The 57671-nt window shown below is 68.7% G+C and carries 46 protein-coding genes (1 of these 46 running past the window's edge); 30 read left to right on the top strand and 16 right to left on the bottom strand.

The genetic code is table 11. The features are described 5' to 3' along the window. A protein-coding gene (locus tag D7Y13_RS01790; protein ID WP_120531541.1) for a glutamine synthetase family protein crosses the window boundary here: on the top strand, positions 1-1185 show its 3' portion. It extends 255 nt beyond the left edge of the window; 1185 of the gene's 1440 nt are visible here — the last part of the coding sequence; the start codon falls outside the window, past its left edge; it ends in the stop codon at positions 1183-1185. Between the two features lie 6 nt (positions 1186-1191). Here D7Y13_RS01790 and D7Y13_RS01785 read toward each other — a convergent pair whose 3' ends face one another. Both D7Y13_RS01785 and D7Y13_RS01780 read right to left on the bottom strand, forming a co-directional pair. Next, entirely contained in the window at positions 1192-2040 is an 849-nt protein-coding gene (locus D7Y13_RS01785) for a DUF1206 domain-containing protein (RefSeq protein WP_120581972.1), read from the bottom strand. Positions 2041-2217: 177 nt separating this feature from the next. Then, positions 2218-3024: an alpha/beta hydrolase family protein gene (locus tag D7Y13_RS01780; protein ID WP_120581973.1), complete on the bottom strand. Its 807-nt coding sequence runs from the start codon at positions 3022-3024 to the stop codon at positions 2218-2220. Positions 3025-3149: 125 nt separating this feature from the next. On the opposite strand from D7Y13_RS01780, the gene D7Y13_RS01775 reads away from it, so the two are divergent. Continuing rightward, on the top strand, positions 3150-6773 hold the full coding sequence (locus D7Y13_RS01775; protein ID WP_233595240.1) for a protein kinase domain-containing protein: 3624 nt from the start codon (positions 3150-3152) through the stop codon (positions 6771-6773). Here the strand turns inward: D7Y13_RS01775 and D7Y13_RS01770 are convergent. Beyond that, entirely contained in the window at positions 6770-7252 is a 483-nt protein-coding gene (locus D7Y13_RS01770; protein ID WP_147444136.1) for a hypothetical protein, read from the bottom strand. The two genes, D7Y13_RS01775 and D7Y13_RS01770, sit on opposite strands and share 4 nt — an antisense overlap. Positions 7253-7389: 137 nt before the next feature. Here D7Y13_RS01770 and D7Y13_RS01765 point away from each other — a divergent pair, with 137 nt between their 5' ends. Next, positions 7390-7914, top strand: coding sequence for a DinB family protein (locus tag D7Y13_RS01765; RefSeq protein WP_120581974.1), 525 nt, complete (start codon positions 7390-7392; stop codon positions 7912-7914). Positions 7915-7920: 6 nt separating this feature from the next. Here D7Y13_RS01765 and D7Y13_RS01760 read toward each other — a convergent pair whose 3' ends face one another. Beyond that, positions 7921-8700, bottom strand: a complete 780-nt coding sequence (locus D7Y13_RS01760; protein WP_199732646.1) for a siderophore-interacting protein — start codon at positions 8698-8700, stop codon at positions 7921-7923. Beyond that, a complete protein-coding gene (locus D7Y13_RS01755; RefSeq protein WP_120531536.1) occupies positions 8697-9152 on the bottom strand; it encodes a PadR family transcriptional regulator in 456 nt (151 codons plus the stop codon). The genes D7Y13_RS01760 and D7Y13_RS01755 overlap by 4 nt, the downstream gene beginning before the upstream one ends. Before the next feature lie 336 nt (positions 9153-9488). Here D7Y13_RS01755 and D7Y13_RS01750 point away from each other — a divergent pair, with 336 nt between their 5' ends. The 14 genes from D7Y13_RS01750 to D7Y13_RS01680 all read left to right on the top strand — a co-directional run bounded on the left by D7Y13_RS01750 (position 9489) and on the right by D7Y13_RS01680 (position 29596). Beyond that, positions 9489-10820, top strand: coding sequence for a CotH kinase family protein (locus tag D7Y13_RS01750; RefSeq protein ID WP_120581975.1), 1332 nt, complete (start codon positions 9489-9491; stop codon positions 10818-10820). A 74-nt stretch (positions 10821-10894) separates the two neighbouring features. Beyond that, positions 10895-15073 carry an MG2 domain-containing protein gene (locus tag D7Y13_RS01745; RefSeq protein ID WP_120581976.1) on the top strand — a complete coding sequence of 1393 codons (4179 nt, stop codon included), beginning with the start codon at positions 10895-10897 and terminating at the stop codon, positions 15071-15073. Between the two features lie 140 nt (positions 15074-15213). Then, positions 15214-16152, top strand: coding sequence for a DUF808 domain-containing protein (locus D7Y13_RS01740; RefSeq protein WP_120581977.1), 939 nt, complete (start codon positions 15214-15216; stop codon positions 16150-16152). Positions 16153-16259: 107 nt separating this feature from the next. Further along, positions 16260-17831, top strand: coding sequence for a serine hydrolase domain-containing protein (locus D7Y13_RS01735; protein ID WP_120581978.1), 1572 nt, complete (start codon positions 16260-16262; stop codon positions 17829-17831). Positions 17832-18047: 216 nt separating this feature from the next. Then, on the top strand, positions 18048-18923 hold the full coding sequence (locus tag D7Y13_RS01730) for a serine protease (RefSeq protein ID WP_233595241.1): 876 nt from the start codon (positions 18048-18050) through the stop codon (positions 18921-18923). Between the two features lie 526 nt (positions 18924-19449). After that, entirely contained in the window at positions 19450-20958 is a 1509-nt protein-coding gene (locus D7Y13_RS01720) for an aldehyde dehydrogenase family protein (RefSeq protein ID WP_120581980.1), read from the top strand. 78 nt (positions 20959-21036) lie between these two features. Next, positions 21037-22089 (top strand): sensor histidine kinase, encoded by a 1053-nt coding sequence (locus tag D7Y13_RS01715; RefSeq protein WP_120581981.1) that lies wholly within the window; start codon positions 21037-21039, stop codon positions 22087-22089. Next, positions 22086-22865: a LytR/AlgR family response regulator transcription factor gene (locus D7Y13_RS01710; protein WP_120581982.1), complete on the top strand. Its 780-nt coding sequence runs from the start codon at positions 22086-22088 to the stop codon at positions 22863-22865. The genes D7Y13_RS01715 and D7Y13_RS01710 overlap by 4 nt, the downstream gene beginning before the upstream one ends. 100 nt (positions 22866-22965) lie before the next feature. Beyond that, complete coding sequence (locus tag D7Y13_RS01705; protein ID WP_120581983.1) at positions 22966-23862, top strand: TolB family protein; 897 nt, start codon at positions 22966-22968, stop codon at positions 23860-23862. A 338-nt stretch (positions 23863-24200) separates the two neighbouring features. Further along, the gene (locus D7Y13_RS01700; RefSeq protein ID WP_233595242.1) at positions 24201-24875 is read left to right on the top strand and encodes an endonuclease/exonuclease/phosphatase family protein; all 675 of its coding nucleotides are present in this window, start codon (positions 24201-24203) and stop codon (positions 24873-24875) included. Then, on the top strand, positions 24872-25543 hold the full coding sequence (locus tag D7Y13_RS01695; protein WP_120531552.1) for a hypothetical protein: 672 nt from the start codon (positions 24872-24874) through the stop codon (positions 25541-25543). The genes D7Y13_RS01700 and D7Y13_RS01695 overlap by 4 nt, the downstream gene beginning before the upstream one ends. 116 nt (positions 25544-25659) lie before the next feature. Beyond that, entirely contained in the window at positions 25660-26550 is an 891-nt protein-coding gene (locus tag D7Y13_RS01690; protein ID WP_158620242.1) for a DUF3455 domain-containing protein, read from the top strand. Positions 26551-26708: 158 nt separating this feature from the next. Continuing rightward, entirely contained in the window at positions 26709-28271 is a 1563-nt protein-coding gene (locus D7Y13_RS01685) for a HEAT repeat domain-containing protein (protein WP_147444137.1), read from the top strand. 92 nt (positions 28272-28363) lie between these two features. Continuing rightward, positions 28364-29596: an FAD-dependent monooxygenase gene (locus D7Y13_RS01680; RefSeq protein WP_120531522.1), complete on the top strand. Its 1233-nt coding sequence runs from the start codon at positions 28364-28366 to the stop codon at positions 29594-29596. Positions 29597-29612: 16 nt separating this feature from the next. On the opposite strand, the gene D7Y13_RS01675 is transcribed toward D7Y13_RS01680, so the two are convergent. Further along, positions 29613-30350 (bottom strand): class I SAM-dependent methyltransferase, encoded by a 738-nt coding sequence (locus D7Y13_RS01675; protein ID WP_120531521.1) that lies wholly within the window; start codon positions 30348-30350, stop codon positions 29613-29615. A 236-nt stretch (positions 30351-30586) separates the two neighbouring features. On the opposite strand from D7Y13_RS01675, the gene D7Y13_RS01670 reads away from it, so the two are divergent. Continuing rightward, positions 30587-31039, top strand: a complete 453-nt coding sequence (locus D7Y13_RS01670) for a hypothetical protein (RefSeq protein WP_120531520.1) — start codon at positions 30587-30589, stop codon at positions 31037-31039. A 50-nt stretch (positions 31040-31089) separates the two neighbouring features. On the opposite strand, the gene D7Y13_RS01665 is transcribed toward D7Y13_RS01670, so the two are convergent. After that, the gene (locus tag D7Y13_RS01665; RefSeq protein WP_279637058.1) at positions 31090-32313 is read right to left on the bottom strand and encodes an MFS transporter; all 1224 of its coding nucleotides are present in this window, start codon (positions 32311-32313) and stop codon (positions 31090-31092) included. A 189-nt stretch (positions 32314-32502) separates the two neighbouring features. On the opposite strand from D7Y13_RS01665, the gene D7Y13_RS01660 reads away from it, so the two are divergent. The 6 genes from D7Y13_RS01660 to D7Y13_RS01635 all read left to right on the top strand — a co-directional run bounded on the left by D7Y13_RS01660 (position 32503) and on the right by D7Y13_RS01635 (position 41386). Then, the gene (locus tag D7Y13_RS01660) at positions 32503-33492 is read left to right on the top strand and encodes a LysR family transcriptional regulator (protein WP_120531518.1); all 990 of its coding nucleotides are present in this window, start codon (positions 32503-32505) and stop codon (positions 33490-33492) included. Between the two features lie 144 nt (positions 33493-33636). Next, positions 33637-34515, top strand: coding sequence for an ADP-ribosylglycohydrolase family protein (locus D7Y13_RS01655; RefSeq protein ID WP_199732647.1), 879 nt, complete (start codon positions 33637-33639; stop codon positions 34513-34515). Between the two features lie 159 nt (positions 34516-34674). Beyond that, positions 34675-36039: a M57 family metalloprotease gene (locus D7Y13_RS48575; RefSeq protein ID WP_120581987.1), complete on the top strand. Its 1365-nt coding sequence runs from the start codon at positions 34675-34677 to the stop codon at positions 36037-36039. A gap of 374 nt (positions 36040-36413) precedes the next feature. Continuing rightward, positions 36414-37496 (top strand): hypothetical protein, encoded by a 1083-nt coding sequence (locus tag D7Y13_RS01645; protein WP_120582005.1) that lies wholly within the window; start codon positions 36414-36416, stop codon positions 37494-37496. 141 nt (positions 37497-37637) lie between these two features. Next, entirely contained in the window at positions 37638-39206 is a 1569-nt protein-coding gene (locus D7Y13_RS01640) for a hypothetical protein (protein WP_120531515.1), read from the top strand. 110 nt (positions 39207-39316) lie between these two features. Continuing rightward, positions 39317-41386 (top strand): PQQ-dependent sugar dehydrogenase, encoded by a 2070-nt coding sequence (locus D7Y13_RS01635; RefSeq protein WP_120581988.1) that lies wholly within the window; start codon positions 39317-39319, stop codon positions 41384-41386. A gap of 107 nt (positions 41387-41493) precedes the next feature. Here the strand turns inward: D7Y13_RS01635 and D7Y13_RS01630 are convergent, their stop codons facing one another. From D7Y13_RS01630 to D7Y13_RS01615, 5 genes are all read right to left on the bottom strand, one after another. Further along, positions 41494-43056: a DUF262 domain-containing protein gene (locus D7Y13_RS01630; protein ID WP_120581989.1), complete on the bottom strand. Its 1563-nt coding sequence runs from the start codon at positions 43054-43056 to the stop codon at positions 41494-41496. A 2-nt stretch (positions 43057-43058) separates the two neighbouring features. Continuing rightward, positions 43059-44234 (bottom strand): hypothetical protein, encoded by a 1176-nt coding sequence (locus D7Y13_RS45075; protein WP_147444138.1) that lies wholly within the window; start codon positions 44232-44234, stop codon positions 43059-43061. Positions 44235-44236: 2 nt separating this feature from the next. Next, on the bottom strand, positions 44237-44944 hold the full coding sequence (locus D7Y13_RS45605) for an AAA family ATPase (protein WP_158620243.1): 708 nt from the start codon (positions 44942-44944) through the stop codon (positions 44237-44239). Between the two features lie 745 nt (positions 44945-45689). Further along, entirely contained in the window at positions 45690-46223 is a 534-nt protein-coding gene (locus D7Y13_RS45070; RefSeq protein ID WP_147444139.1) for an SHOCT domain-containing protein, read from the bottom strand. A gap of 90 nt (positions 46224-46313) precedes the next feature. After that, entirely contained in the window at positions 46314-48008 is a 1695-nt protein-coding gene (locus tag D7Y13_RS01615) for an acyclic terpene utilization AtuA family protein (RefSeq protein ID WP_120581992.1), read from the bottom strand. Between the two features lie 60 nt (positions 48009-48068). Between D7Y13_RS01615 and D7Y13_RS01610 the strand changes: the two genes are divergently transcribed. Next, positions 48069-48752: a TetR/AcrR family transcriptional regulator gene (locus D7Y13_RS01610; protein ID WP_233595243.1), complete on the top strand. Its 684-nt coding sequence runs from the start codon at positions 48069-48071 to the stop codon at positions 48750-48752. Positions 48753-48790: 38 nt separating this feature from the next. Here D7Y13_RS01610 and D7Y13_RS01605 read toward each other — a convergent pair whose 3' ends face one another. Continuing rightward, a complete protein-coding gene (locus D7Y13_RS01605; protein WP_120581994.1) occupies positions 48791-49888 on the bottom strand; it encodes a hypothetical protein in 1098 nt (365 codons plus the stop codon). A 168-nt stretch (positions 49889-50056) separates the two neighbouring features. Further along, entirely contained in the window at positions 50057-51664 is a 1608-nt protein-coding gene (locus D7Y13_RS01600) for a sigma 54-interacting transcriptional regulator (RefSeq protein ID WP_120581995.1), read from the bottom strand. Between the two features lie 152 nt (positions 51665-51816). On the opposite strand from D7Y13_RS01600, the gene D7Y13_RS47085 reads away from it, so the two are divergent. Both D7Y13_RS47085 and D7Y13_RS01590 read left to right on the top strand, forming a co-directional pair. Further along, complete coding sequence (locus tag D7Y13_RS47085) at positions 51817-52398, top strand: DUF2378 family protein (protein ID WP_120531509.1); 582 nt, start codon at positions 51817-51819, stop codon at positions 52396-52398. Between the two features lie 20 nt (positions 52399-52418). Next, positions 52419-52823 carry a TonB family protein gene (locus D7Y13_RS01590; protein ID WP_120581996.1) on the top strand — a complete coding sequence of 135 codons (405 nt, stop codon included), beginning with the start codon at positions 52419-52421 and terminating at the stop codon, positions 52821-52823. Here the strand turns inward: D7Y13_RS01590 and D7Y13_RS01585 are convergent. Next, positions 52807-53820: a zinc-dependent alcohol dehydrogenase family protein gene (locus D7Y13_RS01585; protein ID WP_120531507.1), complete on the bottom strand. Its 1014-nt coding sequence runs from the start codon at positions 53818-53820 to the stop codon at positions 52807-52809. The two genes, D7Y13_RS01590 and D7Y13_RS01585, sit on opposite strands and share 17 nt — an antisense overlap. Before the next feature lie 90 nt (positions 53821-53910). Between D7Y13_RS01585 and D7Y13_RS01580 the strand changes: the two genes are divergently transcribed. Together D7Y13_RS01580 and D7Y13_RS01575 are read left to right on the top strand one after the other, a co-directional pair. After that, entirely contained in the window at positions 53911-54534 is a 624-nt protein-coding gene (locus D7Y13_RS01580) for a hypothetical protein (protein ID WP_120581997.1), read from the top strand. Between the two features lie 107 nt (positions 54535-54641). Next, on the top strand, positions 54642-56114 hold the full coding sequence (locus D7Y13_RS01575; protein WP_120581998.1) for a S28 family serine protease: 1473 nt from the start codon (positions 54642-54644) through the stop codon (positions 56112-56114). Positions 56115-56116: 2 nt separating this feature from the next. Here D7Y13_RS01575 and D7Y13_RS01570 read toward each other — a convergent pair whose 3' ends face one another. Beyond that, positions 56117-57022, bottom strand: coding sequence for a LysR family transcriptional regulator (locus tag D7Y13_RS01570; RefSeq protein WP_120581999.1), 906 nt, complete (start codon positions 57020-57022; stop codon positions 56117-56119). 103 nt (positions 57023-57125) lie between these two features. Here D7Y13_RS01570 and D7Y13_RS01565 point away from each other — a divergent pair. Continuing rightward, the coding region (locus D7Y13_RS01565; protein ID WP_158626143.1) for an alcohol dehydrogenase catalytic domain-containing protein at positions 57126-57671 on the top strand (546 nt) is incomplete at its 3' end.

Below are 57671 nucleotides of genomic sequence, written 5' to 3'. Positions count from 1 at the left end.
GGCTCCTCCATCCGCGGCTTCTCCGCGCAGGCGGAGAGCGACCTGCGCCTGAACATCGACTGGGGCGCGTTCTACTGGCTGCCCTCGGACATCTTCGGGCCCGGCAAGGTGCTGGCGTTCAGCGAAGTGCTGGAGCGCGACGGCACGCCGTACCACTCGGACATGCGCGGCCAGCTCAAGCGCGCCACCGACGCGCTGTTCCAGAAGGACGGCACCGTGTTCCACGCGGCGCCGGAGATCGAAGGCTTCCTCTTCAAGAGCCGTGACGCCGAGCGCCACTACCACGAGGAAGGCAAGTTCGAGTTCATCTCCATCGGCGGCTACTACCACGCACTGCCGGGCGACGCGCTGCGCACCTTCATCGACAAGGCCGCCGAAGCGCAGCGCGCCATGGGCTTCCAGAACGAGAAGGACCACCCGGAGGTCGCGCCCAGCCAGTTCGAGATGAACTTCTCGTACAGCGAGGCCATCATCGCCGCGGATCAGATCCAGCTCTACAAGCTGCTCTGCCGTCAGGTGGCCGCGCAGTTGGGCCTCACCGCCAGCTTCCTGCCCAAGCCCGTCACCGGCGTGAACGGCAACGGCATGCACATCAACATGTCGCTGTCGAAGAACAACAAGAACCTGTTCCACGACAAGGCGGGCCAGGACGGGCTGTCGCAGATGGGGTGGGAGTTCATCGACCGCATCCTCACCAACGCGAACGACATCTGCCTCGTCCTCAACTCCAGCGTGAATTCGTACCGCCGGTTGGATCCGCACTACGAGGCGCCCAACCAGATCAAGGCCTCCGCGAACAACCGCGGCGCCATGGTGCGCATCCCGTTCGGCAATGAGCGCAGCGCGCGCGTCGAGTGCCGTTCGGTGGCGCCGGACGCCAACCCGTACATGGTGCTCTACACGCTGATGAAGACCGGCCTGGAGGGCCCGCAGCCGCAGGAGGACGCGGAGACCAAGCGCAGCCGCACGCGCTTCCTGCCGGACAACATCTACGACGCGATCCGCTTCTTCAAGGGCAGCCAGTTCATCGCCCAGACGCTGGGTGAGCAGGTGCAGGGCAAGTACGCGGAGCTGAAGGTCGGCTCCGCGGACCGCTGCCCCAAGCAGCTGGGCACCCGCGTGAAGGAAGCGGAGATCCAGTTCCATCACGAGGTGACGAACCAGTACCTCTGGAACCTCTTCTAGAGGCTTCTAGAGTTCCCGGTAGCGCGCCTGGAGGAACAGGTAGGCGGCGTAGGCCACCAGGCCCGCCGCCACCACCCCCAGGAGCACGTCGCCCGCGGGTTGGCGGGCGACGACGGCCAGGGCCTCTCCCAGGCCCTTGGCCTCTCCCGGGTTCGCGTCCACGGCGGAGCGGACCAGGAAGATGCCGATGACGGAGAACACCACGCCGCGCGCGGCGATGCCGAAGCGCGACACCCGCTCCACCCAGTGACGCTGCTGGGCCGCGAGCCCGGTGAGCGTGAGCTTCTCCAGGAACTTCCCCTTCCACGCCTTGTGGAACTGCTTCACCGCGAAGCCGATGATGCCCAGGCCCACGAGCGCCACCAGGACGCGGCCGAAGGGCTGCTCCATCAGCGTCGCCGTCCAGCCCTGCGTCCCCCTGCTCCGGCCCTGTGAAGCGCCCACCACGGTCTTCAGCGCGAAGACGGCCAGCGACGCGTAGATGGCGCCGCTGAGGAAGTACATGGCGCGCGTGGCGATGCCCTTGGCGTCGGAGCCCTTGTCCTCGGTGTCCGCGAACGCCTGGGCGAAGCGCCAGACGACGAAGCCCAGCAGGCCCACCACCAGCACGGACAGCAGCACGATGCCGAAGGGCCCATGTGCCACGGTGCTCACCGCGCCGTGGCTGTCCGTGGTGCGGCCGCCCTCGCCCGCCGCGAGCTTCAGCGCGAGCACCCCGATGATGGCGTAGACGGCGCCCTTCGCCGCGTAGCCCATCCGCCCCAGCTTCTTCGCCCAGGGGTGGCTCGCGGCCTCCTTCGCCCCACGCGACAGCCGCTCCATCCCCGGCCCGCGCATCACGTCCATCGTCGCCATGCGAACGCTCCTCCCGTCCCTGCGTCGGGACCGAGGAGAGGGTGCGCATCCGAAGGCCCGTCCGGGCGGAAGGCCCGTGCGTCCCGTCCGGGCCTCAACCGGGCCACGGGGGGCACGGCTGGCTGCCTGCTGTCATGGGGGGCGGGCGAAGGCGGGCACCGAAGGCCGCGCCACCGCTCAACGCAGGGTTCGCACGGCCTGCACCACGCGCGGCCACTCCTTGGAGCGCGGGTCGATGAGCTCGAAGTGGCCCGCGCCCTTCAGCGGCACGAGGTGCACCGGGTCCTTCTGCTGGACGCCCCGGGCGTGGAAGCCCTCGCTGATCTCCAGGGGCACGGTGTCGTCCTCCGTGCCGTGCAGCAGCACCTGCGGCAGCTTCAGGGGCTGGAGGGCAGCGGGGGACGCGACGGCGTAGCGCTCGGGGACCTGCTCCGGCGCGCCGCCCATGAAGGTCTTCACGATGCCGTTGCCCAGATTCAGCGCGGCCCCCTTCGCCAGGTCCAGCACGCCCGCCAGGGACACCACGCCCTTCAGCTTGAGGGGGGCGTCGCGGTAGAGCGGCTGACGCGCGGTGAGCCGGTGACGGGCGGCCAGCCACATCGCCAGATGACCGCCGGCCGAGTGGCCCATGGCCACCACGCGCGTCAGGTCCAGGCCCAGCGACGGCGCGGCGTCCACCAGATGATCCGCCGCGGAGGCGACGTCCTCCAGCGTGCCGGGGAAGCCTCCGCCGTCGTGGCCCACACGCCGGTACTCCACGCTCCACGTCGCGAAGCCACGCTTCGCCAGGTCCGCGCAAAGGTGGCCCGCGTGCTCCAGGCCGTACTCCGCGCGCCAGAAGCCACCGTGGACGAAGAGCACCACCGGGTGGGGGCCCTTGCCCTTGGGTTTGCGCAGCTCGGTGAACTGCTGGGGTGCCTCGCCGTACGCGATGCGTGCGTCGGGCGGCGGCTGCGGCGTTTCGAGGACCCACATGGAACTCATGCGCCCATCTTGGGAACGGGCGGCCCGCCGCCGCAAGCCGTGGCGCGCCAGGAGTACGTCCCCGCGAAGGATGCGCCGCGACCGGCCCCTCCGGTACGCTGTGCGTTCCACGGGGGCATCTTCGCGTGCATGAGCCGAACGAAGCGGAGCTGAAGCTCGCCCTGGCCGAGGGCCTGCTCTCACGCGAGGAAGTGGACGCCCTGCGCGAGGAGGCGGCGCGGCGCGGTGTCGCACCGCTCCAGGTCCTCGTGGAGCGCGGACGGCTCTCCGTCGATTCGCTCGTGTCACTGCGCCGGGAACTCGTCACGGATGCGGCCTCGGAAGAGGACGCATCGCCCTCCGGTGCCACGGCGACGAAGCACCCTGCCTCAGCCGAGCCGCGTGGGGACAGGGCCGACAGCGACCGGGAACAGCCCCACCGGGTCGCGGGGTCTCCCGGCGACGCGGGCCCCCGCCCCGTGATGTCCGACGACACGCTTCCTCCGGGAGGGGCTCCGTCCAGGAGCGTGGACGGCCCCGCCTTCCCGGTGCCGTTCTGGGAGCGCTACCGTCCCGTGCGCTTCCTCGGGCAGGGCGGCATGGGGCGCGTGTTCCTGGCGCACGACGTGCGGCTGCACCGTGACGTGGCGCTGAAGTTCGTGCGCGACGAGGACCCGGAGCTGTCGCGCCGCTTCGTCGCCGAGGCACGCGCACAGGCCCGCGTGGACCACGAGCGCGTCTGCCGCGTGTACGAGGTCGGTGAGGTCCAGGGCCGCGCGTACATCGCCATGCAGTACGTCGCGGGCGAGCCGCTGCATGCCCTGTCCGGTCTGCTGTCCGTGGAACAGAAGGCCCTGGTGCTGCGCGACGCCGCGCTGGGCGTGCACGCGGCCCATCAGGCGGGGCTCGTCCACCGCGACCTCAAGCCCTCCAACATCCTGGTGGAGCGCGCGGAGGACGGCGCCCTGCGCCCCTACGTCATGGACTTCGGCCTGGCGCGCGATTGGAGCGGGAGCGAAGGCTTCACCGCCACCGGCACGGTGCTGGGCACGCCGCAGTACATGGCGCCCGAGCAGGCCCGGGGCGAAGTCACCCGCCTGGACCGGCGCGCGGACCTCTACAGCCTGGGCGCCACGCTGTACCACCTGCTCACCGGCCAACCGCCTGTCCCCGGTGCCAATGGATTGGAGGTGTTCAGCCGCATCGCCACCCATGAACCCCGCCCGCCGCGCGAGCTGGCCCCCGAGGTTCCCGCAGACCTGGAGGCCATCGTCCTCAAGTGCCTGGAGAAGGACCGCGCCCGCCGCTACGACTCCGCGCGAGCGCTGGCGGACGACCTGGAGCGGTTCCTCGCCGGCGAGCGGGTCCTCGCGCGCACCGGCCCCGCGTACCGCGTGCGCAAGTGGGTGGCCCGGCACCGTCGAGCGGTCGCGGTGGCCAGCCTCGTCGGACTCGCGGCGGCGGGCGCGGTGGGCCAGGGCGTGATGGCCCGTCGGGAAGTCTCGCGTCGCGAAGCCCTGACCCGCCGTTTCACCGAGGGCGTGGAGCGCATCGAGGCCCAGGCCCGCTACTCCGGACAGGCGCCGCTGCACGACACGCGGCCGGACCGCGAGGCCATGCGCTCACGCATGCGCGACATCGAAGCGTCCATGCGCGAAGCCGGCACCGTGGCGGAGGGGCCGGGCCACTACGCGCTGGGACGAGGGTTCCTCGCGTTGGGTGACGAAGCCGCCGCGCTCCAGCACCTGGAGGCGGCCTGGGCGGCGGGGAACCACGAGCCCCGCGTGGCGTATGCGCTCGCGCGGGTGCTGGGGCATCGGTATCAGCGCGAGCGGCTGGAGGCGGATCGGATCCCGGACGCGCCTCAACGCGAGGCGAAGCAGAAGGAAGCACAGTCCCGCTCACGCGACCCGGCGCTCGCGTTCCTGAAGCAGGGCCAGGGCGCGGAGGTGACCGCGCCCGAATACGCCGACGCGCTCCGGGCCTTCTACGAGGACCGCTTCGATGAAGCCCTGAGGTCACTGGACGCACTGGGTACGCGCCTGCCGTGGTTCCACGAAGCCGCGCTGCTCCGGGGCGACATCCTGCTCGCCCGCGCCGTGCGCCACGCCCTGGCGAGCGAACGCGACGCGGCCCGGAGCGACCTGGAGACCGGGCGCCAGGCCTACGCGAGCGCGGCCGACATCGGACGCAGCGTGTCCGCCGTGCACCGCGCGCGAGCGGAGCTGGAACAGGAGGCCCTGCTCCTCGAAATCTCCGGGAAGGGCGACGTGCAGCCCGCGTACACGCAAGGGATGGAGGCCGTATCGCGTGCCTTGGTGGCGGCGCCGGATGAAGCGGACACATGGGTGCTCGAAGCGCACCTCCACCGCCGGCTTGCGCAGGTGCGCGTCAGCAGCGGGGGCGAGGTGGAACCGCTGCTCATCCGCACGCTCGACGCGGCGAAGCAGGCGCTGAAGCTCGCGCCCGACAAGGTGGAAGCGCGCCATGCGCTGGCGATGGGCTGGTGGCAGTGGGCCCGCTACCGGCAGGGACGGGGCGGGGATCCGCGCGAACAGCTCCAGGCCGCGGTGGCCGCGTTCGACGCCATCCCCGAGTCCGCGCGCGACTACGACTTCCACCTGGACCTGGGCCTCGTCTTCAAGGTGTGGGCGGACTCCGAGGACGGACGCGGCGGGGACTCACTGCCCTTCCGGGGGAAGGCCATCGACGCGTACCGGCAGGCATTGCGTCTGGATGCGAAGCGGCCGGAGGCGTGGATCAACCTGGGCACCGCGTACGTGAACCGCGCGAACCATCCCCGGGCCCTGGAGCCGGACAAAGACCTGGAGGAAGCCCGGGGGTCGCTGGAGCACGCGAGCCAACTGGACCCCGGCCACGTCGTGACGTGGTTCTATCTGGCGGACGTCCACCGCACGCTCGCGCTGCGCGTGCGCGACCACGGAGGCGACGCGGGCCCCGGACTCGCAAGGGCGCTGGAGTGCTACCGGAAGGGCGTCGCCATCAACCCGCGCCTGCCTCCGCTCCTCAACGGCGTGGGTACCGTGCTGCTCGACCAGGCGCGCGAGGCGTGGGACCGGGGCGACGCGCCGGAGCCCCTGTTGGACGAAGCGGAGCGGGCCTTCACGCAAGCCATCACCACGGCCCCCACCGTGGGCTTCGCGCACAACAACCTGGGCGAGGTCCGCGCCTGGCGTGCCACCTGGCAGTTGGCGCGAGGAGAAGACCCCACCGCGAGCGCGAAGGAAGCACAGGCCGCGCTCCAGCAGGCGACCGCCCTGCTGCCAGACATCGCGCAGCCGTGGGCCAACCTGGGGCAGGTGCACCAGACGCTGGCCGCGTTCGCGCTGAGGCGCGGCAGGGACCCACGGCCCGACACCGCACGTGCCACGGAGGCTCTGACGAAAGCGCTGGGGCTCAACGCGAAGCTCGCGCAGGCGTGGCGCTGGCAGGGAGAAGTCCAGGCCGTGGACGCGCGCTGGAAGGCCTTGAAGGGCCCTGCATCCGACGCGGACTTCAAGCTCGCGGCGGACTCCTTCCGGAAGGCCCTGGAACTGGAGCCCGAGAACCTGGAGCAGCGCCTGGCCTTCGGTGCCTTCCTCGGTGAATGGGCCACGGCGCGGGAGGCGCATGGACAGGACGCGAAGGAGCAACTCCAGCGGGGCCTGTCGCTCACCGAAGCAGTGCTCACCGCGCGCCCCCATTGGAAGGACGCGAACACCCTGCGCGAGGACCTGCGCCGCGTCCTCGCGCGCCTTCCGCCCGATTAGTCCTCGCCGCGCCCCGTCACTTCCAGGGTGCCGTTGATGGTCTCGGTGATGCCCTGGGGCTCCGTGCACTTCGAGCAGTCGCTCATCGGGCACGACCACAGCTTGTGGTTCCCCTGTGGATCCTTGCCGCGCAGCGTCCACGAGGCGCTCTGGCAGGCAGGCACCAGCAACGGGTTCTGCGAGCCCTCCTTGAAGAGCGACTCGCCCGCCACGCCGATGCACCGGTCCTGCTGCACCTGGGACACGAAGGTCACGGTCTGCCCGGCCTGCACCTGCACCGTCGTGGTGCTGAAGTGGACCTTGCCCTCCGCGTTGGCCGTGATGAACACGTCCCCGGGGTTTCCCGGAGGGGGCGTCGGGCAGGGCTGCACCGGCGTGCTGTCACCCACCGCGGCCGAAGCAGCGTCGGTGGAACGGGGGGCTGTGGCACAGGCCAGCAGCCCGGTGACGCACAGGGGAAAGAGGACTCGGATTCGCATGGCGTGGTTCTCCAGGGCTTGCGCCGGCAGTGGTCCTCCGCGGGGAGGCAGGTCGGCATGATGCGCTACGAATCGAACGAGCGGCAGTCGTCCGCGCGGTGTGGGGCTGGTACCGCCCCTGTGCCAGAGTTCCTCCCATGGCCGACGAAGCCCGTGACTACCTGCTCCGCCAGTTCGAAACAGCGTGGGCACTCACCCAGTACCATCTGGATGGACTGACGACCGAGGAGTGCCTGTGGCGCCCTGCCCGCAAGGGCTTGCACGTGCAGCCGCTACCGGACGGAACGTGGCGCGCGGATTGGCCCGAGCACGAGGGCTATGACCTCGGGCCGTCCAGCCTCGCGTGGCTGACGTGGCACCTCGGCTTCTGGTGGTCCATGGTGCTCGACCACTCCTTCGGCGGCGGGCCCCTCTCCCGAGAGAGCGTGATGTGGCCCGGCAATGCCGACGCCGTCCGCGAGTGGATTGGCCAGCTCAAGGGCCAATGGCAGGACGTCCTCGAACGGACCACGGACGAAGACCTGCGCTCGCCGCGACGAACACGCTGGCCCTTCCAGGACCGTCCGTTCGGTGACGTCGTCGCCTGGGCCAATGTCGAGCTCACCAAGAGCGCCGCCGAACTTGGCTACGCACGCTTTCTCTACGCCGTCAGCGACCGCTGATCTGGATCAGTGCCCCTCATCCGCGCCGCGGTGCCAGTAGGCCGCCGCCTTGAGCCAGTCACCCGGATGGCGGCGCTCCTCGACGAAGTGGGTCCGCACCTCGCGGACGAGCGAAGCCTCACCGGCGATCCACACGAAGCCGTCCCCCGGTGGAGGCGAGAATCCGGCGAGTGCGCGAAGCAGGTGCTGTCCATCCTGAGCGCTCGGCTCCCCACGCACGACCCATTCCCGCCGCCACGCGGCCCGGGTCTCGAAGTGCTGCACTTCATCCGCACGCGCCACGGCCACCAGGGTCGACACGGGCACGCCAGGGCGCAGCGTCTCCACCCGCCGACCGATGGCTGGCAGCGCGCTCTCATCGCCGACCAGCAGGTACCAGTCGAAGTCGTCGGGCATGAGGGATGAGCCCTTCGGCCCCCCTATCTCCAGCGTCTGACCGACCTGCGCCGACGCGGCCCATTCCGTCGCGGGCCCGGCACCGTGCAGGGCGAAGTCGAGGGTCAGGGTCCCTGCCACGGGGTCGAAGGCGCGCGGCGTGAAGTCACGCATCACCGGCGGCCCCGCTTCATCACCCTGCCGAGGAAAGAACACCTTGATGTGGTCGTCTGGCGACGGGCTTTGGAAGCCCGCGAGTTCGGGCGACGTGAAACGGATCCGCCGCATCCGGGGGGTCAGGGCCTCCACGCCGCTGACGGTGAGCTCGCGCCGCCGCAGCTCGTGGCGCACGCGAACCATCTGATGCGGCGCGCCTCGCGCCTCCGCGTCCTGAAGGGTCGGGTGGTTCATGAGCGCAGCCTTTCAATCTTCTGCGCGGCCTCGTCGATGAGCGCGGCCACGTCGTGGAGGGTCTTCGTGTCCGTGCTGGCCGACAAGGTGTCGAACAGCACGGCCTTCAGGTTGTGCATGGCGCGCCGGACCGGGGCCGCGTCGGTCCGCTCGCGAACCTCCGCGGCGGCGCCGAGCCGCTGAAGCAAGCCGGCAACGGCGCTCGCGTTCTCCTGGAGCAGCGCCTGACCTTGCGCGGTGATGGAGAAGAGCTTGCGCTGGCTGTCGGTGTCCGGCTCACCGACCAGGCCCATGTCCTTGAGCAGGGTGAGGGTCGGGTAGATGACCCCGGGACTGGGGACGTACGCGCCGCGACTCAACCCCTCGATGGCGCGAATCAGGTCGTAACCGTGGCGGGGCTCCTGGGAGATGAGGTGGAGCAGGACGAGCCGCAGCTCGCCGCCCTCGAACATCCGGTGCCGACCGCCATGGCCATGAGGCCCCCGGTGGTCCTCCCGCTCTGAGTGCCAGTGCCCTCCCCCCTCTTCCCGCCCTCTTCCGGGTCTGCCTCGCATGGTGCGTCCTCTCTGCTCCTCAAGAGCCATCTTGGATAGGTCTTAGATATATCTTAGATATGTTGGGAGCAAGGCCTTCGCGGGGACCCGGTCGGTCGCCCCCCAGGGGTTCGCTTTCAGGTCATCCACCAGCGCCGTCGCTCGACATGCCCCCAAGGACGCCCTTGGCAGCGGCAGGGGGGCTGTCTCACCTTCCCCCGGCAGTGGCTGGCTTCGAGGCGCGGAGGAGGGTCGATGGGACAAGCGAGGCATGGGGCCTTGCGCGTGGCCATGGGCCTGGTGCTCGCGCTGGGAGCGACCGCGCCAGCCTGCCTGCCCCAGAGTTCGTGGACGACCTCCGTTCCCGAGTGCACGGGGACCGCGGGCGCCTCAATCGAAGGAGCCCCCCCCGTCCAGGGTGAGGATCCGCGGAGCTACGTCGAAGAGGATGGGCTGCCGGTGCTCCACCTCTACGTGGCGGACTCGCTGCCAGACGATGACGGCTACCAGGCGGCGCGCGTCTTCTATCGCGGGCGCTGCTACGTCGCCCGGGCCAGATATCGCGGGGCGACGTCCAAGGCCTTCCCCAAGCGCAGCTTCACGCTCGACTTCCGCGATGGAGAGACCTTTGACGAACCCTTGCTCGCGGGCGGCTTCTCGGGCCGGCGCAAGCTGGTGTTGATCAGCCCCTTCAATGACAATTCATACATCCGCACCCGGCTCGGCTTCACCCTGTGGAGCCGCATGTCTTCCGAACACCTCCAGGTGAAGACCTTCAGCGCGGTCGTCTATCTGGACGGGCGCTATCACGGACTCTTCACGGTGGCGGACCACGTCGACCGTCACTCGCTCGCGGCGCAGGGGATGGATGCCAGGGGAGAGCTCTTCAAGGCCGTGGGCCCAGGCGCCAACTTTTCCCGGCAGGATGCGTTCAACAGACCCAAGAGTCCGCTGCATCAGGGCCATGAGAAAAAGGAGGGCGAGCCCGAGATGGGAGACGGGGCCTACGCCAGCATCGAGCAGTTCACCGCCTTCGTGGCGGATACCCCTCCGGAGCGCTTCCGCGCGGAGCGAGGCGCCTGGATGCGAGTGGAGGACTACGAGGACTGGTGGATGCTGGCCCACCTGGCGGACCTGTCCGACTCCGTGACGAAGAACGCCTACCACTTCCGTGCGCAAGGAGCGGCGGAGCGATGGCGGTACATCCCCTGGGACCTGGATGCCAGCTTCGGACAGAACTGGGACACCACGAGACGGGCCCCGTGGCCGATGGCCACCTTCCCGGAGCAGAACCTCATCTGGACCCGGATGATGGAGGATCCAGCCATCCGCCAGCCCCTCCGCGAGCGATTCCACACGCTGCTCCACACCTCGCTTCACCGGGACGTCGTCCAAGGGCTCATCGACACCTATGCCGCCGAGGTCGGCCGCGCGGCCCGGAAGGATGAAGCCCACTGGGGCGAGGCCTATCGCCACTTCCCGGTCTGGAACCAGCGCACGGACATCAACAGCTTCGAGGACGAGGTGAAATACATCCACGACTGGGTGGATGCCCATTGGGATGCCCTGGAAGAGGAGCTCCGCTGACAGCGCGTCCAGTCGCCAGGGCGCCCCGGCAGGGAGCCTAGAACTTCTGGCCCGCCCGCGCGTTGAATGGGGCCATGACCTTCCACGTCCCGCGTGCCCTGCACGTGCTCCTGACCCTGGGGTTCGCCACCCCCCTCGTGCTGCTGTCGCCCCGCGTCCTCGCGGCCCGGGCCACCACGCGCTCCCTGGGCGGCGCGGACCGGTACGTGACCCACGTCACCACCGACAAGCCGCTCTACCGCCCCGGGGAGCAGGTGCTGGCGCGGGGCCTGATGCTGGAGGCCCTGAGCCGCAAGCCGTACGCGGGCTCGCTCCAGGCGCAGTTGGAGGTGCGGGGCCCCCGGGGGGATGTCGTCACCACCACCACCCTGTCCACGGCGGACGCCGTCTGGGGCTACGCCTGGCCCATTCCCGCCGGACAGGCCGGCGGCGAGTACACCCTGCGCGTCACCTACCCGTGGACGGGCGCCGCCCCCGCGGAACGGAAGTTCGACGTGCGCGCCTACCGGGCGCCCCGGCTCAAGTCACAGATTGAGTTCCTCCGGGACGGCTACGGGCCGGGTGACACCGTCACCGCCACGCTGGACGTGAAGCGCGCGGAGGGCGGCGTGCCCGAGGGCGCGAAGGTGATGGCCACCGCGCTCGTTGACGGCGCCACCGCGGCGCAGGTGCCGTGCACGGTGGACGGCAAGGGGCGCTGCACGGTGCGCTTCCCGCTGCCCGCGGCGATGGAGCGCGGCGAGGGCACGCTGGCCTTCACCATCGAGGACGGCGGCGTGGTGGAGTCGGCGGCGAAGACCATTCCCATCCTCCTCCAGACGCTGGACCTGTCGCTGTACCCGGAGGGAGGCGAGCTGGTGGCGGGGCTCACCTCGCGCGTCTACTTCGAGGCGCGCACGCCCGCGCGCAAGCCGGCGGACCTGATGGGCCGGGTGGTGGAGCTGGGCTCCGGCAAGGTGGTCGCCCGCGTGCGCTCGGAGCACGAGGGCCGTGGCCGCTTCGAGCTGACCCCGCAGGAGGGGGTGCGGTATGCGCTGCGCATCGACGCGCCGTCGGGCATCCAGAAGACCTTCCCGCTGCCGGAGGTGAAGCCGAGGGGCGCCGTCATCCGCGTGCGCGAGGACGTGGTGCCCGCCGGCAAGCTGGTGCAGCTCGCCGTGGGACTGACCGGCGTGGGCCGCGCGACGGTGACGCTGAGCCAGCGCGAGGTGCGCGTCGCCTCGGTGGTGCTTGGGGACTCGAAGGGCGGGCCGGTGACGCTGGATCCAGGCGAGGCGGATGGCGTGCTCGTCGCCACCGTGTGGGACCACGACGGGCGGCCCGTCGCGGAACGGCTGGTGTTCCGCCAGCCCTCCAAAGAGGTAAATGTGGAGCTGAAGGCGGACCGCACGCGCTACGTGCCCGGCGGCCCGGTGCAGCTCACGGCCCGGACGACGCGCGACGGCAAGCCTGTCTCCGCGCTGGTGATGCTCACCGTCACGGATGACGCGGTGCTGGAGCTCCAGGAGAAGCGCGACCAGGCGCCGCAGCTCCCGGTCATGGTGCTGCTGGAGCCCGAGGTGAAGGAGCTGGCCGATGCGCAGCTCTACCTCGACGCGAAGAATCCGAAGTCGAAGCTGGCGGTGGACCTGCTGCTGGGGACGCAGGGCTGGCGGCGCTTCGCGCTGACCGACACGCAGGGCTTCCTCGCCCGGCATGGTGACGCGGCGATGCGCGTGCTCGCGGTGCGCTGGCCGCAGGAGCCCGTCCAGAGGCCCCGGCCGTCCACCCGCGGGGGCGGTCGAGGCGCCAACATCCCTGCCATGAAGAACGGGCTCGCGCAGCCCGGGATGGCGCGGGAAGAGCTGCTCGCGGACGACGAGCTCGCTGGCGAGGGGGCGGCCCTGGGAGGTGCGATCCCCAGCGTGGCACAGGCCGCCCCGGCCCCGGTGCTCCCGGCTCCGGCGCCACCTCCTCAGGAGCCCATGGCCCCGGTGGTCGCGGCCCAGGTGGTCGCGGCCCAGGACCGCTTGGTCGAGGTGGAGGAGGAGGCGCCGATGATGGACAAGGCCCGGCGCGCGAAGCGGGACATGAACTTCGTTGAGCGGCGTGTCCTCAGGGGACAGGCGGTCTACTTCCGCGAGTTCGCGCACACGGTGCGCCCGAACCGCAAGGCGGGAGACCGGGTCGACTTCGCGGAGACGCTCTACTGGAACGCCGGGGTGCGCACGGATGCCCGCACCGGCGAGGTGCGGGTGTCCTTCGCGATGAGCGACTCGGTCACGACGTTCAAGGCGTTCGCGGGAGCGGTGGGCGCGGACGGCGCGCTCGGCTCGGCGGTGGCGGAGCTGGAGTCGGTGCAGCCGTTCTACGCGGAGCCCAAGCTGCCCCTGGAGGTGACGTCGGGAGACGTGGTGCGGCTGCCGGTGGCGATGGTGAACGGGACGGAGGCGCGGCTTTCGGGCGCGGGGGTGAAGGTGGAGCTGAAGGGGGACGTGAAGGTGACGGGCAGCGGCACGCAGGACCTGGCCTCACAGGCGCGGGCCCGGCAGTTGTTCTCGCTGGAGATTGGCCAGGAGGCGAAGCCGGTGGACGTGAAGCTCACGGCGAGCGCTGGTGAATACACGGACGTCGTCACCCGCACGCTGTCCATCAAGCCCCGGGGCTTCCCGGGCCGCGTGTCCTTCGGCGGGCTGCTGTCGGCGAAGGGGCCGGCGTCGCACCGGGTGGTGCTCCCCGAAAGCGTGGTGCCCGGCAGCGTGCGGACGTCCATCGCCGTGTACCCGGGCCCGTTGGCCAACATGACCGAGTCGCTGGCCCGCCTCATCCAGGAGCCCTCCGGCTGCTTCGAGCAGACCAGCTCCACGACGTACCCGATGACGATGGCGCAGCAGTACTTCCAGACGCACACCGGCGTGAACCCCGAGCTGGTGGCGAGCGCGAAGGAGAAGCTGGAGCGGGGCTACCAGCGGCTGGTGGGCTACGAGACGTCCGAGAAGGGCTACGAGTGGTTCGGGCAGAACCCGGGCCATGAGGCGCTGACCGCGTTCGGCCTGCTGCACTTCACGGACATGCGCCAGGTGCGCGAGGTGGACACCGCGATGCTGGAGCGCACGCGCGAGTGGCTCCTCCAGCAGCGGGACGGACAGGGCGGCTTCAATCGCAAGCGCCGCGCGCTGCACGTGTGGGTGGAGGACGCGGACACGTCGAACGCATACATCCTCTGGACGCTGCTGGAGAGCGCGGGACAGCCGGCCTCGCAGGCGAAGCAGTTGTCCAGCGAGGTCGCCTCGGTGAAGGCCGCGGCGGCGAAGAGCACCAACAGCTACGTGGTGGCGCTGGCGGCCAATGTGATGGCGCTCGCCGGTGACACCTCCGAGGCCCGGGCGCTGATGGGCCGGCTCGCGTCCCTGCAGGCCAAGGACGGCGTGGTGGGCGGCTCGACGCAGTCCATCGTGGGCAGCTCGGGGGAGACGCTGAACATCGAAACCACCGCGCTGGCGGCGCTGGCGTGGATGCGCGAGCCCTCCCACGTGGGGAACGTGGAGCGGGCGATGAAGTTCCTCGCGGAGTCCAGCGACGGTGGCCGCTACGGGGCGACGCAGAGCACGGTGCTCGCGCTGCGCGCCATCATCGCCTACGACAAGGCGAGAGCGTCGAAGCTCACCCCGGGCCTGGTGCGCGTCTACGTGGAGGGCCGCCCGGTGGGCGAGCCGGTGCGCTTCGACGGCTCCACCCAGGAGGCCCTCAAGCTGCCCGACGTGAGCGCGCTGCTCGGAGCGGGCGAGCGCCGCGTGGAGCTGCGGATGGAGGGCGGCGCGGAGCTGCCATACTCGGTGGAGGTCACCTACAGCGCGCTCATGCCGGACAGCTCCAAGGAGACGCAGGTGGCGCTGGAGGTCGCGCTGGCGAAGACGGACCTCACCGAGGGCGAACCCACCGAAGCGCGGGTGCGGATCGCCAACCGCACGGGCCAGCGGCTGCCCACGGCGGTCGCCATCTTCGGCGTGCCGGGCGGGCTGGAGGTGCGGCACGACCAGCTCAAGGAGCTGGTGAAGCGGCAGGTGGTGGATGCTTACGAGGTGCTCGGGCGCGACGTCGTCCTCTACTGGCGCGGCATGGAGCCGAACAAGCGCATCGACGTGCCGCTGTCCCTGGTGGCCGCGGTGCCCGGCACGTACACGGGCCCGGCCAGCCGCGCGTACCTGTACTACGCGGACGAGCACAAGACGTGGAGTGAGGGCGTGAAGGTCTCCATCGCTCCGAAGCCGTAACCACCAGGGACGAAGGGGGCCTGTTGGGGACGGACGGGGAGCCTGGGGGAGCAGGCGAAGCCGTGCCCATGGGTTCCCCGCTGTGGTAATCCGCTCTGGCCGCAAGGCGATGACCCTCACCTCCAGCCCGGACGACTTCCATGGCAGGCAGCAGCCTGATTGCGCTCCTCGACGACATCGCCACCATCCTGGACGACGTCTCCATCCTGACGAAGGTGGCGGCGAAGAAGACGGCGGGCGTGCTCGGTGACGACCTGGCGCTCAACGCGCAGCAGGTGACGGGCGTGAAGGCGGACCGCGAGCTGCCGGTGGTGTGGGCGGTGGCGAAGGGTTCGCTGGTCAACAAGGCCATCCTGGTGCCGGCGGCGCTGGCCATCAGCGCGCTGGCGCCCTGGCTGGTGACCCCGCTGCTGATGGTGGGCGGCGCCTTCCTCTGCTTCGAGGGCTTCGAGAAGATCGCGCACAAGTTCCTGCACAGCGAGGAAGAGGACAGCGCGCACCGCACCGAGCTGCGCGAGGCGCTGGCGAATCCGAGCGTGGACCTGGTGGCGCTGGAGAAGGACAAGATCAAGGGCGCGGTGCGCACCGACTTCATCCTCTCCGCGGAGATCATCGCCATCACGCTGGGCACCGTGGCGACGGTGGACTTCGCCACCCGCGTCTCGGTGATGGTGGGCATCGCCCTCATCATGACCGTGGGCGTGTACGGGCTCGTGGCGGGCATCGTGAAGCTGGACGACGCGGGGTTGTATCTCAGCCGCCAGTCCGGCGGCTTCCAGCGTGGCCTGGGCGCGGGCATCCTCCGCGCGGCGCCCCTGCTGATGAAGTTCCTCTCCGTGGCGGGGACGGCGGCCATGTTCCTGGTGGGCGGCGGCATCCTCGTGCACGGCATCTCCGGCCTGCACCACGCGGAGGAGTCCCTCACCGCCTGGGCCAAGGGCGTGCCGGGCGTGGGCAGCATCCTGGGCGGGCTCGCCCCCATGCTGCTCAATGCCGCGGTGGGACTGGGAGCCGGCGCCGTGCTGGTGCTGCTCTTCACCCTGGGCCAGAAGGTGCTGAAGGGTCGGGGCAAGAAGTAGCGCGGGCGCGGCCCGGGACCGGGCCGCGGAAAAAGGGTCCAGACCGGCAATCGGCAGGGCGTGGAGGCCGTATACCGTCAGTCCCCCTCCCTTCCTCCGGTGAAACCATGCGTCGTCCCCTGTCCCGCCTCGCCCTCGTGGCCGTCCTGTTCGGCTCGGGGGGTGCTGCCCTCGCGGCGGAGGGGACGAAGAAGCCCGCCACGCAATGGATGGCCAGCGCTGCCCAGACGGCCCGCGCGGCGCGGGTGGAAGCGGGGTTGGCACCCATCGTCATCGAAGGTGAGAAACCCCAGAGCCTGACGCTCCCGCAGTGGATGGCGCTGTACCGGATCCCCGGGTTGAGCATCGCCGTCTTCGACAAGCACGCCATCGTCTGGGCCAGGAGCTATGGCGTGAAGGAAGCCGGCGGCTCGGAGCCCGTCACCCTGGAGACGCTGTTCCAGGCGGGCTCCATCAGCAAGCCGGTGACGGCCATGGCGGCGCTGCACTTCGTCGAGGCGGGCAAGTGGTCGCTCGACGAGAACATCAACGACCGGCTGCGCTCGTGGAAGCTCCCCGAGAACGACTTCACGAAGGAGCAGAAGGTCACCCTGCGCCGGCTGCTCAGCCACAGCGCGGGGACGACGGTGCATGGCTTCCCCGGGTACGCCGTCGGCGCCCCCGTGCCCACGCTGGTGCAGGTGCTGGAGGGCGTGAAGCCCGCGAACACCTCCCCGGTGCGCGTCGACCTCGTTCCCGGCACGAAGACGCGCTACAGCGGCGGCGGCACGTCCATCGTCCAGTTGATGATGGTGGATCAGCTCCAGAAGCCGTTCCCACAAATCATGAGCGAGGCGGTGCTGAAGCCGCTCGGCATGACCCAGAGCTCCTACGAGCAGCCCCTGCCTCCGGACCGTGCCGCCAGGACGGCCACCGGGACGTACTCCGGCGGCAAGAGCGTCGCGGGCCGCTGGCACGTGTACCCGGAGATGGCCGCGGCCGGACTGTGGACCACGCCGTCCGACCTGGCGCGGGTCGCCCTGGAGGTGTCCAAGGCGAAGGCGGGGAAGTCCACGCGCGTGCTGTCCCAGGCGATGACGCAGCAGATGCTGACGAAGCAGTCGGAGACGTTCGGGCTGGGCTTCCAGGTCGGCCCCGGCACCAACGAGTTCCGTCACGGAGGCTCGGACGAAGGGTTCCAGGCGGCGCTGACGTCCTTCAGCGACACGGGCAGCGGCGTGGTCGTCATGGCCAACTCCGACAACGGCTTCCTGCTCTTCGACCGCCTCATCGCCAGCGTGGCGTCCGAGTATGGCTGGACCGCGTTCAAGCCCGAGCCGGAGTCGCCGTCCACCCAGGTGGATGTGCTCATGCGGCTCAAGGGCGTCGACGCCGCGCTCGCCTGGTACACCGCGAAGCACGCTGCGGGCATGAAGGGCCTGGAGTCGGGGCACCTGAACCAGCTCGGCTACCGGTTGCTGGGGGACGGCAAGGGCTCGGACGCGGTGCGGGTGTTCGAAACGAACGTGAAGCTCTTCCCGACGGATGCGAATGCCTACGACAGCCTGGGCGAGGCACAGCTCCAGCAGGGCCGGAAGGAAGAGGCCATCGCGAGCTACAAGAAGTCGCTCGCACTGGATGCGGGAAATGCCAATGCCGTGAAGGTCCTCGAGAAGCTCGGCGTGCCCACCGGGAAGTGAGCGCGGGGTCAGGGAGCGCTCAGCCTCTACCGCTTCCTGACGTGTTCCGAGAGCCGGTTGACGTGTCTTGACGTGTCAACCCGCCCGCTCCTCCACGGAACGTCGCACGGCTTCCCTCGAAGGTGCCTCGCACCCACGTGGCATGCGGTTTGCCATAGGCGGATCCACTTGAGACAGGAGACGTCGATGCGCTTGGGGCGTGGAGTTGTCGTCGCGGTGGGTCTGCTGGGCTGTGGTGGTGCGGAGCTGGACAGCGTCGATGCGATGGGCAGCGTCGGCCAGGAGATCGTGGGAGGCGTCGAGGCGCGTCCAGGCAGCCACCCGTGGATTGTCAGCCTGCAAAACAATGGAAGCCATTTCTGTGGTGGCTCCCTCGTCAGGATTGGCGCCAGGGAGGAGAGCAATATCGTTCTCACGGCGGCCCATTGTGTCGCGGATGGCCCTCCCGACACGGTGGTCGCGGGGGCGCATCAACTGACGCGGCCCGTGGCCGGGCAGGTCAGCGTCCGCGTCAAGCGCGTGGTCTCTCATCCGAACTACAACTCGGACACGACGATGAACGACATCGCCGTCCTCCAGCTCGCAAGCCCCATCAAGTTCAATTCATCCCTGGCGGGCGGATGCGGCCAATCCCCCCAGATGCGCCCCAATCTGACCTCTGAACTCGCATCTGGACTCGCGATAGGACCTGTATGTCTCCCGGCCGCGGGAGAGCAGGTCGCGGACAACACGATGGCAACGAGCGCGGGGTGGGGCCTGACCCGTGAGGGAGGCTACGATACGTCCGACCTCTTGATGCAGGTGGGAGTCCCCACGGTGAACGCTCAGCAACTGGCGAGGATGTACTCGTCACAAGGTATCCATATCGACTCACAGGCCATGCTTGGGGCCGGGTACGCCCAAGGGGGCAAGGACTCGTGCCAGGGCGACAGTGGAGGGCCGCTGGTCATCAAGGGGGCTCGCGGCTACACGCTCCAGGGAGTCACGAGCTTTGGCGTTGGCTGTGCGAGGCCGGGCCTGCCAGGTGTCTACGCCCGGGTCTCCAATTACATCCCATGGATCCGCCAGCAGCTCAGCCTCTACGGCAGCTAGAGGGATGAGCCTGGGGTGTTCCGCCACGCGGACCCCACGGGTTTGGAGACAGCCCTCGCGAGGCTTCCGAGGAGATGGAGGTCCCCGTCGTGGAGTCCCGCGATGCGAGCGACCTCGTGACCTGGATCCGGCGGTTGGGCGGGCCCGTGGTGAAGCTCGTGGGCGAGCTGCCGGAGTCTCAACAGCGGGCGTGGGAGGCGGACCTCCTCGCCGAACTGGAGAGCCGTCGAACAGGAGACAAGGTCTCCCTGGGGGGAGTGACGCAGCTCACCCTGGGAACCGCACTCGCGGAGGGCCCCTCCGAAGTGCACCAACACCCTTCGGGTCATCGCACCCAACAAGGACATCAAGCTCTATCCGCTCGACTGTTGAGCTCGGGCCGGCGGGGGCGTTCGGCTGCCGGGGCCTTGCCTGCCTGCCCACACAGGTGGAACGCGCGTGACGATATTCAGTTCATGCCGCAGCTTGTCATGAGCTGGGTTTCCAACGGATTCGGAGCGAATCCGACACGCGAGGAGGAGCACCCGTGCTGGACACTGAAATCATTGGCGAGCCCCTTCATCACCTTGAAAGCCGCCGCCTGCTGGCCGAAGCCCGGAGGGCTGTCCCGGAAGCCTTCGACGACCAGGGGCGGCTGCTGTCACCCATCGCTGGAAGGTGGGCCCGTCCGCCCGCCTGGTTCAATGCCGTCTCACCCATCGACGGCAGCGTCATCGCCGAGCTGCCGCTGCTTGGCGCCGCCCAGGTCGCCACCGGCGTCGAGCAGGCAGCGGCGGAGTCCACGCCCTGGGCCGCCCGTCCGCTCGAGGACCGCGCATTGGCTGTCGCGGAGGCGGTGGTGCAGCTTCAAATGCACCGCGACCTGCTCATCCGCATCCTGGCGTGGGACATCGGAAAGACGCTGCCCACGGCCTCCAACGACGTGGACCGGTGTATCGCGGGCATCGCATGGTACCTGGAGCAGGTGGGCCCGATGCTCGACGGCCGGAAGCCGCTCGGCCTGGTGTCGAACATCGCCTCCTGGAACTACCCCTTCTCCGTGCTGCTGCTCAACGTGCTCGTGCAGTCGCTCGCGGGCAACTCGGTCATCGCGAAGATTCCGACCCAGGGCGGCGGTGTCTCACTCACCCTCGCCTTCGCCCTGCTGCGCCGCGCGGGCCTTCCCGTCTCGCTCGTCGGCGGGCGCGGCAGGGACCTCTCCGAGGCGCTCGTCGGCCACCCTCGCATCGCGGGTGTCGCCTTCATCGGCGGTCGCGCCAATGGGGCCGAGGTCCACCGCCGCCTGCGCGAAACGGACAAGCGCTACGCGCTGGAGATGGAGGGTGTGAACGCCTACGCAATCACACACTTCACGGACTGGGACACGCTCAGCCAGCAGCTTCGGGCGGGTTTCGACTTCGGCAAGCAGCGCTGCACCGCCTACACCCGCTGGGTCGTCGAGAAGTCGCTCGTTCCCAGGTTCGTCCGGATGTATGTGGACACCGTCTCGACGTTGCGCGTCGGCAATCCGGTCCTGGGCGCGCACGTGGACTACGGGCCGCTCATCGCCTCCAGCAAGGCCGAGGAGCTGCGCGCACTCATCGCCGAAGCGCGGGAACAGGGCACGGCGGTGCTGTATCAGGGGGCGCTCGCGGAGGACGCCTTCACCGCGCGGCAGGAGCGGGGCGCGTATCTGCCGCCCACCCTGCTCTTCGGCGTCCCGCAGGACAGTGAGCTGTACCTGCGCGAGCCCTTCGGCCCCGTCGACGTCCTGGTGTCGGTGGACTCCGAGGAGGAGCTGGTGCGGGAGGCCAATGTCTCCAACGGCGCGCTCGTGGCCTCGGTGGCGACGGACGACCCGGAGCTCGCCCAGCGCATCGCCGCGAGACTCCACGCCTTCAAGGTCGGCATCAACGCGCTGCGCTCGCGAGGCGACCGCGAGGAGTCCTTCGGCGGCAAGGGCGGCTCGTGGGCGGGCGCCTTCGTCGGCGGCACCCACCTGGTGCGTGCCTTCACCGACGGCCCGCATCCCATCGAAGGCAACTGGCCGGACTGAGCCCCTTCAACACGGCGGCGAGGGGCTGTGGCCCCCGCCCCTCGTCGTCCGGCGCGGCGTCCTGCATAGTGCCAGCCCATGGGACGTCGCAGATTCTGGCAGGGGTGGGCGGCCGCGCTCGCCTACTGGACCTTCGCGGGCCTGGTCTCCGCGAGCGAAGCACACTCCGTGGGTGGCGTGGGCTGGGGGCACGCGCTGCTCACGTCGATGACGGCCCACCTGCTCTGGGTCCCGCTCACCATCGCCATCCTCCAGCTCGGACTGCGCTTCCCCATCGAGCGGCGGCGCTGGCCCTCGCGGGTCGCGCTCCACGTGGCCGGCGTGCTTGTCGTCGCGTCCATCCGCGCGGCGATCATCTTCTCCCTGGACCCCTGGGTCGGCTGGTACGCGCAGCGTCCCCCCTTCCCGGAAGTGCTCACGCACGCGCTGTTCACCAACCCGTTCATCTACCTGACCGTGCTCGGCGTGGCGCACGCCGTCTACTACGCGGATCAGCTTCAGCTCCGGGACACCCAGCTTGCCCGGGCACAACTGCACGCGCTCAAGGCGCAGCTCCACCCCCACTTCCTCTTCAACACGCTGAACTCCATCGCCGCCCTCGTGCATCGCGACCCCCACGGGAGCGAGCGGATGATCGCGCAACTGAGCGACCTGCTCCGGAGCACGCTCGACGCCGCGGGCACGGAGGAGGTGTCTCTTCAGGAGGAGCTGCGCTCGCTGCAGCCCTACCTGGACATCCAGGGGGTGCGCTTCGCCGACCGGCTCACGGTGAAGCAGGACATCGCGCAGGAGGCCCTCACGGCCCGCGTCCCCCACCTGGTGCTCCAGCCCCTGGTGGAGAACGCCATCCAGCATGGCATCGCACCGGGCACCGAGCCCGGGACGGTGACGCTGGTCGCGCGGCGTGAGGGCACCGAGCTGCACCTGGAGGTCCGCGACGACGGCATCGGCCTCAAGGAGCATCCGGCGGATGTCTCCCGGGGCACGGGAGGCGGCCGGGGGCTGCGCATCACCCGGGAGCGGCTCCTGCAACTCCATGGCGGTGCCCACCGGCTGGAGCTCCGGGACGCCGTGGGCGGCGGCACCACGGTGGCGCTGGCCATCCCCTTCCGCACGGAGCCCTCCCTGTGAGCGCCCCCATGCGCGTGCTCATCGTCGACGACGAGCCGCTCGCCCGTCAGCGCCTGAAGGACCTGCTGGCCGAAGCCCCAGACATGGCCCTCATCGGGGAGTGCCGCAATGGCCACGAAGCCATCACGGCCATTGGCGCCGAGCGTCCGGACCTCGTGCTGCTGGACGTGCAGATGCCCGGGCCGGACGGCTTCGGCGTCCTCCGGGCGCTCCCCGCCGAGCACACGCCCGCGGTCATCTTCGTGACGGCCCACCGCGACTTCGCGGTGCAGGCGTTCGAGGCCAACGCGCTCGACTACCTGCTCAAGCCGTTCGACCGAGAACGCTTCCGCACGAGCCTCGCGCGTGCGCGCGACCGTCATCGGGCCGTGCCGTCCACCCTGGACGCGGAGCTGCTCGCGCGGCTGGAGTCCCTGTCGCTGCGCCAGTCCCCCACGCCGTATGTGACGCGGCTCGTGGCCAAGGTGGGCTGGCGCATGCGCTTCCTCCAGGTGGAGGACATCGACTACCTGACGGCGGAGGGGAACTACGTCTCCGTGCACGTGGGCAAGCAGTCACACCTCACGCGCGAGACGATGTCCGCGCTGGAGGAGAAGCTCGACCCGAAGCAGTTCCTGCGCGCGCACCGCTCCTTCATCGTGCGGCTGGACCGCATCGAGGAAGTGGAGCCGCTTCCGCCCGGTGAGTACGCATTCATCCTGCGGGGCGGCACCCGGCTGACCTCGGGCCGCAGCTATCGCGCGCAGGTGCAACGTGCGCTCGGGCTGCCCACGTAGGCGCTTCCACCGTTCGTCCCAGACCCTCCACGGTTCGTCACATCTCCTTGGACCCCATCGCCGCCGCCGGGCGACGGTGCTTTCAACAAAGGAGATGCACATGCATCGTTTCGCCAAGCAGTGGTCGATGAACCTCCTCCTCGCCGTCTCCCTGGTGACGGTGTCGGGCTCCGCCGGGGCCCAGGAGTGCGAGCCGGGGGGCAGCCTCTTCGCGCCCGATGAGATCTCCCTGGAAGAGCGCTCCGAGTACCGGCTCGCGCTCTCCGCGGATGGGAGGACGGCGTACTACCACGTCGACTCGGACACGCCGCCGTTCCAGGCCATCTACGTCACGCACCTGCGCAACGGCCGCTTCGGTCCCGGTGAGGTGGTGTCGTTCTCCGGCACGTACAAGGACTCGGATCCGTTCATCTCACCGGATGGGCAGTCCCTGTTCTTCTCCTCCACCCGCCCCGTGAATGGCGGCGCCGAGCGCGAGGACACCGACCTCTGGGTCGTGCACCGCGTGAGGGATGGCTGGGGGGCGCCCGAGCACCTGGGCCCGCTCGTGAACACGCCGAAGCAGGAGCTCTACGTGAGCGTGACCCGCGACGGGACGCTCTACTTCGCGAGCGGCACGTTCGACACGGACTTCGACATGTATCGCGCCCGGCGCCAGGGCAACCGCTACGCCGCGCCCGAGAACCTGGGGCCTGCGGTGAACAGCGCTGACTCGTGGGAATACAACCCGTGGGTGTCGCCGGATGGTCAGGTCCTCGTCTTCGCCTCGCTGAACCGGCCCGGCGGGTATGGATTGGGAGACCTCTACGTGAGCTTCAACATCGCGGGGACGTGGACGCGGGCCGTGAACCTCGGGCCCTCGGTGAACACGGAGAAGGATGAGTTCCACCCCACACTGAGCCGCGACCTGCGCCACCTCTACTTCGTGCGGCAGACGTGGGATCCGTTCACGCCTTCGGACTTCTACCACCTGGACACGCGCTGCCTCTGGCGCTGACCCGCACCGTTCAGCCGCCTGGAGGCACACGCTCCAGGCGGCCCCTCCTCCAGGAATCTTGGGGCTTTCTCACCGTTCTGTGAGCGATGAGTCAGTCTTCGCAGACCAATCCGTGCAGAAGCCCTGAGCCACAGAAGGCGGCTGACAGCTCGCATGCGTGGAAACGTCGCTCCCGACGCAAGGGCCCGCTCGTCGCGCTGCCGTGGGCAGCCCTCCTGCTCGCGCTCCTGACCGGTTGCCCGCTCGCGGAGAACTACACCGACGCGAGCGGACCGAGGTACAGCGGAGACCATCGGACTCCGGGGGCCGTCTCCTCGGAGGATCCCTCCTCGGTCACCGTGGTGACGTTCAACCTCGCCTTCGCTGAGCAGGTCACCGAGGCGATAACAGCCCTCACGAGACCTCCGCTCGCGGATGCGGACATCATCGTGATGCAGGAGATGGACGCGCCCGCCGTGGAACGGATCGCCACGGAGCTGGGACTGACCTACGTCTACTATCCTGCCTCCGTGCAGGTGGATGGCGGTGACTTCGGGAACGCGGTTTTGAGCCGGTGGCCTATCACCGCGGATTGGAAGATCCCTCTTCCTCACGACGACCCGTACCGCAAGCAGCACCGCATCGCCGTCGCCGCGACGGTGGACATCCGGGGGACGCCCATCCAGGTGGTCTCCGTGCACAACGCGACCCCCATCGTCGGGCTCGGCGGGCGGCTTGACCAGGCGGAGACGATCATCAACGCGCTCGACGGAGCGGGGCCGTTGCAGATCATCGCTGGCGACTTCAACACCTCCGACCCGGGGAGCCTCAACCAGACCGTGAAGCTGTTCTCGGGGCGGGGATTCCAATGGGCGTCGGAAGGCGTGGGTGACACCGTGGACTCCGTGATTGGCGGATTGCCGCTCGACTCCGTCTTCACCCAGGGGCTCTCTGCGGTGGAGCGCGGCGTGGACAGGCGTCCCGCTGGAAGTGATCACCATCCGGTCTGGGTGCGCTTCGCGTGGCCGCCATGACGCTGCGGAAGGCCATGCGGTCATTGTGGTTGGGTGGACTTCTCCTCTTGGCTCCTGGCTGTCTGAGCGGAGCGAGGAACCTCGGCGCGGCGACGACCCCCGTCGGGACGACCGAGGTCGGCGTTTCCCTGAACGCGCTCGCCTTCGAGCACGGCCGGGAGCGGGCGTATCTGCCCAATCCCGAGCTCACCTTCCGCAAGGGCGCTGGTGAGAACTGGGATTGGGGCGGTCGCCTCACCTTGCTGGGCCTGGAGCTTGGGACCCGGCATCGGCTTGTCGAACGGTCACCCTGGACGCTGTCGCTCGCCCCGAGCGCGGGTGTCTGGTACGTGCCCGTCACGAACAACTCCACGGAGCCCGTCAACCTTCGCCTCGGGGGGCAGGCGCTGGTTGACTATCGGCTCAGTCCCGCGTGGACGCTCACCGGGGGCGCTTCGCTGATGGGGGCCTTCGCGGGACCGCTGACCGTCTTTCAAGGCAGGTTCAACGGCTCGCACCTGCTTGCCTTACCGGGCGGTTCGCTGGGCGTTGCGTACCGTCTGGGGAAGTCCCTTGAGATTCGAGCCGAGGCCGGCCTTGAGCTTCCACTCGACCTGAGAGAAGGCCGCCGTCAGGTGACCGGCCATGCCGGGCTCTCGCTCCGCTGGCGACGCGCGAACGCTCGATGACTGGCGGTCGGTCCGTCCCCAGAGCGTCGTGAGGAAGACACGCGTTCCTCCACCTGGACGGGTTGCCGGCACGAAAGGCTTCCTTCACCGTTGCTCGTTTCCGAGGGAGGCCCACCTTGAAGCCTGCTCGAACGAGCCCCGTCCGTGTCATCGCCACACTCGCGCTCGCCGCCGTGGCCTTCGCAGGGTGCGACGATGACGATGATGACGGTGACGATGAGTTCGAGGCCGCCACTGAAGCCGTGAAGCAGATTGCCCAGAACGCCCCCACCAGCCTGCCGGCCAATGTGCCGGACGACGTCCTGCGGGTGACCCTGGGAGGCGTGGAGTACAACCTCCGCGAGCTGATCAGCCGCCCCTCCGAATCGCGGCCCTCCGCCCACATCGTGGCCGCCTACCAGACGGGCTCCACGCCCGCGGACCCACCGCCCTTTGGAACCAGTGACGTGGCCGTTCTCCCGGACTCCACGCGGGCGGCGCCAGCGGCCCAGGTCTACGAGTGCCGCCAGAACGGGACCAGCTTCGCCTGGACCTTCCTCCAACCTGAAGCAGGTCTCCAACCCATCACCCCCCAGCCCATCCCGGCGCTGGAGCTGCTGGTCCTCGACCATTTCCGCTACCCGGCTGGCATTGATTACGGGCCGCCCACCGGCGCGCCGCCTGTGGGCCCGGCCTGGCGCGTGTCGGCGCCAGTGCTTGACCAGGGCTCGACCACCTCCGGCCAGACCCTCTTCATCGGCAGTGTCGAGGCCACGGTCGCGAACGGGCCTGCCAACGTCCCCTTGCTGCGGCTCGCCAACGTCGCGCGCATCGACCGGGGACTCCCGTCCGAGGTGTTCTCGCGGACCACGTCCGACGGAATCCAGAAGGGCTACGTGCTCCGGCTCAACACCGTAGGAGGAATCGCGCCAACGACGGGCTGCGCCGGCGCCCCGGACGTGGGCAGCCGCCAGCGGGTGCCCTACGCAGCGGACTACTACTTCATCGATGTCCTCACGACTCCGTAGCGGCGAGCGTCGAGGTCGTCGTCGCATGAGCTGAGGCACCCCGCGCCGCGCAAGCTGGCGCGGCCGGCTTGCGGCAGGGCCACGGGGCAGCTACCTTCGTGGAAGTCCCTGCATCCACGCAGCCGGTCTCGCCAGCCGGTCCCAACTCGGCGTCTGGATTGTCCTCAGTCCCCAGTCTGGTGTGGTCGTCGCGCGAGAACATCCGCGCGCAACTGCTGTCCCTCCTCGAAACGGTTCCGCTGGAGAGCGTCGCCCTTCGAGATCGCGTCGTCCGCCTGCTCGGTGTTTTCGGAGGGCCGGAGCTGACGACCCTCCTGCTCGAACGGTTCTTCGATGAACGGGAGGGGTTCTCCACTCGTGAGAGGGCGCTCCATGCGTTGGTGAAGCAAGGCGCACCGCTCTCCGGTCCGGACATCACCCGGATCATCGACGTCTCTCCGCTCATGTGCCCCTGCTGTTCCCCGTCCACCGAAGAGGTTCTCACGTTGGCGCGAACGGAGGACGCGTGGGAGGCCGCCGAGGCCGCACTGCTGAAGCACTCGCCCCAGATGCGCGCGCACGTGCTCGCGTCCACGGAACACACCCGCTTGTCCCCACGGCTCGTCGAGTGGCTCTATTCGCGCTGGTTCCTGCACGACCGCCATCCGCTCGCGGAGGGAGATGACTGGGACCCACGGGCGAATCTCCAGGTGGCGGTGGCGCACCGTGAGCGCCCGGAAGCCAGGATGCTCCTTGATGCATGGGGGCGCGACATGGCCGCGGAGGTGCTGGGCCAGCTCTCCCGTGCGGAGCCCCGGCTCCAACAGTCGGTCGACGCGCTGTTGCTGCTGCCACTGCCGGACCTGCTTGCATCCTTCGGACAGGAAGCGCTGCTGCGCCTCATCCATCGCATCGTGCGCGCTGAGAGCGTGGCCCAGAAGGTGGCCCATGGCATCCAGCCGAGTCCGCCTGGGAGCTTCCGGGCCCTGGAGCTGCTGGTGGAGTGGCGCGAGGCTCGCCCGCTCCTCCGTTCGCTCCTCTGCGACTTCGACATCGCGGACGGAGTGCGGCACTCGCTGCTCAACCACCTCCTCGACCACGACCGCGCCATGGCGGTCCGATGGGCGCTCGCAGCGATGCGGTATCCCGACAACGCGGCCCTCGTCCGTTTCGTTCTCCAGGGTGCGGCCCGGCAGCCCGCGCCCGGAGACCGGCCCTTGTTCCTGGCCGCGCTGCAAGGCGAGGACGCCGAGACCCAGGTCTTCGCGCTGGAGGGGTTGTTCGCGCTGGGCGAGTCGGGCGCTGGCTGGCGCGACCGGCTCACTTCGCTGGTGCATTCGAGCGACGAGCGCATGCGCCTCCGCGCGGCCGCATGCCTTATCCGGGAGGGCCAGCGTGAATGGCTCCCGATGTTGAGACAGGCGGCCCTGGAACCACCAGAGCGGGGGCTGCGCGCGGAGGCGGTGCGCTGGCTCGGCCAGGTGGACGCGGAGGCCAGCCGGCCCGTGCTGGAGCAGGTGCTCGCCGGGGCGGCAACGTCTTCGCCCAGGAATCACGCCTCCGGCGCGGACGAAGCAGCCTGGGCCCTCTCCCGGCTGGGAACGGCCGAGGACCGCTCCGCCTTGCTCGACGCGGCACTGCAAGGCTTCTGCTCGCCGGGCATCCACCGGGAGCTGGAGTACCACCTGGCGCGCCAGGAAGGCCGTCCGGCGCAGGACGTCCTTCCGCCCTGGTCACGCTGACGCGCGTGAAACACGGTGGTCGAACAGGAGGCAGGCGAAGGCCTTGAACAGGGTGGCACCGGAACCGGCGGGAGTCCGGTAGAAGGTCCGCCATGAAGCCTCCTCGCATCGTCATCGTCGGTGGTGGACCCGCCGGAATGCTCCTCGCCTACCAGCTCGTGACGAACGGCGTTCCGGTCCGCGTCCTGGAGCGCCACCCGGACTTCAATCGCGAGTTCCGAGGCGAACTCCTGCAGGCGCCGGTCGTCGAAGCGCTCGAACGCGCGGGGCTCTTCTCCGCGCTGCTCGAACGGGGGCTGGCATTGCCAGACATCGAGCGCCGCATGTACGTGGGCAAGCGCCGCACGGTCCGCGTGCCAGGCCCCCAGGAGCGCGGGGCCGTGGTGTCGCAGCCGGGGATGCTCGCGCTGCTGCACGGGCTGTGCATGCGCCATCCCCACTACCGCCTCGACTTCGGCACCACCGTGCTCGACGCCCTCCAGGAAGACGGGCGCGTCGTCGCGATGAAGACCCGCCATGACGGCGTGGAGGACCGCGTGGACGGGGACCTCTTCATCGTCTGCAACGGGCGCAACAGCCACCTGCGCAAGTCCTGCGGCCTGGAGACCGAACAGTTCGCGACGACCGCCGACGCGCTCTGGCTGCGCTTCGACCTCTCCGACGCACCGGACGCGCTGCCCGAGTCGCTCCAGGTTCACATGTTCGGCAAGGGGCTCGTCGTCGTCTTCCAGCGCTCCACGGGCCACCGGCTGCACCTCGCCTACAGCGAGCCGGGCGACCTCAACCGGCTGCGCAAGGACCTCCCGGAGCTGCGACGGCGGCTGCTGCCCACGCTGCCGGAGGCGCTCCGGCCCCACGTGGAGCGCAAGCTCGACGAAAACACCGAGTGGCAGGTGTTGAAGATCCTCGTCGACCGCGTGCGCCAATGGCACGCACCGGGCGTCCTCTTCCTCGGGGATGCGGCGCACACCATGTCACCGTCGGGCGGACAGGGATTGAACCTGGCCCTCCGCGACACGTTCGTGGCCGCCAACCACCTGCTGGAGGCCCTCCAGGCGGAGCGCCCGCTGGATGCGGCGGTCTTCCAGCGGATCCAGGACGAGCGCCAGCCGGAGATCGACCGGGTCCAGGCAGGGCAGACGCGCGCGGGACAGATGGTGCTCAAGCCGCTCGGCGTGCTGCACATGATGTTCACCCTCCTGGGCGCGGTGATGTGGTTCGCGGGCAAGAAGATGCAGGGCGCGGGGGACGTGCCCCCCGTCGAACCGCGCTACCTCACACCGCTCACAAGCGCCCCTGGCCTCCAGGGCCACACCTCGCCTTGAGACGGAGGGGGCTTGATCACCGCTCGCAGCGCAGCGCGACCGCGTGAGGGTTGTCCAGGTAGTCCTGCCAGAACGCCCGGCCGTACCGGGCGATGCCCTCGGGAGAGCACTCGGGAGACATCCACGTGAGCTGGCGGAATCCCGCTTCGCGCAGCGCCTGCTCGTAGGTGGCCCGGCTCCAGTAGGAGAAGTGGATGGTGAAGGGAGTCTTCGTGTGCAGCTCCGCGGAGATCGCCTGCCCTTCCCGAGGGGACTCCGGAAAGTCCAACATCGTGATGCCATAGCGGGTGCTGTTGGGCCCCTTCGCGCTGAACCCGGGGTTGAAGGAATAGGTGACGAAGCGGCCCCCTGGCTTCACGTGCGCATGGATGTTCCGGCACATTCGCAGCAGGTGTTCGGGCGAGTTTGCGTAGTGCAGGAGATAGACGGCCGTCACGCAATCAAAGACACCCAGCGGGGCCATGTCGGCCACGTCCGACACGTGGTACTCGATGCCCAGCCTCTGGGCCTCTTCGTATCGCCGGGCGCCGCCAATCATCTCCTCCGAGATGTCCACGCCAACCACCCGGTTGGCGCCTCGCGCCTTGAGCTGCCGCGTGTACAGCCCGTCGCCACACGCCAGGTCCAGGACGTTCCGCTCCTCCACGGAGCCGAGCGCTTTGAAGAAGGTATGGCCCTCGATGTACTCCGAGCGCACCGGCAGGACATCCCAGTCCGCGACCTTCTCTCCAATCTGGTCATACTGCGCCGACATGTCTCACGACCTTTCCAGGCAGGCCCTGGCATCGTGTCACGGTCCTGGTGACTGCAAACACCAGCATGTGACCGAAGTCACCAGGGCGGGCTCCCGTGCGCGAAGGCGAAGTCACGCGCATCCAAACAAGATCAACGACTTGTGAGCGCCCTGCCGGGACCGGGGCCCTGGCACGCCCGCTGCTATGGGAGTCCTCGTCGCTGAACGCAGCACTCCCCTTCTGAAAGAGCTCCGCCATGAGCATCTCCTCCGTTCGCAGCAGCCCCGCCTCGGTCAGCCGTTCGCCCGCCATGGAGTCTCCCGCGCTCCGCGCTCCCAGCCTCCCGGGCGCCGTGGATGCCTCCGCCTCCGGGACGAAGGCGAGCGCCAAGGGTTCTCCCTTGATGGACGCCCTGAAGATGGATGGCTTCGACGCCGGTGGCGCGGGCAAGGCGGAGTCGCTGGGCAAGCTGCTGGAGAGCGCGCTCTCGGTGCTGAGCGGCATCACCCAGCTGCTGCAGACCGTCGCCGCGGGCGTGCAGGGCGCCACGGGGGCCCAGGGCGCTTCGGGCGGCTCGCCCTTCTCCGACAGCTTCCAGGGTGCGGAGGAGAAGGCGCCGGTGTCGCTCGACGCCACCTCGATGTCGAAGGAAGCCAACCCGCTGCAGGGAATGATGGCCGGCATGAGCCAGGTCCCGAGCCTGGAGTAGCCTGACGCCAGCCGAACACGGCGGCGAGGCGCGGCCCGCGCTGGAGTGAATCAGCGGGCCGTGCGTGCTCCCGGAAAGAGGCGGACGGCCAAGGCCGCCAGCGCGGAGGCGGTGGCCAGCAGCGTCACCGCCATCCATCCCCACCGCGCCAGCACGAGGCTGCCACTCACCGCGCCGACGGACATGCCGATGAACATGCAGACGAACAGCACCGCGTTGAGCCGGCTGCGCGCGGCGGGGTCGATGCCGAAGACAATCGTCTGATGGGCCACGAGCATGATCTGTGCGCCCAGGTCGAAGCCAATCGCGCTGGCGGCAATCAGCCACAGCCGGTGGTTCGGTTCGAGCCACGGCACCGCGAGCATCGCGGCGAAGGAGAGGGCGGCCAGCGCCGCGCCCAGGCGGGTGACCACCTCGGGGCCGAAGCGATCCGCGACGCGGCCCGCGATCGGCGCGCCCAGCGCCCCCGCCGCGCCCGCCAGACCGAAGGCACCGGCGGCCGCGCTCCCCAGGTGGAACGGCGCGCCGTGCAGCATCACGGCGAGCGTGGACCAGAACGCGCTGAAGCCAACCGACACCAACCCCTGCGCCAGCGCCGCCCGGCGCAGGGCGCCGTGCTTGTTCCAGAGGCTGGCGAGCGAACCCAGCAGGGCACCGTACGAGAGCGTGCTGGTCGGACGGAAGCGAGGCAGGCCGCGCCAGGCCGCCACGCCAACCAGGGCCACGCTGGCGGCGGCGACCAGGTACATGGCGCGCCACCCGAAGTGCTCGGCGACCACACCGCTGATGACACGGGACAACAGGATGCCGAGCAGCAGGCCGGTCATCACCGTGCCGACCACCTTGCCGCGCTCGTGTTCGGGGGCCAGGGTCGCGGCGGCCGGCACGATGTCCTGCGCCAGGGTCGCCGTCAGGCCCACGGCGAAGCTCATCGCCAGCAGCAGCCCGATGTTCGGGGCGATGCCACCCAGGAGCAGCGCCACGCTCAGCAGCGCGGCCTTGACCAGGATGATGCGGCGCCGGTCGAAGCGGTCACCCAGGGGCGCCAGCAGCAGGATGCCCAGCGCGTATCCCAACTGCGTGAGGGTGGGGACCAGGCCCACCGTGGTGTCGGAGGCGCCGATGCTGGCCCCCATCACCCCGAGCATCGGCTGGCTGTAATAGATCGACGCCACCGACAGTCCAGCTCCGGAGGCCAGCAACAGGCGCAGGCCGCTCGACAAGGGCTCACTGCCGCCGTGGCTGGCGGGCGCGGGCTGGGACGCGCGGGCCATGGCGACGGTGCCCCCCGCAGGCGATGTTCCGCTCCCGGCGGCTCCATGTACGGAACGAATGAAGGACATGTGGTTCTCCCTGGCGCTGCGAGTCGAAGCAAGAGTGCGCCAGAGGAGGAGGAGTCGGTAGTAGCGTGCTCCGCACAGCGGTTATACGTCCCACGTATCCATCAATCTGAAGTCGCTCCCATGCCCAACCCGTCAAAGCCGTCCCGGCCGCGTGTTTCCCGGAAGCGGCTTCCCCCACCTGGCGCGCCAGCCACCGCCGACCGGCTGGAGCTGATGCAGACCTTCATCCGCATCGTCGACGCGGGGAGCCTGTCCTCCGCCGCCGCGCAGCTGGGCACCACGCAGCCGACGGTGAGTCGCCGGCTCCAGGCGCTGGAGCGTTCACTGGGGCTGCGGCTGCTTCAGCGCTCCACCCATGCGATGAAGCTCACCGAGGACGGAGCGCGCTGCTACGGACGGGCGAAGGAGTTGCTGGCCAACTGGGACCTGCTCGAGTCCGACCTGCGGGGCGCGAGCGACGAACCGGAGGGCACGCTGCGCGTCGTGGTGCCCCATGCGTTCGGGCAGCAGATGCTGGTGGAGCCGCTGACGGAGTACCTGGGGCGCCACGCGCGGGTCTCGGTCGAATGGCTGTTGCACGACCGGGCAGCGGATTTCGTCGCGGACGGCATCGACTGCGCCATCCACCTTGGAGAGGTGCATGACCCCAGCGTGGTGGCGCTCCGCGTGGCGGAGGTGCCGCGCATCGTCGTGGCCGCGCCGTCGGTGCTGGCGGGCATCCCCGTGCCGACCCATCCCGACGAACTCGCACGGCTGCCGTGGCTGTCATTGCGCTCGTTCTACCGCAATGAAATCTCACTGACCCACGTGGCCACCGGCGAGGTCCAGCCCATCGTCTTCCAGCCGCGCGTGAGCACCGACAGCCTCTACGCCATCCGCAGCGCGGCGGTGAAGGGGCTCGGCGTCTGCGTGGCATCGTCCTGGGTGCTCCAGGAGGACCTGGCGAAGGGCCGACTCGTGCACCTGGTGCCAGGCTGGCGGGCCGCGCCCCTGCCCCTGTACCTGCTCTATCCCCATGCGCGGTTCCATCCGGCGAGGCTGCGCAAGTTCGTGGAGTTGATGCGGGAGAAGATCCCCACGGCCCTGGCGGTGGCGACGCAGAGAGGATGAGCCCTGGCCCATGTCGAAGACGGGGGCAGCCCCGGGGTACGCTGATGGACCTGTCCGGACCGGGCGATGCTTCCGGGTCGCCGGCATGCTTGGAGGCATGGTGTGAGCGATATCCCACGGAAACCGATGGATGCCTCGGCGCGGATGGCTCGCGCCCTCGCCTCGCTGGACGGCGTTTCCGTCGGTGATGCCTTTGGCGAGCGCTTCTTCGGCCCGCACGAACTCGTGCAGCCCTGGGTGGCGGAGCGTGTCGTGCCCCACTCACCGTGGGCGTACACCGACGACACGGAGATGGCGCTGTCCGTCGTCCAGGTGCTGGAAGAGCACGGCCACGTCGACCAGGAAGAGCTCGCACGCCTCTTCGCGAAGCGCTACCGCCGCGACAAGAACCGAGGCTATGGCGGTACCGCGCACGACATCCTGTGGAAGCTGGGGCTCGGGCTGCCCTGGCGTGAGGTGTCCGCGGAGGTCTTCGAGGGCCAGGGCTCCATGGGCAACGGAGCGGCCATGCGCGTGGCGCCCCTGGGCGCGTACTTCGCGGGAGACCTCAACCGGGTGGTGTCCGAGGCGCGCGCGTCAGCGGAGGTGACGCACCTGCACCCGGAGGGACAGGCGGGAGCCATCGCCATCGCGGTCGCCGCCGCGTGGGCCTGCCAGTGGCCGGAAGCCCGGGGCTCCGCCCTGGAGCTCTTCGACACGGTGCTGGACTGCACGCCCGCCGGCGCCACACGTCAGGGTTTGGAGAAGGCCCGGGCCTGGTCGCTGGAGGCCAGCCCTTCCTCGGCGGCGCGCACGCTGGGCAGCGGGCAGAAGGTCCTCTCCGAGGACACCGTGCCCTTCGCCGTGTGGTGCGCGGCAAGGCACCCCGGCTCCTTCGAGGAAGCCCTCTGGTGCACGGTGGCCGGCTTCGGAGACCGGGACACCACCTGCGCCATGGTGGGGGGAATCGTCGCCCTGAGCGCGGGCCACGCATCCATTCCCGCGCCATGGCTGGCCGCTCGGGAGCCCCTGCGCCGACGCTGACCTCTCGTACCGGCGACCACCCGGAATGTCAGCTAATCAAATTTTCCAGGCTTATCCGGATATGGCTTCAAGGACTGCTCATCTATACGTGCGTGCGGTCGCGGCTGGAATCCCAGACAGCAGCGTCCACGCCCCGTCGTCCTTCGAAAAGGAAGCCCCATGCATAAGCTTTCAATGTCATTGCTGGTCGGTGCCATCCTCGTCGGCTGTGGTGGTGTCGATCCGGAGGCAGAGAGCCAGGAGATCGTCTCCAACCTGATCGAAGCCGGGTTCCCGGCCAATGACATCCTGGTCGCGGACGGTGCCGTGTACGTGGGCCGTGACGCTCACGTGACCCTCGAGGCGTCCCGCGAGATGCTCCAGGCCCCCGAAGGGAGCGCCGAGCAGTACCGCACGACCAACCTCGTCGGTTCGAGCGTGACGAAGATCTGCGTCAACCCCACCTCCACGTTCGACAGCTACACCAACCTGAGCCAGGGGCTCGACCTGGCCATCGCCAACTACAATGAGCGGGGCTTGCGGATCACCTTCGCGCGCGGCCCGGCCGCTGACTGTACGGCGACCATCACCGCGCAGACCACGGGCGGCACCGGCGGCCAGGCGGGCTTTCCGTCCGGCGGCCTGCCCTACGGGAACTTCTTCATCGGTACCGGCCTGAACAGCTACAGCGTGGACGTGAACGAGCACGTCATCACCCACGAGCTGGGCCACACGATCGGCTTCCGCCACTCGGACTACTACAACCGCAGCATCAGCTGCGGTGCCGGCGGCGACGAGGGCGATGCTGGCGTGGGCGCCATCCACATCCCCGGGACGCCGACCACGGCGACCGTGGGCGGGTCGATCATGAACTCCTGCTTCCGTTCGACGGAGACGGGCGAGTGGACCAGCTCCGACACCACCGCGCTGGATGACCTCTACCCCGGCAGTGCGGTCGCGAGCTGCTCCAGCTACAACTTCATGTCCTACCGGGGGCAGAACGGGACGCAGATCCGGTGCAGCTGCGCGACGGGGAGCGGGGGGACGGTGTGGGGGACGGACCTCTACACCGACGACTCCAGTGTCTGCGCGGCCGCGGCGCATGCCGGCGCGATTCCCGCTTCCGGCGGAACGGTGGTCGTCACCATCCAGCCGGGCCAGAGCAGCTACACGGGCACCACCCGCAACGGCATCACCACGAACTCCTACGGCGCCTGGGGGGGCAGCTTCTCCATCAACGGTCAGACGCCCCCTCCGGCCAGCTGCTCGACCTACAGCTTCACGTCCTACCGGGGGCAGAACGGGACGCAGATCCGGTGCGGCTGCCCGGCGGTGGGCGGCGGCGCGGTGTGGGGGACGGACATCTACACCGATGACTCGAATGCCTGCGTGGCCGCGGTGCACGCCGGTGTGATTCCCGCCTCCGGCGGAGCGGTGCTCGTCACCATCCAGCCGGGACAGGCCAGCTACACGGGCACCACCCGCAACGGCATCACCACGTCCTCCTACGGCGCCTGGGCGGGCAGCTTCACCCTCAGCCCGTAGTCGCCACGCCGGCATCCAGCGGACACAACGGTCATGGCCCTCCGGGAGCAGCAGCTCCCGGGGGGAGGTGATTCCACCCGTGGTGGAGGAAGACCTGCTGTGTCGCCAGGTCGGGGCGGCTCCGCGGCAGGCGGCTCAGGGACGACAGCCATCCGCCAACGCCGGGGTCCCTTTGCGGGCCAGTTCCAGGAGCGCGGAGGTGCCAGGCAGGGCCTGGTAGCGCGCATCGAGTCCCATGCCGGCCGTCCTGTCATTTCCGTGTGGAGCGGTTGCGGAAGGGGGCGCGCCTTGCCCCCGACAAGATGTGCTTCATCCATCACGTCTTCATCCGCACACGCCGCGCGGGCAAGGGGTCGCGTAAGGTGGCGGGTTCCATGATCTCCCTTCGATCTAGCGCTCTCCGCTGCATCCTCGTCCTCGGCTTCGTCGCTGCTTGCGGCGACAATTCCACCCCCCCCATCGATAAGCCTGACGCGTCCGTGCCACTGAAGTGCGACACCGTCGGCGAAACGCTGTGCGGTGACACCTGCGTAAGCACCGCGACCGACCCGCAGCACTGTGGGGGTTGCGACACGGCCTGCGCGACCGGCGATATCTGTGAGGGCGCCGTCTGCGTCGCGGTCTGTCGGATCGGCGGCCAGGTGGTCTCTGACGGGGTGGTGAACACCGCGAATGCGTGCGAACAGTGCGTGCCGGCGCTGTCCTCGACCACTTGGACGCAACGCGCGGACGGGACGTCGTGCAACGCGGGGCAGGTCTGCTCGGCCGGCGCGTGCAGCCCGCAGTGCTTCATTGACGGGACGTTCTACGCCGCGGGTGCACCGAACCCGGCGAACGCCTGCGAGACGTGCGCACCGGCGACGTCAACGTCGACGTGGTCGCCGCGCGCGAGCGTTCCGCTGCTGGTCGGCGGCACCGACATCACGGCGCAGGGCTGGACGACGGTCACGCAGGCGCCTAACACGCTCACGTACGGCACGGACCACGTTCGCCTTGAGACGTCGACGAACACCGGGGCGCGGACGAGCGGGCAGTTGCTCATCACGCGGGCAAACGCGTTCGACGCCACGAAGCCGGTCAAGCTCCGGGTGACGATGCAGGTCGAATTGGCGAACACCCACAACTCGCTCGACAGCGGCGCGGCCATCCTGGGGAGCTTCACGCCACCGTTTGGCAACAGCACGGATCGTTCGCAGATGATCTACCTGGACAACGCGGCGATCGGCTGGGCGGACGACACCCAGTCCGCGGCGTTCCCGGTGACCGACGGCGCGTACCATGTCTACGAGCTCGCGTTGGATGCAGCGAAGGTCGCGACGGTGAGCATCGACGGCGTCGCGAAGCTCACGCGGAACAACTTCACGGCGACCGGCACCATCGCCATCGGGGACCAGACCAACGACCCGAACGTCGACGGAGCGGTGCGGATCAAGTCGGTCGAGCGGCTCTGCCCCTGAGGCTCCGGGCGGACGCGGTGGGGAGGGGCCATGCCCCTCGTCACCGCGTCCGCGCCCGCGGATTTAACTCGGCTTAATGCATCCCCGGCGGCGTTCCGCGCGACAACCCCCATGACTGCTGTCGCAGAGGGGGAAGTGCACATGACGACCGTGATTGGGGCCTTTCAGCAATTCATCCGGAACGCGAAGACGCAGGGCAGCGCCCCCGTCAGTGCCCCCCAGCAGGGGCCGGCGGCCCCTCCGTCGCAGACGGCCGGTACGGGCTCCGGTGGGAAAGCGCCCACCGACAGCTTCGCGGGGAGCACGCCGACCGCTCCCCGGCGCAACCCCCTGTTCCCGCCGGACTTCCCGGCGCCCTTCACCTTCACGGCGCCGCGCCAGCCGTCCGCCGCCGCCTCCAACGCGAACGCCCAGGCCCCCGCCCTGCCGCCCCTGGGCATCGCTGGCGGCGTGACCCCTGAAATCGAAGCGAAGGGCAAGCTGGGCATCTTCACGGTGTCCGTGACCGGGTATCTCCAGGTGGATGCCGCCTACGCCCGGGCCGCGGGCATGACGACCTTCACCGTGGAGGCGGAAGCCGGCGTGGAGGGGGGGATTGGCATCGACGTGGAGGCCGCCGATGTCACCGTCAACGGGACCGCCGGCGTGCGCGGCAGCTACGAGGTGACGCTGCCGACCACGGCCGCCGGGGGCGTCACCTCCGCCGAGCAGCTCAACCCCAGCCTCCCCCAGAACCTGCCGGTGGGCGCCACCGTGACGATGACGGGTGAGGGCTTCCTGTCGGCGGGCATGGAGGTGAACATCAAGAAGCTCTTCGGCCACTTCGACATCTCCGCGGGCTTCAGCGATGAGCGGTCGCAGGGCATGGCCCTCGCGGTCACCAAGCTGGACGACAAGACGGTCCGCGTGACGGTCGGCCCCACCGCCGCGGTGGCGCACACGCTCGAAGCCAACATCGGCGTGCGCAAGTTCAATGTGGGGGTGTCCGACACGGCGCGCGTGGAAGGCCAGTTGAGCTCGAAGCAGGTGGACTTCGACATCTCCACGCCCGAGGGCCAGGCCGCCTACAACCGCTTCCTTGCCACGGGGGAGCTGCCGAAGAACGACCCGGCGAGCGGCACATCGAACGCGGCGACCGTGGAGATCGTCACCGGAGAGATGACCCGTGAGGTCACCTTCGGCCTCAACTTCGGGGAGTCCACCCTGGAGCACGACGAGTACATCCACACCCACTACGACGACGGGCGGGAGTCGTTCCAGTACACGGGCCAGAAGGGGCCCGCCTCCGTCGTCATCAGCGGTGACCCGACCGTCCCTTCCTCACAGACCTACGAGGCCACGCTGGTCTGGGTGCCCTCCGGGGAAGCGGAGACCATGAAGCAGAGCTTCCCGGGCGCCACGGGAACCGGAGACACGGCGATCTTCACCTTCACGCCCGAGGAGGCGAAGCAGCTCCAGCAGATCGCGAAGGACCGGATGCAGCTCTACCGGGAGCAGCGCCCGGGCTTCAAGGACGCGCCGGCCCCGTGGGTGCAGACGGTGGCCATGGCGAGGACGCCCGAGGAGGCCTTCCTCGTGCTGATGACGCCCACGGGGAACAACCAGTCCACGGATGTCACGGCGCGGATGGCGCAGCTCGGCGCGTGGCAGTCCGACTTCGGCACGGGCAGCGTGGTGCTGCCCGGTCAGTACTCCCTCATCCAGCAGTGAGCGGGGTGCCAGATGCTTGGGGTTCAACACCTGCTCAGGCGGGCCCACAAAGTTTGCTTGAGCTCAACCCGGAATACCGGGAAGGAGGGGGAAGGCAAAGGAGCCTTTCAATGAACGTTCGTCACCTGCCCGCCTTACTCTTCGCCGCCGTCGTTGCCTGTGGAGTGCAACCGGAGAACGGCCCCGAACCCCAAACGCAGACCGCCGCGGTGACCGCGGGCACCCGGCTCATCGGCGCGCAGTCCGGCCGCTGCCTCGACGTGGCCCAGAACAGCCAGACCGCGGGGCAGGTGCTCCACATCTACGACTGCCACGGGCAGGGAAACCAGCGGTTCCTGTTCACGCCCGAGGGCGAGCTGCGCGTGTTCGACGGCGCCTGGTGCGTCCAGCCCGCGACCGCCAGCGCCGGAGCCAGCGCGGTCATCGCCGCCTGCACCGGGGCAGCGAACCAGCGGTGGGTCCGCAACGCCAGCGGCGCGGTGGTCCACACGCCGTCCTCGCTGTGCCTCGACGTGTCCGGTCAGGCCACTGCCAACAGCTCGCCGGTGGTCGTCTGGAATTGCAATGGCCAGACGAACCAGCAGTGGTCGTTCCCGGCCGACACCCAGGCCCCCACCGTGCCCACGGGGCTTGCCCTGTCCAACGTGACGTGCAATTCGGCCACGCTCACGTGGTCGCCTTCCACGGACAACCAGGGCGTCGCCTTCTATGACGTCTACCACGACGGCCAGCTCATGAAGTCCGTCTCCGGCGCCACGGTGTCCACCGGGCTGACCGTGGTCCCCGGCGCGACCTGGGGCCTGTATGTGAATGCGCGGGACGCCGCGGGCAATGTCTCTCAAGGCAGCGCCACGCTCTCCATCACCCCGCCGCCGTGCCAGGTGGACACCCAGGCTCCCACCGTCCCGACCGGCGTCACCGCCACCGCCCTGGGCACCAGCGTGACCGTGAGCTGGACCGCGTCCACCGACAACCTGGGCGTGAGCGCCTATGCCGTGTTCCGAGGAGGCGTGCAGATCGCGACGGTGCCCGGCTCGCCGCCCGGGACGTCCTTCGTCGACAGCGGCCTCGCCGCGAACACGACCTACACCTACGCCGTGCTCGCCCGCGACGCCCAGGGCAACGCGTCCGCCCAGAGCGCGGCCGCGACGGTCACCACCGGCCAGGCCTGCACGAACGCCGTCTGCTCCGTCACCCAGGTCGCCACCGACACGGACATCCCGTGGGGTCTGGTGAACCTGCCGGACGGCACCGTGCTCTACGGCCGCAGGGACGCGCAGAACATCGTGCGCCTGGACCCGGCGACGGGGGTGAAGACGTCCGTGGGGACCGTCCCCAACGTGCAGAGCACCGACGGCGAGGGCGGGCTGATGGGGCTGGCCCTCTCCCCCAACTTCGCCACCGACCGCTGGCTGTACGTGATGCACACCTCCCCCACCGACAACCGCATCGTGCGCCTGCGGTATGAGAACGGCGCGCTCAACACCGCCTCGCTCCAGGTGCTGCTCCAGGGCATCGGCCGCAACAAGTTCCACAACGGCGGGCGCCTGCGCTTCGGACCGGACGGGAAGCTCTATGCGTCGACCGGGGATGCCCAGAACGGCGCCTACGCGCAGGACATCAACAACCTGGCCGGCAAGGTGCTGCGCCTCAACGCCGACGGCACCCTCCCGTCCGACAACCCCTTCGGCAACTACGTCTGGAGCTACGGCCACCGCAACCCGCAGGGGCTGGCCTTCGACTCCCAGGGCCGCCTGTGGGAACAGGAGTTCGGCAACTCCGTGATGGACGAGACCAACCTCATCCAGAAGGGCGGCAACTACGGCTGGCCGAACTGTGAGGGCACGGTGTCCCAGGGCGGTTCAGGCTGCGCGACGGCCGGGTACATCGCCCCGAAGCAGACCTACTCCACGGCGGAAGGCTCCTGCTCCGGCATCGCGGTGGTCCGCGACGTCCTCTACGTGGCCTGCGCCCGAGGCTCGCGCCTCTACCGCGAGGTCATCAGCGGCTCCAGCCTGACCAACGTGCAGCAGTTCTTCGTCGGCACCTACGGCCGGCTGCGCACCGTCGAGCCGACCCCCGACGGCAACCTGTGGATGACCACCACCAACCAGGGCGACAAGGACAGCATCCCCGACAACAGCAACGAGAAGCTCTTCCGCGTCGTGCTCGGGCAGTAGGCAGCAACCGGGTCCCCCGGTGCCATGACGGCGCCGGGGACCGCCTGGGACGGAGGCGAATCACTTCGCCACTCTCCCGAAATACTTTCAATTTGAAGGCTAGAGAACTACTCGCTGTCACTCACCGAAAGACCAAATCCCTCAATAAACAGCCTTTCCTTCTCCCTCAACCACTTCCTACGCTCAAGCAAGAATTTGTCTTCATCCTGCAGATTGCGAAGGGCCCCCAAAGGAATGGCGAATTCGTCAGCCATCGTGGGCGAAACCTCATTCTCTTGAATAGCTTTTCGCAGGGTTCTCAACTCCGCTGGATTTGCGATAACACGATTGCCGGGATCCACTCCCGTTGTACTAGAAAGAAGGCTGGGTACCGCCCTTGTATCACCTGTGCCCAACCACTCTTGCCGGCTCTGACATGCGCTCTCATGCTCAGGAAGCCCCGCCATGAACAGAAGGAACGCACGAGCACGAACAGTAGACATCCGAATTTCCGTAAGTGGCTTGACTGGAACAGGCTCGCGTTTCAAAGGAGAACCTCCATCCAACTCCCCAGCCAGCCCATCAATCTCATCTCGAATACGACTACCAGTGCTACCTGAAAAATATTCTGTATACGTCGTAACCCAGAACCAATTTCGCAGGCGCTTATGGATTTTAGGTTTCAACAGCTTGCCTGGAAACCGCGCTACCAGCGTTGCCAGCGTGACCAGTTGATATGTATATGGGAGTGCGCCGGGTCCGCGAACCCCAATAGCGGCCAAAAACTCCACCGTCTCGACTAGCACACTCGCGAGCTTCTTCAGTGGCGCCGGGTCCTCCAACAGCTTCGCGTGCAGACCGCGTACGCCAGCCGCATAGACATCCAAATCAAGTTGCGCCTTAAGAACGTTGACTAGAATCTGTGCGTCCAGCCCCCCCCAACCGAGAGGCTCCAAGCGGGCACGAACGTCCGCGAAATAACGATCCGTATCAACTCCCCCTGCGTGGGTGAGTGCTCGCAGCATATGAGCCTCACTCATGCCTTTGCCTTGGCTGTTGATGCGCACAAACGCATCCGTAACCACATCCAACTCTTCAGTTATCAGAGGAACAATAGGGATGATATAATCTCTAAAAACATTAGCCAAACGCTCCGCCTCCTTAGCCAACTCCCGCTTGCCACCTTGGCGCAATTGCTGAGTAAAATCGAAAAGTTTATCACCGTCGAGCAGTATATTGAGCGGCAGCCAGTTGCTTGGCACACTCCTTCGCCGCGGAGGCACACGAAAAGCAGGGCGATTATCCGCTCCTAGCTCGTAATACAGCGGCCAGCGTACATTATCGTCACTAGTCGGCTCACGATCACCCGAGTACAGTGCGCCGAAGAGGGTCGATATCCGCTGATGGCCATCAATAAGGTAGTTCACCTTCTCATCACCCTTGCGCGCGCCCCCAAGTCGAACCCCACCAACCTTCTTATAGGTATGAAGGTCACGCCTATTCGTGCGCCAGACGAGTAAGCTGCCGATGGGCATGCCCTTAACTATGCTATCCAGTAAAGTCAGGCGTCGGTCATCATCCCAGACAAAGGGACGCTGAAACTCTGGGACAATCAAATCGCCGGACTTCACTTCTGCAAGGATTGTCTCCAACCGAGGCAACACAGGGGTATCAAACATCTTCCGTTCCATCACTACATCCGATCTAAAAAAGACTGAACGAAGGCGAGTCGAGGGACTTGATCATGAGGGCCACGGTCGTACTCCGTGGAAAGATCGGCAGCCCACTGCCGCGGAGGCGTTGCACGAAGAGCCTCGCCCAAGCGATCACCCAACCCATACTTCAAGGCACTAAGTTCCGCCGGAGAAGAGATCCCTGCAAAGGGGAGTTTGAGCATATGCGCCTCTAGAGGATGCTTGTTTCTAGAATCCTTGAGAAGCGTGCGGACTGCGTCGCTTACATCCACATGGAGGTCGCCTCGAAGTCCCTTCTTAAGATCCAGCGACCAAGCCCAGTGCTCTCTCTCCGGATCTTTGCGCCATGAAGCAACATGGCCAACAAAATCCTGTTGCCCTTTGAGGGCCTCTGCTGCAAGCCCGGTATCAGGAACATATGACTCAAGTTCACGCCTGAGAAGACAAATCCACGACAACCCATTGCCGTAGATTTCCACCACCTTCTCGCATAGATCGACAAGGTCGCTGGCACTCTTGGACAGATGACAGGCATCCGCATTCCCAGCATCCTTGTCAAAAAGCACCCAAGCCCGCAATAACTTACGCCAGACAGCAGCAGTTGGCGGACCGTCTATTAATGCCTCAATCCATTTCTTGGCTTCGCCACCGCCACCACTGTGGACCTTGGTCTTCCCAGGCCCTTCGACTAATTCGCGCAGCGTTTTCGCGTCAGTCGGGGCAGCCAGCAGGCCGACAAAAGCGAGTTCCGTCCGCTCGTTCTCAAGAACCAGATGAATTGGCTCTCTAAGCAGATCAACTGCATCGCCAATAGTTAAGCTACGACTTCTCCAGTCGCTTGCTTCCCGGCGCTCTACGCGGACCGACAACCATCCCTCCAAGTGCCAGCGTCGCGGCTTCAGTGAATCCGACACTCCCACACCAACTGAGCGTCCAGCATTGACAAGCAATCCATTAGCCAGCAGCGATCTAAAAGCGCGTGCCTCGATTGGGTCACGATAATTCAACCAAGCATCAATTGGACCATTATCCTCGCCTTGCATATAGGGAGGGTCGGTAATGACTGAGTGGAGGGAATGAGTATCGCGAGCAACCGTGGTAAGGAGGTCCACAAGGGCGAGCGCCTCAATCTCGGATTTCGCAGCAAACAGTGCGCGGTCGATTAAAATGCGCATATTCAGTCCCGACGCTTTAGATCAAGCATAGCCAGTTCCCTGGCAAGACGTAGGTCTTCTGCGAGGGCTGCGACCGGCCAACCAGCACGCGGATGACCACTAGACTCTAACTGAACAGCAGTTATACTACTGCGCCCAACCGCGTCCTGATCAATCCATGCCAATCCGACGCGCTCAGGAGGCAAACGCCCTGCAGCAACAGCAAGCTGCACCCCCAATAGGAATACCCGACTATGTGTTTCAATTACCAACGTCGGAGGCGCTGGGCGCGCCGCTATGTCGCAAAGATAGCGAGCTAGAGCAGCCTGCGCGTCAGGATGAAGATGGCTTTCCGGCTCCTCCACAGCAAGAATGCCACTAGGCGCTTCGCGCGCCGCAAGTGTCGCGGCCACCAACACTGGAAGCACCTGAGCCATACCCTCGCCAGTGTCTACAAGGTCGATTCTCCAACTTCCCTGGCTCTTGGGGTTGAGCGTGATTCGATGGCTCGACTCAAGTACCTCTTTAACCTCAAGATCACGGGGGGGGGTGAGATCTGCATAGAATCGCCGAGCCTCCTCAACAAGTTCAGGTCGCTCGACGAGAATATCGGCAGCATTGCTACCATCTGTAGCCAGATTCACGAGGGTGGTTCCAGTACGTGGAATGTCGCGTTTGGGGCGTACTCGCACACCATCAATCCATTGCACGCGCCCACGGAGGGCATCCATGCGCGTCGCCAACTCTTGGAGGACAGGCACTTCCGAATGCCGAGGCACCAGTCCAACAAGGCGCAGTTCACCACCGCCGTACTCTCCCTGTGGGAGCATCGGGCGGTTGGGCGGCGCGACACCTGCCCATAGCAGTTCACCACCCTCGCCTCGGAGAAATAGCTCCTTGACGTAGGTCGAACGACCTGAGCCACCGTCTAAGGTGTAGCGGACTTCCCGTACCTTCCCATCGTTCCAGCGAAGTCCCAAGTCGAAGGAATAGTCGCCTGCGTCCCCTTGCCAAGCGAGGTCCGTAAAGGCCCCCTCGCGGATAACCTCACGTGGGGTGACCAACGCACTAGGCGCATCCTCTGACAGGGAGGCCCCAATGAAGGCAAGTGCGCGAGCAAGAGCGCTCTTGCCGGAATTGTTGCGCCCGTAGAGCAGTGTAAGCGGTCGTAGGGGCAGCGTCTCCTCACCGGCAAAGGCGCGGTAGCGGGAAACGACGAGAGCGGAAGGAGGCGACATACCCTGAGACTATCGCCACCGCCGGAAACAGTCATCGCTTCCTCAATAGCGCGCTCCTGTTGGGTGCCGTCAAGTACACAAGCACCGGGCGCCTGCCTTCACACCTCTCGCAGGCGAACACGTTCAGCCCGAACGTCCTGCGCAGCAGCCGGGCCCCATCCTGCCAGTGCGTGCGATCCTTCTTTGCTTCCGCCTTCGTCCCTACCGCAGCCCATGGGCGCGAAACGCAGGAGGCGGCTCAGAGCCGGTCGAGGATCTCCGCCTTCTTGCGCGCGTATTCCTCCGGGGTGACGAGCCCCTCGTCCGCCATGCGCTGGAGGTCCGACAGGCTCTTCACCGGATCCCCCGGCGCTGGAGCGGCCGGCCCCAATGCGTCCAGGCCGCTGAAGAGCCTGCTCAGGTCCTGCGGGACGACGGGCCCCAGGACGACGAGCTTCTGCAGGTCATTCGGGTCGACCTTGACCTTCAGCCGCAGGCCCACGTCCATCACCCGCACGTTCCAGTCGTTCCACCGGCTCCTCAACCGGACTTGATACGGCGCGTGACCGGGCAGCCTCACTTCGAGCAGGAAGTCGAAGACCTGGCTGCGGTTGATGCGGATCGGGGTGCCCTGGAGTCGCAGCACCGTGGCCTCCGCCGGCAAACCATGCTGGCGAATCTGGCCGTGCTTCCACTGCCGATGAATCAGGTACCCGCAGAACCCGAGGACCCCAAGAAAGAAGAGGCCCCAGCCTCCCACCAACACCACGTTGAGGATTTTTTCCTCGATCATCACACCCTGCCTCGCAAGGCACGCCGCCCGTGCATCCCCGCACCGGGCGCGGCCGGAGTGACCGCGCGGAAAGCCTACTCCGCCCCAGGGTCAGAGCAGCGATTCCGGCACGTCGACGTGGCGCGCGCGCAGCCACTCGCCGAGCGCCTTGCCCTGGGCATCGAAGCGGGTGGACGACGAGACGCCCTCCCCCAGGAGGCGCTCGATGACGAAGTTCAGGGCGCGCAGGTTCGGCAGCACGTGCCGGTGGATGACCAGCCCGTGCGTCTCCGGAAGCAGCGTGCGCAGGTGCTCCTCCGTGAGGGCATGCACCAGCCAGCGCCAGGCCTCGTCGGTGCGGACCCACACGCCGATGTTCGCGTCCCCGCCCTTGTCCCCGCTGCGGGCCAGGGCCACCCGGCCCAGCGGCATGCGCCGGACAGGCCCCGCCGGCAGAGGCTCCGGCAGCGGCGGCATGGCCACCGCTTCCAGCCCGCGGGAGTCCTCCGTGGGCGCCACGTCCAGGCGCTTGCCATCCGGGAGCACCGCGACGTGCGGCACCTTGCGCGCATCGACGAAGGCCGGCGTGTAGACGCCAAAGGGCGAGCCGTCACCGGGCAGCGCCGGAAGGCAGAAGCCGGGGTAGCTGGCCAGGGCGAGCTCCACCACGGCACCGCTGAAGGACCGGCCGACGACCTTCGCGTCGGCGTCCTTCACCGCGACCCGCAGCGTCGCGGAGGCCTGCTCCTCGCTCGGCGCGTCGGCGTGGTCGGTGCGCGCCAGCGTGTAGACGACCTCCGCCGGCCGGGGCTTGAGCGTCGCGTCGAGCTGCGCCCGGACGAGCGCGGCCTTCTCCTCGATGTCCAGGCCGACGAGGATGAAGCTGGCCTCGCTGCGGAAGCCGCCGAGCCGGTTCAGGCACACCTTCACGTCCGGCGGAGGCGGCTCACCGCGCACGCCGGACAGGCGCACGCGGTCGGTCCCCGCGGACTCGATGGCGATGGTGTCGAAGCGCGCCGTGGCGTCGGGGCCTGCATAGCGCGCCCCGGTGATTTCATAGACGAGCTGGGCCTTCACGGTGTCGACGGTGACGGCGCCGCCCGTGCCCGGATGCTTCGTGATGATGCTCGAGCCGTCCGCGAACACCTCCGCGAGCGGGAAGCCGGGCCGGCGCGCGTCCACCTCACCGAAGAACGCGAAGTTGCCCCCGGTGGCCTGGGCCCCGCATTCGAGCACGTGCCCCGCGACCATGGCGCCCGCGAGCCGGTCCCAGTCATCGCGCTTCCAGCCGAAGTGGGACGCGGCGGGCCCGACGACGAGCGACGCGTCCGTCACCCGCCCCGTGACGACGATGTCCGCGCCCGCGTCGAGGCACGCCGCGATCCCCCAGGCGCCCAGGTACGCGTTCGCCGTGATGGGTTCGCCGAAGCCGAGCTCGTCCGCGCGTCCGACCAGGTCATCGCCTTCGACGTGCGCGATGCGGACGGACAGGCCCAGCTTCGTCGCGAGCGCGCGCAGGTCGTTCGCGAGCCCCTCCGGGTTGAGGCCGCCCGCGTTCGCGACGATGCGGACCTTCTTCTCCATCGCGAGGCCCAGCGTCGCTTCCAACTGACGCAGGAACGTCCGGGCGTACCCGCCCGCCGGGTTCTTCAGCCGGTCGCGTCCCAGGATGAGCATCGTCAGCTCCGCCAGGTAGTCGCCGGTGAGGAAGTCGAGCGGACCGCCCTCCAGCATCTCCCGGAACGCGGAGAAGCGGTCGCCGTAGAAACCGGAAGCATTGCCGATGCGCAGCGTTCGAGCGTCCATGCTCACCTCTCGTGCCGGGGGAAGTCAGGTCGTATCTCCCCACCCCTTAAAAAAGCAATCATGATTGCTTTTTTCCGAGCGGCGCAACACGGTGTGGGCATGGGCGGTCCGGCGGGTTCAACGACGCGGCAGGAGCAGGAGCGCAGCCGGGTGACGCGGCAGAAGCTGATGGCGGCGGCCATCGACGTGCTCGTGGAGCAGGGCTGGGCCGGGGCGACGACGGGCGCCATCGCCGAGCGGGCCGGGGTGTCCCGTGGCGCCTGCCAGCACCACTTCCCCACGCGCGCGGCCCTGGTCGCGGCCGCCGTCGAGCACGTGTTCCACCAGCAGGTGGAGGAGATCATGCGGCGGGCGAAGGGCCTGCCGGAGAGCCGGCGGCGGGTAGAGCCCCTGTTGAACCTGCTGTCGGAGGTGCATGCCGGCCCGCTCTTCATGGCCGCGACCCACCTGTGGGTGGCGGCCGTGGCCGACGCGGAGCTGAAGGCGCTGCTGCTGCCGCTGCAGCAGCAGGTGGGCCGGGAGATGCACCGGCTCACCCTCCAGTTGCTCGGCGTGGATGAGCGGGACCGCGAGGTCCGCGAGGCCGTGCGCGCGACGCTCGACCTGCTCCGGGGCCTGGCGCTCGCGAATCTGCTCCACGACGACACCGCCCGGCGCCGCAAGGTGCTGGCGCATCAGGCGCGAACGCTGGAGGCGCTGCTCCTGTCGAAGCGCGCGCCCCAGGGACCTGCGCCCCGCTCCTGACGCCCCCGGCTGGACGGCTCAGGGGCCCCGGTCGGTGCTCAGTCCTCGAGTTGTTCCGGCGTGAGGCATGCCGCCGCGAGGTCCAGGTCCTCCAGCGGGATGCGCTGGATGTGCTCCCGGGGCTCATCGACCTTGTCGCGGTACTTGTGCGAGCCGCTCTCGTACGTCACCCAGAGTTCGCCATCGATGACGTTCACGCCCTGGGCGTAGGGGTCGATGAGCCCGTTGCTGATGTCCACCCGGTCATCGATGTCCGCCTTGAAGGAGTCCTCTGTGGATTCGAACGGCTGGTAGACGAGCTTGTGGTCGCCGGTGGTGAACAGGATGCCGCCGTCCACCACCGTCATGCCCTGGGCGCGGTCCGGCGCGCGGATGGGCCCCTCGCGCGAGTCCTCGATGAGGGCACCGGTCTTCTCGTCGAGCTTGTACCGCCAGACGGCGCCCGCCTTGCCATCGCCGTCCGCGCTGTAGCCGCCGATGTACGCGTAGCCGTCCTTCACGGTCATGTAGCTGCCAGCGGACACGAGGTCGAGGCCGGTGGCCGGATCCTTCACCCCGTCGCGCTCCGGGACATCCATCACCTGGCAGGCGCTGGCCTCGGTTCCGCTCTTCGCTGCCCGCTCCAGCTCCTCGCGCGTATAGACGAAGATGTGGTCCGTGTCGGAGACGTAGACGAACTCGCCGTCAGTCGAGACCCCGCCACCGTGCGTGGGCGCGGGGCCCGTGCCGCTGGCCCCTCCGAGCTGGACCTGGAGCGTCTCGCCGCCCGAGTCCTTGTCCTGCACGGAGAGCAGCACGTCGTGGTCGTCGTTGTAATAGGTCGTGAGCACTTCGCCACGCGTGGCGTCGTAGCCCTGCCCCTGCGGCGTCCACCCTGCATCCAGATGCAGCATCGGCGGGCCGTCGGTCTCACCGCGGGCCGCCTGGGTCGGCTCGGAGGTGACGCGCGAAGCCGCCGTGGGCGAGGGCGCGTTCCCGTAACCGCTGAGGTTCACGGGGCTCTGCCGCGTCTTCTCCAGGGCATCCTGGAAGTAGGGCGCGGGGGGCGGCGTTGGCGTTGGAGGCGGAGCCGCCGGGGTCTTCGTGACCGCCGTCTGGACCGCGGTGACGACCTGCCGGATGAGCGAGCTGATCAAGGGCCTGCCTCCATCAAAAGACGCGTGGGTCCTGAGCACCGCGAACCCACATTGTCATCAATCCACCCAGCATACCCCAGAGGATGAATGGCGCGCATGGGACACGCGATGAGGGCCCGGCGCACCCTCCATGGGCAGACGCTCACCACGTCAGGCGGCGCGCGCCGCTCATGTCCCCTTCGCCGCCAGGCCCAGCTCCTTCAGACGCCGCCCCAGCGCGCGCTTCGACACCTCCAGCGTGCGCACCATCGCGTCCAGGTCGCCGCCGCACGCCTCGAAGCAGCGGGTGATTTCGTCCGCGCCCAGGTCGCCCGCGGTGCGCAGGTTCGGGCTCTTGTCGATGAGGTCATAGACGGACGGCCGGGGAATCCCGAGCGCATCCGCCGCCGCCTTCAGGTCCCAGGCGCGCTCCCGCAGCGCGGCCAGCAGCTCCGCTTCCGTCACCTGCGAGGGCTTGCGCCGGGGCACGGCCGGCTCGCGGGCTTCCGGTGCCTTCACCGCCGCGACGACGGGGGCCACCGCATCCGGCACCCCCAATGCCTCATCAAGTTGTGAGTCCGCTTGCAGCCGCGCCTGTCCCCGGCTGCCGATGACCAACTGCCGCGTCAGGTTGCGAAGCTGCCGGATGTTCCCTGGCCACGCCGCCCGCACCAGCCGCGACGCCAGCGACGCGGGCAACCACGGCTCCGCGTGCGGGTCCTCCGTGTCCAGCCTGCCCGCGTCCCCCAGGGCCGCCAGCTCCTCGCGCGCGAAGTGGAAGAACAGCCGTCCAATGTCCTCCCGCCGCTCGCGCAGGGGCGGCACGCGCAGGTCGTAGCCCGCCAGCCGGTGCAGCAGCGGCGCCTTGAAGCGCCCGTCGCGAATCTGTTCCTCCAGGTGCGCGTCCGTCGCGGCGATGAGGCGCACGTCCACCGTCACCGGGCTGCTCGCGCCCACCGGGTACAGCTCCCCCGTCTCCAGCACGCGCAGGAGCATCACCTGCACCTCGGGCGGGGCCTCGCCCACCTCGTCCAGGAACAGGGTGCCGCCGTGCGCGGCGCGGAAGAAGCCTTCGCGGTCGCGCGTCGCCCCCGAGTACGCCCCCTTGTGCGAACCGAACAGCTCCGCCGCCGCCAGCTCCTTGGGAATCGCCCCCAGGTTGACGCTGAGAAAGCGCCCGGCCCGGCGCGGCCCGCGCTGGTGGATGGCCTGCGCCACCAGTTCCTTGCCCGTGCCCGTCTCGCCCCGGATGAGCACCGACACGTCCAGGTCCGCCACGCGCTCGATGTGCCGGCGCAGCTTCCGCAGGCCCGTGCTCTCCCCCACCATGCCCAGCGTGTCCGCCGCGCCCTCCCCGTCCAGCTCCACCGTGTGCAGCAGCACCACCACGCGGCCCGCCAGCTCCAGCGCCACGCCGTCCGCCAGTGCCCGAGCCCCGAAGTCGTGCTCCCCCTGGAGTGGCACACCCGCCAGCGCCACGTGCGTGCCGTCCTCCGGCACCAGCAGCCGCACGCCTCCGTCCGGTGCGGGCTTCCACTCCAGGGGCTTGCGGCTGATGAATGGATCCGACAGCGGCAACCCCAGCGAGTCCCCAGGCGCCACGAAGTCCGGCGCGTTGCGCGACAGCGCCACCGTGCGCCCCGCCGCCACCGCGTCCAGCAGCAACCGGGCGCCCACCCGCCGGGGCATCGGATGGGACACCACCGTCAGCGCGGGGATGACACGGGGCGCGCGCCCCGCGCCGCCGCGCTCCTGCATCGCGGCCGTGGAGACATCAGCGAGGGGGGCGTGCGGCATGACCCCGCAGCCTAGCGCACCCGCCCACGGGCCCCTGCGACCCGTCGACCCGACTGCCGCACCGCGTTTTCGAACAATCCCCGGAAAGTTCTTGAATCCAGGGAACCTCACGGGTTGAGACAGCCCCGGGCTCACGGGTAGCGTGGCAAGACATGCCAGGGACCGAACGCCTTGTCTTCCAGCAGAGCTTCGAAGGGCTGATTCGCGCCCTGGGTGACCAGTTGGACGAGCCGTGCGCCCAGCAGCTGCGCGAGGCGGGCATCGACCCTCGCGGGAAGCTGTCGGTGGCCTACCCACTGGAGGTGTGGGTGGAGTCACTGAAGCTGGCCGCGTCGGTGCTGGCGCCGGCGGCCCCGCTGGATGACGGCGCGGAGGTGGTGGGCCGGCGCTTCCTGGAGGGTTACGGGGCCACGCTCATCGGCAGCGCGCTGCTCGCGGGCGTGCGCCTTCTGGGCCCGCACCGGATGCTGGAGCGGATGACGCGCAACCTGCGCACGGGCACCAACTACCTGGAGGCGCGGCTGGAGCAGACGGGCCCCACGCGCTACGTGCTCACCTGCCGGCCGGTGGTGGTGGCGGGCTTCTACCGGGGCCTGTTCGCGGCGGGCCTGGAGATGAGCGGCGCGAAGAGCCCGTCCGTCGTGCTGATGCGCAGCGCGGGCGACGCGGCCGTGTACGACCTGACCTGGCAGGGCGACAAGACCGCCGACAAGCGCCCCGAGCCCCGGAGCTGAGCGGGGCCTATATTCGCCCCATGCTCCGCATCCCGACACCCGCCGTGGCGGTGCTCGCGCTGGCCCTGGCGTCCGGGGCGCTGGCCGCGAGCGGCAGCCCCCAGTTGCAGACCTACTTCCAGGGCACGGTGGACAGCCCCACCTACCAACAGCAGACCTTCCAGCGCGTCGCGAAGCACTGGAAGCAGCCGGGCCCCAAGGGGACGCCGGCGCTGGGGAAGAAGACCATCGTCCAGGCCATCCTCGACAAGGACGGCAAGCTGCTCTCCACCGCCGTCCTCACGGAGTCCGGCTCCAAGGCGTGGGACGCCGCCGCGCTCGCCGCGGTGAAGAAGGCAGCGCCCTTCCCTCCGCTGCCGAAGACGACCGCGTCCGCCACGCTGGAGGCGCATTTCCACTTCGCGTGGGTCAGCCTACCTGGATGACGACCTTGCCGAAGTGCGCGCCGCTCTTGAGGTGTTCGAAGGCGGCGCGGGCTTCCGCGAAGGGGAACACGCGATCCACCACCGGGTGGACGTCGTGCAGCGCGAACGCGCGCGTGAGGGCCTCGAAGGACTGACGGTGGCCCACGAGCACACCCTGCACGCGCAGGTTCTGCATCAGGATGGGGATGAGCGACACCGAGCCCGCGCCCCCGGCCAGCACGCCGATGAGGGACACGGTGCCGCCCACGCGCACCGCCTTGAGGGAACGCTCGAAGGTGCCCGCGCCGCCCACCTCCACCACGTGGTCCACACCCACGCCGCCAGTGAGCGTGCGCGCCGCCTTCTCCCAGTCCGGCGTGGTCGTGTAGTTGATGCCTTCGTGCGCGCCCATCTTCAGCGCCCGCTCCAGCTTGTCGTCGCGGCTGGAGGTGAGGATGACGTGCGCGCCATGCATCAGGGCGATTTGAAGCGCGAAGATGGACACGCCCCCGGTGCCCTGGAGCAGCACGGTGTCACCGGCCTGGAGGTTGCCCTGCGTGACGAGCGCGCTCCACGCCGTCACCGCCGCGCACGGCAGCGTGGCGGCCTCCACGTCCGACAGGTACGCGGGCGTGAGCACCACGCCGTCCTCGTGCAGGAGCATCGTGTCCGAAAGCGCGCCGTCCAGCGGCCCGCCCAGCGTCGTGGCCGTGATGGCCTTCGTGGGCCCGCCGGACTGCCACGCCTGCGCGAACAGCGTCATCACCCGGTCACCGGGCTTCACGCGCGTGACGCCCGGGCCCACCGCGTCCACCACGCCCGCGCCGTCGGAGTTGGGCACCAGCGGCAGCTTCTGGCGCGGGTTGTAGCGTCCCTCCACCATCATCAGGTCGCGCGAGTTGAGGCTCGTGGCCTTCACCCGCACGCGCACCTGGAAGGGGCCGGGCGTGGGGTCCGGCCGCTCCGCGCGCACCAGATGGTCCAGTCCGAAGGCACCGCGAATCTCATAGACGTTCATGGTGGGGGATTTCTAATCCAGCCCCGGGGGCCGCGCTCGCGGCGGTTCGACTCCCTTCGGGACGGGCGTTGAAAATGCTAGCTATCCGCCATGTCACCCCTCCAGGAACTGCTCGCACAGGCCTCGCTCCACGACGTGTGTGGGACGGCCGTGAAGCGGGCGCGACTCAAGGCCACGCTGACGCCCACCCCCACCACCCGGCAGGTGGACGGAGACCTGAAGCTCTCCGAGGCCCAGGACCTGCTTTTCGAAGAGGGCCGCGTCCACGTGAAGGGCCACCTCATCCTCGATGAGCAGTCCCGCCTGCTCGTCGCGGGCGACCTGGTGGTGGAGGGCAACATCGTCAACGAAGGCTTCGACTACGCCCTGCTCTTCGTCGGCGGCGCGCTCACGGCGAACAACCTGCTCTTCCACGGCGAACTGGTGTCATTGGAGCGCATCGCTGTGAAGGGCGTGGCGTGGACCTACTACAACGACTACTCCACCCATGCGGACCTCCTGACGGCCCGGGTGGTGGTGGCCGATGACCGGGCGGAGGCCGTGGACGTGGTTCGCGCGGACACGCACCTCGTCGGGCACTCCCGTCAAATCTCCGAGGCGCTGGGCAAGGTGCTGCACGCGCAGGCCTGGGACGCGGAGCAGGGCGGAGCCTGTTCCTACCCAGACCTCGCGAAGCGCCTGTGTCAAGGCAAGGAACTGTTGCGCGAAGGTTGACGCTTTCCGTGAGCAAGCATTGGCCGTCCGCACCTGGAAGGTCCTTCTGCCTGGAATGCGAACCCGGCATCTTCCGCCGGGTATTCCACCCAGGAGGGCTTTCACACATGACTCGATTCTTCCGACGTCCCTCGATTCTCGCGGCCGCGCTCGCCCTGGGGCTCCAGGCCTGCGGCGGCACTGAGGTCGCCGCCGACGAGGTGCTTCCCGTCCCGTCCGAAACCGTGGCCCGCGCGCAGGAACTCCTCCAGGACGCGGTGCCGGGCGACATCCTCACGGCCCTGCAGGCCATCCCAGGCCTCACGGTGGTGCGTGAAGCCCCGCCGCCGGCCCCGGGCGTGCGGCACTTCGTGATGACCTATGACCAGCCCGCGGACCACTGGCACCCGGAGGGCACCCGGTTCCAGCAGCGGCTGACCCTGCGCTTCGTCAGCGCGGAGGCGCCCATGGTGCTGGGCAGCACCGGCTACGCCATCAGCACGCAGTCCTACCGGCTGGAGCCCACGTCGCTGCTCCAGGCCAACCAGCTGCTGGTGGAGCACCGCTTCTTCGAACCCTCCCGGCCCAACCCCGCGAACTGGAAGCTGCTCACCATCGAGCAGGCCGCGGCGGACCACCACCGCATCATCCAGGCGTTCAAGCCGCTCTTCGCCGGCAAGTGGATCAGCACCGGCGGCAGCAAGGGCGGCATGACGTCCATCTACCACCGGGCGTTCTACCCGAACGACGTGGACGCCACGGTGGCCTACGTCACGCCGAACAGCTACGGCACGCAGGACCCGCGCTATGTGCGGTTCCTGAGCAAGCTGGGCACGCCCGAGTGTCGTGAGCGGATCCGCGGCTTCCAGCGCGAGGTGCTGGAGCGGCGCGCGGAGGTGGAGCCCCTCTTCGTGGAGGCCGGCCAATCCCAGGGGCTGACGTACAACCTGCTCGGCGTGGACAAGGCGGTGGAGTTCACCCTCCTCGAGTTCGCCTTCGCCTTCTGGCAGTACGGCAATGCCTCGCTGTGCGACGCCTTTCCTCCCGCAGGTGGGCCCGCGCAGGGGCTGGTGGACCTGATGGATGAGGTCGTCGGGCTCTCGTACATGAGCGACTCCGACATGGACTACTACGCGCCCTATGACTTCCAGGCGGCCACGCAGTTGGGCAGCTACGCGTCCGACGAGCGCCACCTGCGCGGCGTCCAGCGCTACCCCGGTCAGTATGAACCGAGGGCGCTCGTGCCCTTCGACATGAAGCCCTACAAGTTCAACCCCTTCGCGATGCCGCTCATCGAAGGCTGGGTGAAGGCGTTCGGGCAGCGCATCCTCTTCGTGTACGGGGAGAACGACCCCTGGTCGACGGGCGCGTTCGACGTGCGCTCGCGCAATGACTCGTACCGGTTCTACGTGCCGGGCGGCAACCACGGCTCCAGCATCCGGTTCCTGCCCGCAGCGGACCGGGCCGTGGCCCTGGAGCGGCTGAGCGCGTGGGCGGGCGTCCCCGCCACCCTTCCCCAGCTGGGCCTGAGGGGCGAGTCGGGCACGGAGGACATCAGCACGGGCGTCGTGGACCGCCGCCGCAGGGCGCCGCGCGACTGACGTCAGGGCCGTTCGGCTGTCACCTCGCGGGCCACGTCCAGGAAGGCGCGGAACGCGGGGGACACCTGCGCGCGGCTGGGGAAGTAGAGGAAGAGTCCGTCCACCGTCGCCGCGTAGGGCTCCAGGACACACCGCAGGGTGCCGCGCTTCAGGCTCGGCATCACCGTGGGTTCAAAGGCATACATCAAGGCGAGCCCCGCCTCCGCCATGACAATCAACGTCGCTTCGTTGATGCAGAGCAGCGGCCCCCGGACGGGGATGCGCCAGGTCTTCTTGCCGCGCTCCAGTTCCCACGCGTACCTCACGCCCGAGGAGGGCATGAGGATGTTCACGCAGTCGTGGTCCAGCAGGTCCTCCGGGCGCTGGGGGATGCCCTTGCGCTTGAGGTACGCGGGCGAGCCCACCACGATGAAGCGGTAGCGCTTGGACAGGCGCACCTGCACCATGTCCCGCTCCAGGGCCTCGACCGGGCGGATGCCGGCGTCCAGCCCCTCCGCCACGATGTCCACGAAGCGGTCCTCCACGCGCAGCTCCACCTCCACGCGCGGGTAGCGCGCGGCGAAGCGCAGCAGGATGGGCGTGACGACGGTGGACAGCGCGATGGTGGGCACGGACAAGCGCACGCGCCCTGTCACCTCGCCCGCGCTGGCCGTGGCCGTCCGCAGCGCCTCCAGGGCGTGCTCCACGGAAGGGCCCGCGCGCTCCAGCAGGCGCTGGCCCGCGTCCGTCAGCGACACGCTCCGCGTCGTCCGGGTGAGCAGCGGCACGCCCAGCCGCGCCTCCAACTGACGCACCGACTGGCTGAGCGCGGATGGGGAGATGCCCAGCTCGTTGGCGGCGGCGGCGAAGCTGCGACGGCGGCCCACCACCAGGAAGGCGTTCAAGGCATTGAGGGGCGTGAAGGCCATTCGGAAGCTTTCCTACATTCCGCGTGTCGATTCCATCCGTTTCGCGAAGCATGGGCCTTCTCCATCATTCCTGGCGTCACGCAGTCCCCAGGAGCCCATGCCCATGATTCCCGTTCGAGGTTACGCAGCGCAGGACGCCCGCTCTCCCCTGGCCCCCTTCCACTTCGAGCGTCGGGAGCCCGGTCCGCGCGACGTGCAGCTCGACATCCTCTACTGCGGCGTCTGCCATGGCGACCTGACCATGGCCCACGACGAGCTCGGCTTCTCCCGCTTCCCGCTGGTGCCGGGACACGAGATTGTCGGCCGCGTGGTTCGCGTGGGCCGCGACGTGAAGAAGTTCAAGACAGGGGATCTGGCCGGAGTCGGCTGCCTGGTGGATTCCTGCCGCACCTGCGACAGCTGCCAGGAGGGGCTGGAGCAGTACTGCACCACGGGCAACGTCCAGACCTACAACGCGCTGGAGAAGGACGGGAAGACGCGCACCCTGGGCGGCTACTCGGAAGCCATCGTGGTGGACGAGGACTTCGCCCTGAGGATTCCCGCGAACCTGGATCCGGCGGCCGTCGCGCCGCTCTTGTGCGCGGGCATCACCACGTACTCCCCCCTGCGCCGCCAGCAGGTGGGGCCTGGAAAGCGGGTGGGCGTGGTG

Source organism: Corallococcus praedator, from assembly GCF_003612125.1.
GTDB lineage: Bacteria > Myxococcota > Myxococcia > Myxococcales > Myxococcaceae > Corallococcus > Corallococcus praedator.
The sequence above is the reverse complement of the archived record's forward strand: the minus strand, read 5'-3'. Positions and strand labels throughout refer to the sequence as shown.

What these genes read in the sequence shown, in the direction of transcription:
- D7Y13_RS01785 (WP_120581972.1), bottom strand. Translation starts at nt 2,040, where the DNA reads ATGGCGACGATGGACGTGATGCGCGGGCCGGGGATGGAGCGGCTGTCG.
- D7Y13_RS01780 (WP_120581973.1), bottom strand. Translation starts at nt 3,024, where the DNA reads ATGAGTTCCATGTGGGTCCTCGAAACGCCGCAGCCGCCGCCCGACGCA.
- D7Y13_RS01770 (WP_147444136.1), bottom strand. Translation starts at nt 7,252, where the DNA reads ATGCGAATCCGAGTCCTCTTTCCCCTGTGCGTCACCGGGCTGCTGGCC.
- D7Y13_RS01765 (WP_120581974.1), top strand. Translation starts at nt 7,390, where the DNA reads ATGGCCGACGAAGCCCGTGACTACCTGCTCCGCCAGTTCGAAACAGCG.
- D7Y13_RS01760 (WP_199732646.1), bottom strand. Translation starts at nt 8,700, where the DNA reads ATGAACCACCCGACCCTTCAGGACGCGGAGGCGCGAGGCGCGCCGCAT.
- D7Y13_RS01755 (WP_120531536.1), bottom strand. Translation starts at nt 9,152, where the DNA reads ATGTTCGAGGGCGGCGAGCTGCGGCTCGTCCTGCTCCACCTCATCTCC.
- D7Y13_RS01750 (WP_120581975.1), top strand. Translation starts at nt 9,489, where the DNA reads ATGGGACAAGCGAGGCATGGGGCCTTGCGCGTGGCCATGGGCCTGGTG.
- D7Y13_RS01745 (WP_120581976.1), top strand. Translation starts at nt 10,895, where the DNA reads ATGACCTTCCACGTCCCGCGTGCCCTGCACGTGCTCCTGACCCTGGGG.
- D7Y13_RS01740 (WP_120581977.1), top strand. Translation starts at nt 15,214, where the DNA reads ATGGCAGGCAGCAGCCTGATTGCGCTCCTCGACGACATCGCCACCATC.
- D7Y13_RS01735 (WP_120581978.1), top strand. Translation starts at nt 16,260, where the DNA reads ATGCGTCGTCCCCTGTCCCGCCTCGCCCTCGTGGCCGTCCTGTTCGGC.
- D7Y13_RS01715 (WP_120581981.1), top strand. Translation starts at nt 21,037, where the DNA reads ATGGGACGTCGCAGATTCTGGCAGGGGTGGGCGGCCGCGCTCGCCTAC.
- D7Y13_RS01705 (WP_120581983.1), top strand. Translation starts at nt 22,966, where the DNA reads ATGCATCGTTTCGCCAAGCAGTGGTCGATGAACCTCCTCCTCGCCGTC.
- D7Y13_RS01695 (WP_120531552.1), top strand. Translation starts at nt 24,872, where the DNA reads ATGACGCTGCGGAAGGCCATGCGGTCATTGTGGTTGGGTGGACTTCTC.
- D7Y13_RS01680 (WP_120531522.1), top strand. Translation starts at nt 28,364, where the DNA reads ATGAAGCCTCCTCGCATCGTCATCGTCGGTGGTGGACCCGCCGGAATG.
- D7Y13_RS01675 (WP_120531521.1), bottom strand. Translation starts at nt 30,350, where the DNA reads ATGTCGGCGCAGTATGACCAGATTGGAGAGAAGGTCGCGGACTGGGAT.
- D7Y13_RS01670 (WP_120531520.1), top strand. Translation starts at nt 30,587, where the DNA reads ATGAGCATCTCCTCCGTTCGCAGCAGCCCCGCCTCGGTCAGCCGTTCG.
- D7Y13_RS01665 (WP_279637058.1), bottom strand. Translation starts at nt 32,313, where the DNA reads ATGGCCCGCGCGTCCCAGCCCGCGCCCGCCAGCCACGGCGGCAGTGAG.
- D7Y13_RS01660 (WP_120531518.1), top strand. Translation starts at nt 32,503, where the DNA reads ATGCCCAACCCGTCAAAGCCGTCCCGGCCGCGTGTTTCCCGGAAGCGG.
- D7Y13_RS01655 (WP_199732647.1), top strand. Translation starts at nt 33,637, where the DNA reads ATGGCTCGCGCCCTCGCCTCGCTGGACGGCGTTTCCGTCGGTGATGCC.
- D7Y13_RS48575 (WP_120581987.1), top strand. Translation starts at nt 34,675, where the DNA reads ATGCATAAGCTTTCAATGTCATTGCTGGTCGGTGCCATCCTCGTCGGC.
- D7Y13_RS01645 (WP_120582005.1), top strand. Translation starts at nt 36,414, where the DNA reads ATGATCTCCCTTCGATCTAGCGCTCTCCGCTGCATCCTCGTCCTCGGC.
- D7Y13_RS01640 (WP_120531515.1), top strand. Translation starts at nt 37,638, where the DNA reads ATGACGACCGTGATTGGGGCCTTTCAGCAATTCATCCGGAACGCGAAG.
- D7Y13_RS01635 (WP_120581988.1), top strand. Translation starts at nt 39,317, where the DNA reads ATGAACGTTCGTCACCTGCCCGCCTTACTCTTCGCCGCCGTCGTTGCC.
- D7Y13_RS01630 (WP_120581989.1), bottom strand. Translation starts at nt 43,056, where the DNA reads ATGGAACGGAAGATGTTTGATACCCCTGTGTTGCCTCGGTTGGAGACA.
- D7Y13_RS45075 (WP_147444138.1), bottom strand. Translation starts at nt 44,234, where the DNA reads ATGCGCATTTTAATCGACCGCGCACTGTTTGCTGCGAAATCCGAGATT.
- D7Y13_RS45605 (WP_158620243.1), bottom strand. Translation starts at nt 44,944, where the DNA reads ATGGATGCCCTCCGTGGGCGCGTGCAATGGATTGATGGTGTGCGAGTA.
- D7Y13_RS45070 (WP_147444139.1), bottom strand. Translation starts at nt 46,223, where the DNA reads ATGATCGAGGAAAAAATCCTCAACGTGGTGTTGGTGGGAGGCTGGGGC.
- D7Y13_RS01615 (WP_120581992.1), bottom strand. Translation starts at nt 48,008, where the DNA reads ATGGACGCTCGAACGCTGCGCATCGGCAATGCTTCCGGTTTCTACGGC.
- D7Y13_RS01610 (WP_233595243.1), top strand. Translation starts at nt 48,069, where the DNA reads ATGATTGCTTTTTTCCGAGCGGCGCAACACGGTGTGGGCATGGGCGGT.
- D7Y13_RS01600 (WP_120581995.1), bottom strand. Translation starts at nt 51,664, where the DNA reads ATGCCGCACGCCCCCCTCGCTGATGTCTCCACGGCCGCGATGCAGGAG.
- D7Y13_RS47085 (WP_120531509.1), top strand. Translation starts at nt 51,817, where the DNA reads ATGCCAGGGACCGAACGCCTTGTCTTCCAGCAGAGCTTCGAAGGGCTG.
- D7Y13_RS01590 (WP_120581996.1), top strand. Translation starts at nt 52,419, where the DNA reads ATGCTCCGCATCCCGACACCCGCCGTGGCGGTGCTCGCGCTGGCCCTG.
- D7Y13_RS01585 (WP_120531507.1), bottom strand. Translation starts at nt 53,820, where the DNA reads ATGAACGTCTATGAGATTCGCGGTGCCTTCGGACTGGACCATCTGGTG.
- D7Y13_RS01580 (WP_120581997.1), top strand. Translation starts at nt 53,911, where the DNA reads ATGTCACCCCTCCAGGAACTGCTCGCACAGGCCTCGCTCCACGACGTG.
- D7Y13_RS01575 (WP_120581998.1), top strand. Translation starts at nt 54,642, where the DNA reads ATGACTCGATTCTTCCGACGTCCCTCGATTCTCGCGGCCGCGCTCGCC.
- D7Y13_RS01570 (WP_120581999.1), bottom strand. Translation starts at nt 57,022, where the DNA reads ATGGCCTTCACGCCCCTCAATGCCTTGAACGCCTTCCTGGTGGTGGGC.